The organism is Comamonas kerstersii (genome assembly GCF_008801935.1).
Taxonomy (GTDB): Bacteria; Pseudomonadota; Gammaproteobacteria; order Burkholderiales; family Burkholderiaceae_C; genus Comamonas; species Comamonas kerstersii.
The window spans coordinates 336759-393635 of the sequence record NZ_VZOT01000002.1 but is presented as its reverse complement, the minus strand read 5'-3'; the positions used below and the strand labels follow the sequence as shown (position 1 = coordinate 393635).

Annotated in this window: 50 protein-coding genes, 1 tRNA gene and 3 pseudogenes (2 of these 54 running past the window's edge); 26 read left to right on the top strand and 28 right to left on the bottom strand. The window is 59.4% G+C overall.

Features of this window, described 5'->3' with window-relative positions; genetic code table 11:
- From F7P80_RS04980 to F7P80_RS04970, 3 genes and pseudogenes are all read left to right on the top strand, one after another.
- Window positions 1-70 carry the end of a heavy metal response regulator transcription factor gene (locus F7P80_RS04980; RefSeq protein ID WP_054066696.1) on the top strand. It extends 614 nt beyond the left edge of the window, so only the last 70 of its 684 coding nucleotides appear in the window; its start codon lies beyond the left edge, outside the window; its stop codon occupies window positions 68-70.
- A complete protein-coding gene (locus tag F7P80_RS04975) occupies window positions 67-1458 on the top strand; it encodes a heavy metal sensor histidine kinase (RefSeq protein ID WP_151043159.1) in 1392 nt (463 codons plus the stop codon). The genes F7P80_RS04980 and F7P80_RS04975 overlap by 4 nt, the downstream gene beginning before the upstream one ends.
- A gap of 40 nt (window positions 1459-1498) precedes the next feature.
- A pseudogene (locus tag F7P80_RS04970) lies at window positions 1499-1706 on the top strand (transposase); the annotation flags it as partial.
- 27 nt (window positions 1707-1733) lie between these two features.
- Here F7P80_RS04970 and F7P80_RS17040 read toward each other — a convergent pair.
- A pseudogene (locus F7P80_RS17040) lies at window positions 1734-2081 on the bottom strand (IS5/IS1182 family transposase); the annotation flags it as partial.
- A 202-nt stretch (window positions 2082-2283) separates the two neighbouring features.
- Window positions 2284-3885: a nitric oxide reductase transcriptional regulator NorR gene (gene norR / locus F7P80_RS04965; RefSeq protein WP_151043155.1), complete on the bottom strand. Its 1602-nt coding sequence runs from the start codon at window positions 3883-3885 to the stop codon at window positions 2284-2286.
- A 170-nt stretch (window positions 3886-4055) separates the two neighbouring features.
- On the opposite strand from norR, the gene hmpA reads away from it, so the two are divergent.
- On the top strand, window positions 4056-5249 hold the full coding sequence (hmpA, locus tag F7P80_RS04960; RefSeq protein WP_054066447.1) for an NO-inducible flavohemoprotein: 1194 nt from the start codon (window positions 4056-4058) through the stop codon (window positions 5247-5249).
- Between the two features lie 241 nt (window positions 5250-5490).
- Here hmpA and F7P80_RS04955 read toward each other — a convergent pair.
- Window positions 5491-6134: pseudogene (locus F7P80_RS04955) on the bottom strand (transposase); the annotation flags it as partial.
- Between F7P80_RS04955 and F7P80_RS16720 the strand changes: the two are divergent.
- Complete coding sequence (locus F7P80_RS16720) at window positions 6048-6275, top strand: hypothetical protein (protein WP_170265326.1); 228 nt, start codon at window positions 6048-6050, stop codon at window positions 6273-6275. The pseudogene F7P80_RS04955 and the gene F7P80_RS16720 sit on opposite strands and share 87 nt — an antisense overlap.
- 16 nt (window positions 6276-6291) lie before the next feature.
- On the opposite strand, the gene cobA is transcribed toward F7P80_RS16720, so the two are convergent.
- Both cobA and ybiB read right to left on the bottom strand, forming a co-directional pair.
- Entirely contained in the window at window positions 6292-7107 is an 816-nt protein-coding gene (gene cobA / locus F7P80_RS04950; protein ID WP_151043153.1) for a uroporphyrinogen-III C-methyltransferase, read from the bottom strand.
- Window positions 7104-8036 carry a DNA-binding protein YbiB gene (ybiB, locus tag F7P80_RS04945; protein ID WP_151043151.1) on the bottom strand — a complete coding sequence of 311 codons (933 nt, stop codon included), beginning with the start codon at window positions 8034-8036 and terminating at the stop codon, window positions 7104-7106. The genes cobA and ybiB overlap by 4 nt, the downstream gene beginning before the upstream one ends.
- Before the next feature lie 241 nt (window positions 8037-8277).
- On the opposite strand from ybiB, the gene F7P80_RS04940 reads away from it, so the two are divergent.
- The 6 genes from F7P80_RS04940 to F7P80_RS04915 all read left to right on the top strand — a co-directional run bounded on the left by F7P80_RS04940 (window position 8278) and on the right by F7P80_RS04915 (window position 15122).
- Window positions 8278-8910, top strand: a complete 633-nt coding sequence (locus F7P80_RS04940; protein WP_151043149.1) for a DUF937 domain-containing protein — start codon at window positions 8278-8280, stop codon at window positions 8908-8910.
- A 116-nt stretch (window positions 8911-9026) separates the two neighbouring features.
- A complete protein-coding gene (tsaD, locus tag F7P80_RS04935) occupies window positions 9027-10076 on the top strand; it encodes a tRNA (adenosine(37)-N6)-threonylcarbamoyltransferase complex transferase subunit TsaD (protein ID WP_054066690.1) in 1050 nt (349 codons plus the stop codon).
- Between the two features lie 170 nt (window positions 10077-10246).
- Complete coding sequence (locus tag F7P80_RS04930; protein ID WP_151043147.1) at window positions 10247-11731, top strand: efflux transporter outer membrane subunit; 1485 nt, start codon at window positions 10247-10249, stop codon at window positions 11729-11731.
- Window positions 11732-11749: 18 nt separating this feature from the next.
- Window positions 11750-13138, top strand: coding sequence for an efflux RND transporter periplasmic adaptor subunit (locus F7P80_RS04925; protein WP_151043145.1), 1389 nt, complete (start codon window positions 11750-11752; stop codon window positions 13136-13138).
- Window positions 13135-13917 (top strand): ABC transporter ATP-binding protein, encoded by a 783-nt coding sequence (locus F7P80_RS04920; RefSeq protein ID WP_054066688.1) that lies wholly within the window; start codon window positions 13135-13137, stop codon window positions 13915-13917. The genes F7P80_RS04925 and F7P80_RS04920 overlap by 4 nt, the downstream gene beginning before the upstream one ends.
- Complete coding sequence (locus F7P80_RS04915) at window positions 13917-15122, top strand: ABC transporter permease (RefSeq protein WP_054066687.1); 1206 nt, start codon at window positions 13917-13919, stop codon at window positions 15120-15122. The genes F7P80_RS04920 and F7P80_RS04915 overlap by 1 nt, the downstream gene beginning before the upstream one ends.
- An 82-nt stretch (window positions 15123-15204) precedes the next feature.
- Here F7P80_RS04915 and nhaA read toward each other — a convergent pair whose 3' ends face one another.
- The 4 genes from nhaA to F7P80_RS04895 all read right to left on the bottom strand — a co-directional run bounded on the left by nhaA (window position 15205) and on the right by F7P80_RS04895 (window position 20177).
- Window positions 15205-16593 (bottom strand): Na+/H+ antiporter NhaA, encoded by a 1389-nt coding sequence (gene nhaA, locus F7P80_RS04910; protein ID WP_420888905.1) that lies wholly within the window; start codon window positions 16591-16593, stop codon window positions 15205-15207.
- Window positions 16594-17033: 440 nt separating this feature from the next.
- Window positions 17034-18779, bottom strand: a complete 1746-nt coding sequence (locus F7P80_RS04905; RefSeq protein ID WP_077393541.1) for a TRAP transporter large permease — start codon at window positions 18777-18779, stop codon at window positions 17034-17036.
- Window positions 18780-18800: 21 nt separating this feature from the next.
- Window positions 18801-19412, bottom strand: coding sequence for a TRAP transporter small permease subunit (locus tag F7P80_RS04900; RefSeq protein ID WP_054066685.1), 612 nt, complete (start codon window positions 19410-19412; stop codon window positions 18801-18803).
- Window positions 19413-19661: 249 nt separating this feature from the next.
- Entirely contained in the window at window positions 19662-20177 is a 516-nt protein-coding gene (locus tag F7P80_RS04895; RefSeq protein ID WP_054066684.1) for a low molecular weight protein-tyrosine-phosphatase, read from the bottom strand.
- Between the two features lie 114 nt (window positions 20178-20291).
- Between F7P80_RS04895 and F7P80_RS04890 the strand changes: the two genes are divergently transcribed.
- A tRNA-Gly gene (locus tag F7P80_RS04890) sits at window positions 20292-20365 on the top strand.
- 313 nt (window positions 20366-20678) lie between these two features.
- On the opposite strand, the gene F7P80_RS04885 is transcribed toward F7P80_RS04890, so the two are convergent.
- Window positions 20679-21224 (bottom strand): fimbrial protein, encoded by a 546-nt coding sequence (locus F7P80_RS04885; protein ID WP_151043143.1) that lies wholly within the window; start codon window positions 21222-21224, stop codon window positions 20679-20681.
- A 741-nt stretch (window positions 21225-21965) separates the two neighbouring features.
- Entirely contained in the window at window positions 21966-22334 is a 369-nt protein-coding gene (locus F7P80_RS04880) for a hypothetical protein (protein ID WP_058879762.1), read from the bottom strand.
- A 277-nt stretch (window positions 22335-22611) separates the two neighbouring features.
- Here F7P80_RS04880 and F7P80_RS04875 point away from each other — a divergent pair, with 277 nt between their 5' ends.
- The 3 genes from F7P80_RS04875 to F7P80_RS04865 all read left to right on the top strand — a co-directional run bounded on the left by F7P80_RS04875 (window position 22612) and on the right by F7P80_RS04865 (window position 29463).
- Window positions 22612-25371 carry a response regulator gene (locus tag F7P80_RS04875; RefSeq protein ID WP_170265338.1) on the top strand — a complete coding sequence of 920 codons (2760 nt, stop codon included), beginning with the start codon at window positions 22612-22614 and terminating at the stop codon, window positions 25369-25371.
- Window positions 25372-25519: 148 nt separating this feature from the next.
- The gene (locus F7P80_RS04870; protein WP_151043139.1) at window positions 25520-28762 is read left to right on the top strand and encodes a hybrid sensor histidine kinase/response regulator; all 3243 of its coding nucleotides are present in this window, start codon (window positions 25520-25522) and stop codon (window positions 28760-28762) included.
- A gap of 35 nt (window positions 28763-28797) precedes the next feature.
- The gene (locus tag F7P80_RS04865) at window positions 28798-29463 is read left to right on the top strand and encodes a response regulator (RefSeq protein ID WP_151043137.1); all 666 of its coding nucleotides are present in this window, start codon (window positions 28798-28800) and stop codon (window positions 29461-29463) included.
- A 115-nt stretch (window positions 29464-29578) separates the two neighbouring features.
- Here the strand turns inward: F7P80_RS04865 and F7P80_RS04860 are convergent, their stop codons facing one another.
- Both F7P80_RS04860 and mutS read right to left on the bottom strand, forming a co-directional pair.
- Complete coding sequence (locus tag F7P80_RS04860; RefSeq protein ID WP_151043135.1) at window positions 29579-30406, bottom strand: alpha/beta fold hydrolase; 828 nt, start codon at window positions 30404-30406, stop codon at window positions 29579-29581.
- Between the two features lie 96 nt (window positions 30407-30502).
- Window positions 30503-33097, bottom strand: coding sequence for a DNA mismatch repair protein MutS (mutS, locus tag F7P80_RS04855; protein ID WP_151043259.1), 2595 nt, complete (start codon window positions 33095-33097; stop codon window positions 30503-30505).
- 285 nt (window positions 33098-33382) lie between these two features.
- Here mutS and F7P80_RS04850 point away from each other — a divergent pair, with 285 nt between their 5' ends.
- On the top strand, window positions 33383-33781 hold the full coding sequence (locus tag F7P80_RS04850; RefSeq protein WP_170265337.1) for a BLUF domain-containing protein: 399 nt from the start codon (window positions 33383-33385) through the stop codon (window positions 33779-33781).
- Between the two features lie 7 nt (window positions 33782-33788).
- Here F7P80_RS04850 and F7P80_RS04845 read toward each other — a convergent pair whose 3' ends face one another.
- From F7P80_RS04845 to F7P80_RS04835, 3 genes are all read right to left on the bottom strand, one after another.
- Complete coding sequence (locus F7P80_RS04845) at window positions 33789-34106, bottom strand: chaperone modulator CbpM (protein ID WP_054066650.1); 318 nt, start codon at window positions 34104-34106, stop codon at window positions 33789-33791.
- Entirely contained in the window at window positions 34103-35050 is a 948-nt protein-coding gene (locus F7P80_RS04840; RefSeq protein ID WP_151043131.1) for a DnaJ C-terminal domain-containing protein, read from the bottom strand. Before F7P80_RS04840 ends, F7P80_RS04845 begins: the two co-directional genes overlap by 4 nt.
- Window positions 35051-35211: 161 nt before the next feature.
- Window positions 35212-36102: an inositol monophosphatase family protein gene (locus F7P80_RS04835; RefSeq protein ID WP_151043129.1), complete on the bottom strand. Its 891-nt coding sequence runs from the start codon at window positions 36100-36102 to the stop codon at window positions 35212-35214.
- 202 nt (window positions 36103-36304) lie between these two features.
- Here F7P80_RS04835 and F7P80_RS04830 point away from each other — a divergent pair, with 202 nt between their 5' ends.
- From F7P80_RS04830 to F7P80_RS04815, 4 genes are all read left to right on the top strand, one after another.
- Window positions 36305-37105: an RNA methyltransferase gene (locus F7P80_RS04830; RefSeq protein WP_151043127.1), complete on the top strand. Its 801-nt coding sequence runs from the start codon at window positions 36305-36307 to the stop codon at window positions 37103-37105.
- Between the two features lie 37 nt (window positions 37106-37142).
- A complete protein-coding gene (cysE, locus tag F7P80_RS04825; protein WP_054066654.1) occupies window positions 37143-38042 on the top strand; it encodes a serine O-acetyltransferase in 900 nt (299 codons plus the stop codon).
- A 155-nt stretch (window positions 38043-38197) separates the two neighbouring features.
- Window positions 38198-38857: a nitroreductase gene (locus tag F7P80_RS04820; protein WP_054066680.1), complete on the top strand. Its 660-nt coding sequence runs from the start codon at window positions 38198-38200 to the stop codon at window positions 38855-38857.
- An 80-nt stretch (window positions 38858-38937) separates the two neighbouring features.
- Complete coding sequence (locus F7P80_RS04815; RefSeq protein ID WP_249041379.1) at window positions 38938-39930, top strand: Bug family tripartite tricarboxylate transporter substrate binding protein; 993 nt, start codon at window positions 38938-38940, stop codon at window positions 39928-39930.
- A 39-nt stretch (window positions 39931-39969) separates the two neighbouring features.
- Here F7P80_RS04815 and F7P80_RS04810 read toward each other — a convergent pair whose 3' ends face one another.
- From F7P80_RS04810 to F7P80_RS04770, 9 genes are all read right to left on the bottom strand, one after another.
- Window positions 39970-40305, bottom strand: a complete 336-nt coding sequence (locus F7P80_RS04810) for an SMR family transporter (RefSeq protein ID WP_054066655.1) — start codon at window positions 40303-40305, stop codon at window positions 39970-39972.
- A 26-nt stretch (window positions 40306-40331) separates the two neighbouring features.
- Window positions 40332-41138 carry a type I methionyl aminopeptidase gene (gene map, locus F7P80_RS04805; RefSeq protein WP_151043126.1) on the bottom strand — a complete coding sequence of 269 codons (807 nt, stop codon included), beginning with the start codon at window positions 41136-41138 and terminating at the stop codon, window positions 40332-40334.
- 315 nt (window positions 41139-41453) lie between these two features.
- Complete coding sequence (locus F7P80_RS04800; protein WP_058879767.1) at window positions 41454-42764, bottom strand: citrate synthase; 1311 nt, start codon at window positions 42762-42764, stop codon at window positions 41454-41456.
- A gap of 156 nt (window positions 42765-42920) precedes the next feature.
- Window positions 42921-43196, bottom strand: a complete 276-nt coding sequence (locus F7P80_RS04795; RefSeq protein ID WP_058879768.1) for an FAD assembly factor SdhE — start codon at window positions 43194-43196, stop codon at window positions 42921-42923.
- Between the two features lie 3 nt (window positions 43197-43199).
- Window positions 43200-43904: a succinate dehydrogenase iron-sulfur subunit gene (locus tag F7P80_RS04790; RefSeq protein WP_054066658.1), complete on the bottom strand. Its 705-nt coding sequence runs from the start codon at window positions 43902-43904 to the stop codon at window positions 43200-43202.
- Window positions 43905-43934: 30 nt separating this feature from the next.
- The gene (gene sdhA, locus F7P80_RS04785) at window positions 43935-45740 is read right to left on the bottom strand and encodes a succinate dehydrogenase flavoprotein subunit (protein ID WP_054066659.1); all 1806 of its coding nucleotides are present in this window, start codon (window positions 45738-45740) and stop codon (window positions 43935-43937) included.
- 36 nt (window positions 45741-45776) lie between these two features.
- Window positions 45777-46142, bottom strand: a complete 366-nt coding sequence (sdhD, locus tag F7P80_RS04780; protein ID WP_054066660.1) for a succinate dehydrogenase, hydrophobic membrane anchor protein — start codon at window positions 46140-46142, stop codon at window positions 45777-45779.
- Between the two features lie 18 nt (window positions 46143-46160).
- On the bottom strand, window positions 46161-46595 hold the full coding sequence (gene sdhC / locus F7P80_RS04775; protein WP_058879769.1) for a succinate dehydrogenase, cytochrome b556 subunit: 435 nt from the start codon (window positions 46593-46595) through the stop codon (window positions 46161-46163).
- A 132-nt stretch (window positions 46596-46727) separates the two neighbouring features.
- Window positions 46728-47522, bottom strand: a complete 795-nt coding sequence (locus F7P80_RS04770) for a GntR family transcriptional regulator (RefSeq protein WP_151043124.1) — start codon at window positions 47520-47522, stop codon at window positions 46728-46730.
- 224 nt (window positions 47523-47746) lie between these two features.
- On the opposite strand from F7P80_RS04770, the gene F7P80_RS04765 reads away from it, so the two are divergent.
- From F7P80_RS04765 to F7P80_RS04740, 6 genes are all read left to right on the top strand, one after another.
- Window positions 47747-48733 carry a malate dehydrogenase gene (locus F7P80_RS04765; protein ID WP_054066663.1) on the top strand — a complete coding sequence of 329 codons (987 nt, stop codon included), beginning with the start codon at window positions 47747-47749 and terminating at the stop codon, window positions 48731-48733.
- Window positions 48734-48927: 194 nt separating this feature from the next.
- On the top strand, window positions 48928-49926 hold the full coding sequence (locus tag F7P80_RS04760; protein WP_151043122.1) for an HpcH/HpaI aldolase/citrate lyase family protein: 999 nt from the start codon (window positions 48928-48930) through the stop codon (window positions 49924-49926).
- Between the two features lie 51 nt (window positions 49927-49977).
- The gene (locus F7P80_RS04755; protein WP_151043120.1) at window positions 49978-50574 is read left to right on the top strand and encodes a hypothetical protein; all 597 of its coding nucleotides are present in this window, start codon (window positions 49978-49980) and stop codon (window positions 50572-50574) included.
- A gap of 65 nt (window positions 50575-50639) precedes the next feature.
- Complete coding sequence (gene acnB / locus F7P80_RS04750; RefSeq protein WP_054066666.1) at window positions 50640-53225, top strand: bifunctional aconitate hydratase 2/2-methylisocitrate dehydratase; 2586 nt, start codon at window positions 50640-50642, stop codon at window positions 53223-53225.
- Between the two features lie 165 nt (window positions 53226-53390).
- Window positions 53391-53573 (top strand): hypothetical protein, encoded by a 183-nt coding sequence (locus tag F7P80_RS04745; RefSeq protein ID WP_054066667.1) that lies wholly within the window; start codon window positions 53391-53393, stop codon window positions 53571-53573.
- Between the two features lie 167 nt (window positions 53574-53740).
- Window positions 53741-53923: a hypothetical protein gene (locus tag F7P80_RS04740; RefSeq protein WP_130932673.1), complete on the top strand. Its 183-nt coding sequence runs from the start codon at window positions 53741-53743 to the stop codon at window positions 53921-53923.
- A gap of 113 nt (window positions 53924-54036) precedes the next feature.
- On the opposite strand, the gene F7P80_RS04735 is transcribed toward F7P80_RS04740, so the two are convergent.
- The 3 genes from F7P80_RS04735 to tolA form a co-directional block, all read right to left on the bottom strand.
- Complete coding sequence (locus tag F7P80_RS04735) at window positions 54037-54924, bottom strand: plasmid replication/partition related protein (protein WP_151043118.1); 888 nt, start codon at window positions 54922-54924, stop codon at window positions 54037-54039.
- A gap of 168 nt (window positions 54925-55092) precedes the next feature.
- Window positions 55093-56469 (bottom strand): prephenate-dependent tRNA uridine(34) hydroxylase TrhP, encoded by a 1377-nt coding sequence (trhP, locus tag F7P80_RS04730; RefSeq protein WP_417034039.1) that lies wholly within the window; start codon window positions 56467-56469, stop codon window positions 55093-55095.
- A 185-nt stretch (window positions 56470-56654) separates the two neighbouring features.
- On the bottom strand, window positions 56655-56877 hold the 3' portion of the coding sequence (gene tolA / locus F7P80_RS04725; protein ID WP_058879773.1) for a cell envelope integrity protein TolA. The gene runs 941 nt beyond the window's last position; only the last 223 of its 1164 coding nucleotides appear in the window; its start codon lies beyond the right edge, outside the window; it ends in the stop codon at window positions 56655-56657.

Genomic DNA, 56877 nt, shown 5'->3' with positions numbered 1-56877 from the left:
CTTTGATGTGAAGCTGATCCAGACCGTGCGCGGCATGGGTTACGTACTGGAGAACCCTGAAACCCGATGAACTCTTTGCGTCTGCCTCTGGCCGCAAGGCTGACGGTCCTTTTCACGCTGGTGGCAGCTATGGTGCTGTTGGGACTGGGTGTGTTGGTAGCCTGGGCCACAGCCCGTCACTTTGTCGAACTAGATCGGATGTTTCTCGACGACAAAGTGCACCTTGTAGAAAAACTCGTCGCTGAAGCCGACACCCCTGCTGCCTTGAAAGGTGTACTTGATGACATGCTGGACAGCCATAAAGGCTTGTTTGTACAGGTCTGGCTGGGAAGCGAGCTCATTTATGGTCCACCAGCGCTGACACAGAACATCCTCGCTGATACTCCGGCGACAGAGCAGCTGATGGAGTGGACCCACGCTGGGCAGTCGCTGCGCGGCGTTGTGGAAAGCCTGCCACTCCCACCAGCATCGCAATTGGCATCCACCACCAATACGCAAACCCTGCGGGTATTGGTGGCCCTGGACACTGCGCACCACGCCCATTTCCTGGCTGAACTACGCAAGACGCTGGCCGCCTACTTTCTGGTCGCGACCTTGGTCAGCGGTGTGCTGGGCTGGTGGGCTGCCCGCCGCGGACTGACACCCTTGAAGGCAATGCGCGAAAGAGCAACTTCAGTCACCGCCTACAACTTGCAGGAGCGCATGCCTGTGGAGTCTGTTCCGGTGGAGTTTGCTGAACTTGCAGCCAGTCTCAATGGCATGTTCGGGCGGCTCCAGCAAGACTTCCAGCGCTTGATGGACTTTTCCAGCGATCTGGCACACGAGCTGCGCACCCCTTTAAGTAACCTGCTGACGCAAACGCAGGTGGCTCTTGCGCAGCGGCGCACTGCCGACGAGTACCGCGATATTCTGGCCTCAAACGCAGAGGAGTTCGAGCGCCTGGCCAAGATGGTCTCGGACATGCTCTTTCTGGCCAAATCGGAAAATGGCATCGACTTGCGCTATCGGGAACGTATCCAGCTGCACAAGGAAGTGCTAGCGCTGTTCGATTTCTATGAAGCAGTGGCCGACGAAAAGCACGTCATACTGGTACTGGAAGGGCAAGCAGAGATAGACGGCGACAAGCTGATGATGCGCCGTGCCATCAGCAACCTGCTGTCAAACGCACTACGCCATGCTGATGCAGGGTCGGCAGTGGCGGTGCAGGTGGTGTCGAACGAAGGTGCTGTGGCACTCACGGTCAGCAATCAAGGGACTTCGATAGCAGCGGAGGACATCCCTCGGCTCTTCGACCGTTTCTACCGCGCCGACAGATCCAGGGCCCACCCTGCTTCCGAAGGGGCGGGGCTTGGGCTGGCCATCACCAAGGCGATCGTCAGTTCGCACGGTGGATCAATATGCGTTCAATCTAACGCGGGACAAACACGTTTTACTGTGTTGTTTGACGCATCCCCCTAAGAGCGTGTTTGCGATCTTGTTTGCCCCGACAATCTGGTGTGTGAAAAGACAGAAATACGCCAGCGACATTGGCCGTGAGAAGTTTGCAGAAATTGAGCCAGAGTTGCGCAAGGTACGCCGCAGGACCAAGCCTGCCACGCTTGATTTGTATGAGGTGTTTTGCGCAGTGCTGTACCTGCTGAGAACCGGTTGCCAGTGGCGCTATTTACCCCCCTGACTTTCCCAAATGGCAAAGTGTTTATGCCTATTGACGCAAATGGAGCAAGCCCGACGAACATGGCATCACCTGTTTGCCCTTTGAGCCAGCAGCGATCCGTTCCATGATCTGCTTTGAGGTGACCAATCGCAGGTTCTACCGCTTGCCTTCTGCGCAACCAGCGTCGTTGCTCCTGCGCCAGTTGCTTGAATTTGCCTCGGTGAATGAGCTCAATCTCAGGGTTGTGGTACTCGACGCTCTTGCCTCTGAAGCCTAAATCCACAATTGCCGTCTTGGGCTTTACACCGACGTCTTCCAGCAAGATATTGGTCTGCTCCAACTGTGCAGCCAAGATATGTCCATCGTAGGGGGTGCCTGGAAACGTACGAGCCCCCACCATGAGGCCGTGTGTATGGGTGACCACAATCGCAGTTTTAAGGAACCTCTGCATAACTCGATTTCAAGCGTGATAGTGCTTGAACGAGTGTGATGTTCCCTTGCCCCTGGCACTCAAGATGCCCGCGTTTCGCGGGTATCTTGCTTTTTATGCACCCACACCAGGCTTGGATTGGCTGGGTGAATGGCGGCGGCCAGTGCAAAGCACTGCCCCTGCGTGCAGGGGCTTGTGATCAGCCCCGAGCCGCAGGCCTGTCAATGCCCAGCCGCTTGGCCAGTCGCTGCAAATTGGCGCGGTCCATTTGCAAGGCGCGTGCTGCGGCAGCCCAGCTGTAGTGGTGGGTGTGCAGGGCCTGCATGACCAGCTGGTGTTCGTACTGCTGTACCGCTGCGCGCAGGCCCATGGGGTGTGTGGTGACGGGTGCAGGGCCTGTGCTTGGCTCAGTGGAGGGGGGAAAGGCTTCGGCAGCCTGTGCGTTCAGGCGCAGATCGCTGGCGCGCACGCTGAGGGTGGAGGCTGGCTGGTGCTGGTGCTTGTGCTGCATGGCATGCAGCACGGCGCGGCGAATGCCATGTTCCAGCTCGCGCACATTACCGGGCCATGGGTAGGCCAGCAGGGCGGTCTGTGCATCCGGCGTCAGGCGCAGGCTGGGCAGCCCCAGCTGGGCGCGGGTCTGCTCCAGAAAGTAGCCTGCCAGCACCAGTACATCCCCATCGCGCTCGCGCAGGGCAGGTACGTGCAGGGGGAAGACGTTCAGGCGGTGAAAGAAGTCAGCACGCATGCTGCCGCCTTGCACCGAAGCCTGCGGGCTGCGGTTGGTCGCGGCAATGATGCGCACATCGACCAGCCGCTCCTTGTCCAGCCCCAGCCGCTGGATATGGCCGCTTTGCAGCACGCGCAGCAGCTTGGCCTGGGTGGCCAGCGGCAGTTCACCCACTTCATCCAGAAACAGCGTGCCCCGGTGGGCCTGTTCAAACTTGCCCTGGCGGTCGCTGATGGCTCCGGTGAACGCGCCGCGCACATGGCCAAAGAGTTCGCTTTCCACCAGATGCTCGGGCAGGGCGGCGCAGTTGATGCTGACAAATGCCTGGTCGGCACGCTGTGACTGGGCGTGTACCGCGTGGGCCACCAGCTCCTTGCCCACGCCGGTTTCGCCGGTGATGAGTACGGGCCAGTCGCTGGCAGCCACGGTGGCAATGTCACGCTGCAGCTGGCGCATGGCGCTGCTGTGGCCTACGAGCCGGGAGGCCGACTGTGGGGCCTGGCGGCGGTAGTGCTCAGCACGCTGGCGTTCATTGCTGGCCGTCTGTTCCAGCAATTGAATGCGGTTGACGGTGGCCACGGTGGCAGCGGCCAGATCGCTGAAGGCCTGCAGCGCTGCCAGTGAGGCTTCTCCAGCAAACAGCCCGGGCTGCAGGGCATCCAGTGTGAGCAGGCCCCAGGGCTGGCCATCGACCTGCAGCACACAGCCCATGCAGTCATGCACGGGCAGCGGGGCATGGCTGTGGTGTTCCACCAGACCGTCATAGGGGTCGGGCAGTGTGGTGTCAGTGGGAAAGCGCATGGCCTTGCCCGCCTGCAGCAAGGCGGCAAAGCGCGGATGGTCTGCCACATGAAAGCGGCGGCCCAGGGTGTCGGCACTCAGGCCATCTATGGCCAGAGGGCGCAGCCAAGCGCCATCGGCTTCGTAACGCAGCAAGGCGGCTGCGTCGGCAGGCAGTACAGTGCGCAGGGCAGACAGCAGGCGGCGGTAGCGTTCGTGCTCGGGCATGTCGCTGGACAGTTCTGCCACCAGTGGCAGCAGGGCGTTCAGCAGCGAGGTGTTGGTCGTCATTCAGACATCGTATGCAGTCCATATGACTGCAGTTGAATGCTGTCAAAAAGACACTTTTGGGGCTAAGTGTTTGTATAGCAAGCCAATCAGCGCTGGCACGCAGTTTGCGCCTGTTTGGCCAGGCCCGCCACAAGGCGGTGGCTCCCTCTATGACCTTGCAGGACATTCCTATGCTGACTGAACAACAACGCGCCATTGTCAAATCCACCGTGCCTCTGCTGGAAGCAGGTGGCGAGGCGCTGACCACCCACTTCTACAACATCATGCTGTCAGAAAACGAAGGCGTGCAGCCCTTGTTCAACAGCGTGCACCAGCAGACCGGTGCCCAGCCCCGCGCCCTGGCGCGCAGTGTGCTGATGTATGCCAAGCACATTGATGACCTGTCGGGTCTGGGCAACCTGCCTGCACAGATCATTCACAAGCATGTGTCGCTGCAGGTGCAGCCAGAGCATTACCCCATCGTGGGCAACTACCTGCTGCGCGCCATTCGTGAAGTGCTGGGCGCAGAGATTGCGACCGATGAAGTCATTGCCGCCTGGGCCGCAGCCTATGGCCAGCTGGCAGACATTCTGATCGGTGCGGAAAAGGGCATCTACGCGGCCAATGCCCAGGCCGAAGGCGGCTGGCAGGGCGCTCGCCGCTTTGTGGTGGCTGGCAAGCAGGCAGAGTCGGTGGAGGTGACTTCTTTCATTCTGCGCCCCGAAGATGGCGGCAAGGTGCTGGCGCACCAGAGCGGCCAGTTCATTGGTCTGCGTCTGGAGATCGATGGCAAGGAAGTGCGCCGCAACTATTCGCTGTCGCAGGCCGCCAATGGCAAGAGTCTGCGCATCAGCGTCAAGCGTGAGCAAGGTGGTGTGGTTTCCAGCCATCTGCACGACAAGGTGCAGGTAGGTGATGTGCTGGAAGTGTTTGCACCCGCAGGCTTTTTTGTGCTGGATAGCAGCGACAAGCCGCTGGTCTTCATGGCCGCTGGCGTGGGCATTACCCCCATCATGGCCATGCTGGAGCAGGCGCTCAAGACCCAGCGCCCCATCACACTGATCCATTGCTCGCGCAGCCCTGCAGTGCAGCCTTTCCGTGCCCAGCTGCTGGCACTGGCGCAGCAGCACCCCCAGCTGAAGCTGCGTCTGGCCTATGAGCATGAAGCCGTAGAGTTGCCCATACAGAACGTGCAAGTGGTAGCAGGCATGGCCGATGCACGCCTGCTGCAAAGCTGGCTGCCTGAAGACAAGGATGTGCAGGCCTACTTCCTGGGCCCTGTGGGCTTTATGCGTGTGGCGCAGCAGGCGCTGCAACAGGCAGGTGTGCCCGCTGCGCAGTGCCACTACGAGTTCTTTGGCCCTGCACAGGCGCTGGCAGCCTGAGCGGCTGGCTGCACCCCCGTGCGCTGAGCAGGGCTTGGGGGTGAACCACATAACGCCACGGGTGTCAGGTGTTTGCTGCCTGACGCGCGTGGCGTTTTTTGTGCCAGCGGTCTGCATGAATATGGCGCGGAACTCAGATATTTTTTAGTTGGCCCTGCAAAATTCAATTTCAGGCCATCAACAGCTTTTTGCTGCCCTGTCGGCGCTGCTGAGACCGCATGACTTGGCTGGCGCAAGCCAGCTAAGTTAAAAACATCGACATAAAAAAGCGTGCAAAAAAGCCGCTGAGGCCCAAACGCACCACTGCCCGCATCAGCCAACGCAGGTTGTAGCCTGCAGCGCACAGCACCGCATGGATGGCATCACCTGTTTGCCCTTTGAGCCAGCAGCGATCCATTCCATGATCTGCTTTGAGGTGACCAATCGCAGGTTCTACCGCTTGCCTCTGAAGCCTAAATCCACAATTGCCGTCTTGGGCTTTACACCGACGTCTTCCAGCAAGATATTGGTCTGCTCCAACTGTGCAGCCAAGATATGTCCATCGTAGGGGTTGCCTGCAAACGTACGAGCCCCCACCATGAGGCCGTGTGTATGGGTGACCACAATCGCAGTTTTAACCCCAAACTCATACGGCTTGCGGGCCTTACCTTTGCCAATGCACTCCACCTCTGGGGCATGCATGGCGTACAGCTTGTTTTTGTCTTTGGGTCGCTGTTTGTGCACACGTGTTGCTCGGGCTACAACCGTGCGCAAGCGCTCTTTCAAGTGCGCTGCTGCGCTGGCCGGTATGGCTTGTAAATGGCGCTGCACCCAGCGCAGTGCGATGCCAAGAATAGTGCGCTGGCGCTTGACCACTTTGCGCAAACGCTTGTATTGCCGTGCATGCCCGGCGCAGGGCTGGGTTTGACCATTGTGCAGCGCATCATTGACAGTGCGCAGGGGCAGCTCGTGCTGACGCCAGCACCAGAGGGTGGCTTGCTGGTGGAAATTCAGCTGCCCGTGCAGCAGCTGGATGCCATCGACTGAAAAATAAACGCAGTGATCAGGAGGCCGCGCGCAGAGGGGCTGCAGTGGCTGAGCTGTTCTGTGCCCATGCTGCGACGCCCTGCACCACATCACCAATCACCAGCACGCTGGGGCTGGCCAGGTTTTCTGCATGCAGGGTGTGGGCCAGCTGCTCCAGCGTGGTGATGGCATGGCGCTGCTGCGGTAGGCTGGCATGCTGGATGATGGCCGCTGGCGTGTGAGCGGGCAGGCCACCGGCTTGCAGCTCTGCGGTGATGTGTTCGGCAGAGCTCACGCCCATGTAGATCACCAGCGTGAGCCTGGCGGCCTGGGCCGTGGCCGCCAGCGCGCGCCAGTCCGTACCCTGGTCGCCGGGCTTGGCATGGCCGGTGATAAAGACTACGCCGTGGGCGTGTTCGCGGTGGGTCAACGGTGCGCCCAGGCTGCTCAGGCCAGCGAGGCCAGCGGTGATGCCATTGATGATCTGCGGCTCAATGCCTGCGCGGCGCAGGTGCTCCACTTCCTCGCCGCCACGGCCAAAGATGAAGGGATCGCCCCCTTTGAGGCGCACCACATGCTCTCCCTTGTGTACTTCAGCCTCCATGAGCTTTTCGATAAAGGCCTGGGGCGTGCTCTTGCAGCCACCGCGCTTACCCACGTAGATGATGCGCGCGGTGGGGGAGGCAAAGTCCACGATCTCCCTGGAGACCAGATCATCCACCAGCAGTACGGTGGCAGACTGAATGGCGCGCAGGGCCTTGAGTGTGAGCAGTTCAGGATCTCCGGGGCCTGCGCCAACCAATGTGCAGGTGCCGGAGGGAAGTCCCGTGGAAGTGGTGGCGCTGGCGGTCATGCTTGCGCTCCTTGTGCAGAGAGTTGGCGGTGCAGACTCACAATAGCCTGTACCTGGGTGGCAATCGATGCGGGAACGGGGCGCTGGCCGTTGAGCATCTCCTGAATGAGGGCGGCATTGGCGGCGGCATCCAGACCTTGCGGCAGATCGACGGCGGCTACGCTGCCAGTCTGGGGCTCCATGCTGCTGACCACTTTGCCGTGCAGGATGCCGCGCATGGCAGGCAGGCGCCGGGGATCGGCCACAGGCTCGCCTTCCATGCCGCGCAGCAGCAGGGCATGACTTTGTGCTTCTGCATGCGTGGCCTGCATGCTCAGGCTGTATTCGGGGTGGGTGTAGCAGCCCACGACCAGCGCCGGTGTGCCGCTGGCCGCCAGCGGGTTGAAGTGCTTGACCAGACTGTGCGCCGGATTGCGCAGGCCAATGGTGGCGCGGGCATCGAGCAGATCTGCCAGGCCTGTGTGCAGCTGGCGGGTGTGCAGGTGTACCAGCTCGCCAGCCTGGGGTATGCGCAGTGCAGTTGCGGCAGGGTGGCCGAGCTGCCCCAGCACTTCAGGTGCTGTGATGCGTGTCTCTTCGGTGGTGCAGCCGTGTAGCAAGACTGGCAGACCTTCACGCACCAGCAGCAGGGCCAGCAAGGGCGTGAGCACTGGCAGGCGGCGCGCGCCGTTGTAGCTGGGCAGTACGACCACGGGTGTGCCAGATGGTGGAAGCTGAGGCATGCGGGTCTGCAGCGCATCCATGAAACCTGCCATTTCCTGTGCGGTTTCGCCCTTGATGCGCATGGCCACGCAAAACGCACCGACTTGCAGCGGGTGCGCCTGCCCGTCGAGCAGCCAGCCCATGAGTTCCGCAGCCTGGGTGCGCGTCAATGCGCGTGCACCGTCTTTGCCACGACCGATTTCCTTGAGGTACTGCTGCATGCCCATGGTGTGCGATTTGCGATCTTCTTAAAATTAAGAGCTGTATTTTGAATGCTTTGTTATATCCATTGGATATATAGAAATATGTGCACAGCGAATGCTCACCGGTGCTCGCACAATGTCAAAACATGTGCTGCGGCGCTGGCGGATGGATCAGGAGGCCTCATACTTGGCCGATGGCTTGCGAGCAGCAGGTTTTTTCAATGTCAGTGTCTGCCATGCGGCAGGCGTGAGCCAAGGAGTTCATATGAGTCAGCAACCATCTCTGGCGCAGGAGTTGCTCAAGCAGCTGCAGGGCACACCCATGCAGGAAATGTCTCAGCAACTGGGTGTCAACACGCAGCAAATTCAGTCTGCCGTAGGGGCCGCTGTACCCTTGCTGCTGGGGGCGCTGGGCAAGAATGCCTCGCAGGCACAAGGTGCGGCCGATCTGTTCAGCGCCTTGCAACGTGACCACGCACAAACCATGCCACAGGGGCTGGGTGATCTGGGCAGTTTGCTGGGGGCCGTGCTGGGTGGTGGTGCATCGCAGTCGGCCGCAGGCAATGGCGCGGCCATCCTGGGCCATATTTTTGGCAACAGCCGCCAGCAGGCAGAAGCAGGGCTGGGCCAGGCCACAGGTCTGGGCGACAAGGCAGGGCAGCTGCTGAGCATGCTTGCACCCATTGTGATGGCCTTCCTCGCCAATCGCGTGCAGGCCGGGCAGATGGATGCCAGCACTCTGGGCCGTACGCTGGAGCAGGAGCGCGCACAGGTGCAGCAGCAGGGTGGCCTGGGCGGCGGTCTGCTGGGCAGCCTGCTGGACCAGAACGGCGATGGCAAGCTGGACATGGGCGATCTGTTCAAGCTGGGCAGCAGCTTTCTGAGTGGCCGTCGCTAAGGGCGTTTCCGCCAGCAACCATAGGCACCTTCGGGTGCTTTTTTCTTGCCTTGCGTGCAAGGCCATTGCCCCAGTCAGCCTGCTGCAGACAGGCGCTCGGCCTACACTTGCGGGTTATGAGTCAGCTGATCTTGGGTATTGAATCTTCGTGCGATGAAACCGGTGTGGCCCTGGTGCGCATTCCGGATGATGGCGGCGTGCCAAGCCTGCTTGCGCACGCCTTGCACAGCCAAATTGATATGCACCGCGCTTATGGCGGTGTGGTGCCCGAGCTTGCCAGCCGCGACCATATCCGCCGCGTGCTGCCGCTGACCAAGCAGGTGATGGAAGATGCAGGCAAAAGCCTGCAGGACGTGGATGTGGTGGCCTTCACGCGTGGCCCGGGTCTGGCAGGTGCCCTGCTGGTAGGCGCAGGCGTGGCATGCGCACTGGGCGCAGCGCTGGACAAGCCCGTACTGGGCGTGCACCACCTGGAAGGCCATTTGCTTTCTCCCTTCCTGAGTGAAGACCCGCCGGAGTTCCCCTTTGTGGCACTGCTGGTGTCTGGTGGCCATACGCAGCTCATGCGGGTGGATGGCGTGGGCCGCTACGAAATTCTGGGCGAAACCATTGACGATGCTGCAGGTGAAGCCTTTGACAAGTCCGCCAAGGTGATGGGGCTGCCATACCCCGGTGGCCCTGTGCTGTCCAAGCTGGCAGAAAGTGGTGATCCAGAAGCCTTCAAGCTGCCGCGTCCGCTGCTGCACAGTGGGGATCTGGACTTCTCGTTTGCCGGTCTGAAGACGGCGGTGCTGACGCAGGCCAAAAAGCTGGGTGATGAGCTTGAAGCTCGCAAGGCCGATCTGGCCGCCAGTGCACAGGCGGCGATTGTGGAAGTGCTGGTCAAGAAGACCCTCAATGCGCTCAAGCAGACGGGCATGAACCGTGTGGTGGTGGCAGGCGGTGTGGGAGCCAACAAGCAGCTGCGCGAGCAGCTCAACCGCGAATGCGCCAAGCGCAAGATTCGCGTGCATTACCCCGAACTGCATCTGTGTACCGACAACGGCGCCATGATCGCCATGGCCGCTGCCATGCGCATGCAGGCCGGGCAGCAGCAGGCGGACAAGACGTATTCGTTTGACGTGAAGCCGCGCTGGCCGCTCGATGCCATTGTGGAAGCAGCGTAAGCACACTACGATCCCTCTCAAGCCCTCGTCATGAGGGCTTTTTTGTGTCTGTGGTGGATGGTCCTGCGGCGTGGCTTTACCAAAGCTTCACATGTTTTTAGCTGTGTCGCTACACAGGCTCTGCACAATTGCAGGTAGAAACAAGTCATTACGCATACTGCTTGCATAGCATGTCAAACCAACCCAACAAGATTGCGCCGCGTGCCGCCACACCCCGAGTGTTGCTTGTGCCTACAGCGCTGGCCTGTGCCCTGCTGCTGGCAGGCTGCAGCCATACCTCACAGTTCGCCGCTCAGAGTGAAGCGGTGGATGTGCCCGTGCAGTGGAGCACCACACAGGCAGCTGCTGCACCTGAGGACCTGAGCCGCTGGTGGCTGCAGTTTGGGGATGCGCAGATGGCATCCCTGATTGATCAGGCCCTGGTGGCCAACCCCAGTGTCCAGAGCGCGCAGGCTGCATTGCGTCAGGCGCGAGCCCAGCTGGAGCAAAGTGAAGCCAGCAGGCTGCCCAGTGCGGGAGCCAGTCTGGGTGCCAGCCGTGGCAAGCGCGAGCCAAGTTCTGCCAGCAACAGCTTTAGCACCGGTATTGATGTGAGCTGGGAGCCAGACCTGTGGGGCCGTCAGGCCAATGCCGTCAAAGCAGGTGAAGCCGGGGTGGCTGCTGCGGTAGCTACGCTGGAGGGGGCACATGTCTCGCTGGCCGCCGAGGTGGCGCTCAATTACATCGAACTGCGCAGCCTGCAAAACCGCCTGCAGATTGCCGAGCGCAACCTGGCCATTCAGCAGGAGAACCAGCAGATTTCCGAATGGCGCATGCAGGCGGGTCTGGCTACATCGCTGGACGTAGAGCAGGCACGTGCCTCGACGGCGCAGACCGCGGCGCAAATCCCTTCGCTGCAGGCATCCATGGCCCAGAAGCGCCATGCACTGTCCATTCTGACGGGCCAGCCACCTGCTGCCTTGAACGAGGCCCTGAGCACACTGCAGCCCTTGCCAGCTCCACCGGCCCAGCTGGCGCTGGCATTGCCTGCTGACACCTTGCGCCAGCGCCCTGACGTGCGTGCGCAGGAGCAGCGTGTGATTGCGGCACTGGCCAATCTGTCCGCGCAGGAGCGTGCGAACTTCCCCAGCCTGTCGCTGCGCGGGTCGCTGGGGCTGAGTGCACTGACGCTGTCTGCACTGGGCTCCAGCGGCGCCACGCTCTCCACCAGTATTGCTGCCAGCCTGGCGCAGACCTTGTTTGACGGTGGTCTGAACAGTGCCCGCGTGGCAGAGCGCGAAGCTGCGCTGGAGCAGGCGCGTATCAATTACCGCTCCACCGTGCTGACGGCCTTGCAGGAGGTGGAAGACGCACTGGTGCAGCTGCAGGGCGACAAGCAGCGCCTGGTACAGCTGCAGGTGGCTGAAGAAGCAGCGCGCAATGCCCAGTTGCTGGCATCGCAGCGCTACACCAGTGGACTGGTGGACTTTCAGACCGTGCTGGACACACAGCGCACCCTGCTGTCTTCACAGGATGCGGTTGCCACGGTGCAGGCCGCTATTGGCTCGGACTATGTGCGCCTGTACAAGGCGCTGGGTGGTGGCTGGCAGCCGCTGAATGCAGAAGGTCAGCCCGTTGCAGCAGCTACGAGCGCTGCAGACGCCAGCCAAAAATAACAAGGAAAGCAATACCCCATGACAAAGAAAAACACCACAAGCAGCGCCAAGGAAGTACAAGAGCTGTTGGGCGATGGTCTGTCCCGCCGCTGGTGGCAAAGCCCCACAGTCTGGATCGGTGCCGTGGCCATTGCAGGTGCAGTGGGTGGCTATCTGTTCTGGCAGAGCCACAAGGAAGCCAATGCCAAGCCCCAGTATGTGACGCAGCAGGCCAAGCGTGGCGATCTGTCCTTGACTGTGGCGGCCAATGGCACGCTGCAGCCTACGCGCACGGTGAACATTGGCTCTGAACTGTCGGGTACGGTGCGCAATGTGCTGGTCGATGTGAACGACAAGGTCAAGAAGGGGCAGGTGCTGGTCGAGCTTGATACCGACAAGCTGCAGGCCCAGCTCAACCGTTCCAAGGCATCGGTGGCATCGGCGCAGGCCCGTCTGCAGCAGACACAGGCTTCGCTCAAGGAAGCACGCGCCAATCTGGCGCGCCAGGAAGAAGTGCACCGCCTCTCGGGTGGCAAAGTGCCATCTGCCTCTGAACTGGATAGCGCCCGTGCAGCGGTAGAGCGTGCCGTGGCGGAAGAAGCTGCGGCCCAGGCATCGGTGGCAGATGCCCGTGCTGCACTCAAGACCGATGAAACCAATCTTTCCAAGGCATCGATCAAGTCACCCATTGATGGCGTGATCCTGACGCGCAGCGTAGACCCCGGCAATGCCGTGGCTGCCTCGCTGCAGGCCGTGACCCTGTTCACCGTGGCCGAAGATCTGCAAAAGCTGCGTCTGGAAGTCTCGGTGGACGAAGCGGATATCGGTCAGGTGCAGGAAGGCCAGCGTGCCAGCTTTACCGTCAGCGCCCATCCTTCGCGCACCTATCCCGCCAAGGTGACGCGTGTGGACTATGGCTCGACCAAGACCGACAACGTGGTGACTTATCTGGCCCGTCTGGATGTGAGCAATGACGATTTGTCGCTGCGCCCCGGCATGACAGCATCGGCCACCATCCACACCAATGAGCGCAAGGATGTGGTGCTGGTGCCTAATGCGGCGCTGCGCTTTACGCCGGTGGGGATGCAGCCTCCCGCTGTACCTGGTGCCAAGCAGGATGGCCCCGGTGCCGAAGGCCCCAACGGCGAACGCGGCCCCCGTCCGCAGGGTGCAGGTGTCTCTGGCAATAGCGGCGGCATCATGGGCCAGCTCATGCCCCAGCGCATGCGTGGCAGCCGTGGCATGGGTGGCAGCGAAGCACTGGGTGCAGGCCAGACCCGCTATGTCTGGGTGCTGGAAAACAATGCGCCTGTGGCGGTGCAGGTCAAGACGGGCCTGAGCGATGGCCGCATGACCGAGGTGCAGAGCGACAAGCTCACCGAAGGTGCACAGGTGATTACCGACCAGCGTAGCGGAGTCGCCAAATGACGCAGGCGCTGCACACAGACAGCGGTGGTGTGCCGCTGATCCGGCTGCGCAACATCGTCAAGGTCTATGGCGAAGGTGGCCTGGCGTTCAAGGCGCTCAAGGGTTTTGACCTTGATATTGAGCAGGGCGATTTCGTCGCCATCATGGGCCCCAGCGGCTCGGGCAAGTCCACGGCCATGAATACGCTGGGCTGTCTGGATAGACCCACCTCCGGTGAATACCTGTTCAAGGGCGTGCACGTGGAAGGGCTGGACCGTGACGAGCGTGCTCGCCTGCGCCGCCGCTACTTTGGCTTTGTGTTCCAGGGCTTTCACCTGCTGCCCCGCACCACGGCGCAGGAAAACGTGGAGCTGCCTCTGCTGTACCGCGGCGAGTCTGCCCAGCAGCGCAAGGAAGCGGCAGCCCGGGCGCTGGAAGCCGTGGGCCTCAAGGGCTGGGAGCACCACACGCCTGCAGAACTCTCGGGTGGTCAGCAGCAGCGCGTGGCCATTGCCCGCGCCATTGTGAGCAGCCCCACCGTGCTGCTGGCAGACGAGCCTACCGGCAATCTGGATACCCAGCGCAGTGAAGAAATCATGGAGCTGCTGTGGAAGCTCAACCATGAGCAGGGCATTACCGTGCTCATGGTGACCCACGAGCCAGAGATGGCGGCTTACGCGCGGCGCATTGTGCGCTTCAAGGATGGTCTGCTGGATTCCGATGTGCGCAATGAGCCACTGGCGCTGCGCCGTGAGGCTGCGCAGGCGGGTGCAGCCGCGGGTCAAGGGGAGGGCGTCTGATGTTTTTCAACACTATCTTGCTGGCGCTGCGCTCCATTCGCCGCAACCTGCTGCGCTCGTTCCTTACCATTCTGGGCATTGTGATCGGCGTGAGTGCGGTGATCACCATGGTCACGCTGGGCAATGGCGCGACGCTGGCAGTGCAGCAGCAGATTCAGGGCCTTGGCACCAATTTGCTGCAAATTCGCGGGGGCCAGCGCCTGGGGCCCGGCGCTGCACCAGCACCAGCCTTCAAGGATACAGATGCTGAAGCCATTGCCCAGCAGATCGGCGGCATTGCGGCCGTAGCCCCTGAAGCACGCGCCAGCACCACGCTGGTCGCGGATGGCCGCAACTGGTCGTCCAGCGTGATTGGCAGCAGCAATGAATGGCTCAAAACCGGTAACTGGAAGCTGGCTCAGGGCCGGGAGTTCTCACCTGAGGAAGAGCGTGCGGGCGCTTCGGTGTGCATCATCGGTGCCACTTTGCACCGGGAGCTGTTTGGCAGCTCGCCCGATGTGCTGGGGCAGCAGCTGCGCGTAAAAGCCTTCTCGTGCAATGTGATCGGGGTGCTGGACTCCAAAGGTCAGGGCGCTTTCGGCAATGACCAGGACGACATGGTGCTGATTCCGCTCAAGACCCTGCAGCGCCGTGTGACGGGTAACAACCGCGTCAACACCCTGCTGGTGTCCATGGCGGAGGACAGTGACCCTGAGCGTGTGAAGTCCAGCCTGCGTGACCTGCTGCGCGAGCTGCGCAAGCTCTCACCCACGGATGAAGACAATTTCAACGTGCTGGATACCAAGCAGCTGGCCGACACCATGGCGGGAACGACCAAGGTCATGACCACCTTGCTCGGCGCTGTGGCTGCGGTGAGTTTGCTGGTGGGCGGCATTGGCATCATGAACATCATGCTGGTGAGCGTGACGGAGCGCACGCGCGAAATTGGCCTGCGCCTGGCCATTGGCGCGCTGGAGCGCGAAGTGCTGCTGCAGTTTTTGATTGAAGCCGTGGTGCTGGCCGCACTGGGGGGGCTGATCGGTATTGCGATTGCTGCGGTGGCTTCTGTGGGCTTGGCGCAGGTCATGCAGGTGCCGTTTGTGTTCAACCCTACGGTGAACCTGCTGTCCTTTGTGTTTTCGGCAGCGATTGGTGTGGTGTTTGGTTACTTTCCTGCACGCCGTGCTGCGCGCCTGGATCCGATCGAAGCCCTGCGCCACGAATAGTCATATAAAAGGGCCATGCCCAGACAGGCAAAAAGCCGGAGGCTCGCAAGAGCACTCCGGCTTTTTTACAGGCCCGTGGGGCTTAATCGTTCAGCTTGTGGCGAACGATAAAGCCATACACCAGGCCCACAATCGCCGCCGTGGCGGAGGCGGCCAGAATGCCCAGCTTGGCAGCGCTGAGCAAAGCTGCATCGCTGAACGCCAGACCACCGACAAAAATGGCCATGGTAAAGCCGATACCCGCCAGCACACCGACCAGCAGCACGCCGCGCCAGTTGATACCTTCGGGCAGGGGGCTGACGCCAGATTTGACGGCGAGGAAGGTGGCAAGAAACACGCCCAGCGGTTTGCCCAGCACCAGTGCCAGCAGCACACCCCAGAACACAGTGTGCGGGCCGGTGGCTGCCAGATCCATGCCACCAAACTGCACGCCAGCGTTGGCCAGGGCGAAGATGGGCATCACCCCAAACGCCACCCAGGGGTGCAGCATGGCTGGCAGGCGGAACACAGGAGGCAGCAGGTCACGCTGGGCCGTGGTGGCAATGCGCAGCTCATGGTGCAGCACATCCACCTCAAACTGTCCGCGCTGTGCATGGCTGCGAATGCGTGTCAGCGCTTGCTCAGCCACATCCAGGTGGTGGCGCTGAGCAGGGCGCATGGTTACGGGCGTCATCAGACCCAGCACCACCCCCGCCAGCGTGGGGTGTGCACCGGTGTGCAGCAGGCCCAGCCACAGGATGGCGCCGGGCACCACATAGGCCCATGCAGCAGCTACGCCCATGCGGTTGAACAGCAGCACCAGCACCAGACCGACCAGCGCAATGCCAAAGCCGCTGTAGTCCAGACCACCCGAGTAGAAGAAGGCGATGATGAGCACGGCCACGATGTCATCAATGATGGCCAGTGCCAGCAGGAAGATGCGCAGCGGCCCGGGAATGGATTTACCCAGCAGGGCCAGCACGCCGACGGCAAAGGCGATGTCCGTAGCGGTAGGAATGGCCCAGCCATTGAGCAGCTGTGCATCACCTCTGGCCAGTGCCACATAGATCAGCGCAGGCACAACCACGCCGCCCAGCGCGGCAATGATGGGCAGCAGCGCCTGGCGCACATCGGCCAGCGCGCCGTTGTACATCTCACGGCGAATTTCCATGCCAACGACCAGAAAGAAGATGGTCATCAGCACGTCGTTGACGAAAAAGTGCAGGTCTGTGCTCCAGGTCCAGGGTCCCAAAGTCAAGGCCAGCGGTGCATGCCAGGTGGCAAAGTAGCTGGCAGCCCAGGGAGAGTTGGCCCAGATCAGCGCAATGGCTGCGGCGATCAGCAGCACGATGCCGCTCATGGCCTCAATGTGCAGCATGCGCGCAAAGGCAGAAGATGCCTTCATGGTGACGCGATGCAGCGGTGGAATATCGGGGCTGGGTGCAGGGAACTGCGGATGGATGGGAGAAGAGGTGTTCTCGTGTGGCGGCATAGTGCTCCTTGTTGCTGAAGACAACACCACGAGCAGCCGGACCTGCCCGGCGCATGGCATGCAGGCAAGCAGCGCAGGCCGCATCAGGGCGGCGCGCAGTAGGGGCAGATCAGACGCACGTGTGCTGTGCGGTACAGGCGGCCCGACCTGTACCTGAATGACCTGCCATCACCACCTGATGTGGTGGGCACCCGCCGCGAAGTGTACAGAACTGCGGGGCAGGCATGGCAGCATTCACCCATGCTGCGCCGGGGTACAAAAAAGATAGCTGCCAGCGTTTGATAAATAAGGTTTTTAGATATAAATCGTTTTGAATTCTTTTATTTATAAGCGTTGATAGCTATATTTTTTATGGTTGATGCAGTCCATTAAACAATGAGAAAGCCCCTGTACACCGCAGCGTACAGGGGCTGTGAGCATGTGCAGCGTCTGCCTGCCTTTTACTGGCCCATGGACTCCTGCAAAGCCTTGAGCGGGTCATCGTCAGCCTGCTCAGAGCCTTCTTCCGGCTGGAAGTAGGGGTTGTCAAAGTCCATGGCAGGCATGCTGGATTCCATCTGTTCGCGGATGGCATCCAGGTCGTATTCCACCTTCTCATCCAGTCCGCTGGACACAATGCCCGGGAAGGCAATGATCAGCCCTACCATGAGAAGCTGGATGCACAGGAAGGGAATAGCACCCATGTAGATCTGTGTGGTTGTTACCGGCGCAATGCGCTTTTGCGTGACCTTGTCGGTGTATTCCTTGTCGGGAGCGACCGAGCGCAGGAAGAACAGCGCAAAGCCAAACGGTGGGTGCATGAAGGAAGTCTGCATGTTCACCGCCAGCAGCACACCGAACCAGATCAGGTCAATGCCCAGCTTGTCTGCCACGGGGGCCAGCAGGGGCACCACGATGAAGGACAGCTCAAAGAAGTCCAGGAAGAACGCCAGGATGAACACCATGATGTTCACCAGGATCAGGAAGCCCAGCTGGCCGCCTGGCAGGTCTGCCAGCAGGTGCTCCACCCACAGCGGGCCGTCCACACCCTGGAAGGTCAGGCCAAACATGGTCGCGCCGATCAGGATGAACATCACAAAGCACGACAGCTTGGTGGTGGACATCAGTGCCTGCTTGAGCAGCGTCAAACTCAGGCGGCGGCGTGCAATCGCCATCACCATGGCACCGATGGCGCCCATGGCACCACCTTCGGTGGGGGTGGCAATGCCCAGGAAGATCGTGCCCAGCACCAGGAAGATCAGCAGCAGCGGGGGAATCAGCACAAAAGTGACTTTTTCCGCCACTTGCGACAGCAGGCCCATGCCTGTCAGGCGGTTGATGGATGCCGCCACAAAGGCCAAGGCCACGCCAAAGCACATGGCAAACACAATGGTTTCATCGGTAGCCACTTTTTCCACCACTTCACCGGTGAACCAGGTGTGGATGGTGGGCATGTTCTGTGCCGCAAACACCGACACCGCCACGCACAGTACGGTGAGCACCAGCAGCGAAGTCAGGCCGCTGGAGCCATCTTTTTCCTTCAGGCTGCGTGCCTCTGGAGGCAGGGCAGGCACCATGTGTGGTTTGAAGAAGGCCAGCAGGAAAATGAACAGCATGTAAAAGCCCACCAGCATGAAGCCGGGGACAAAGGCGCCCTTGTACATGTCGCCCACGCTGCGGCCCAGCTGGTCAGCCAGAATGATCAGCACCAGCGAAGGTGGAATGATCTGCGCCAGCGTGCCAGATGCAGCAATTACGCCGGAGGCTATGCGGCGGTCATAGCCGTAGCGCATCATGATGGGCAGCGAGATCAGGCCCATCGAGATCACGGACGCGGCCACCACGCCGGTGGTCGCTGCCAGCATGGCACCCACCAGAATCACGGCAATGGCCACGCCGCCGCGAATGGGGCCAAACAGCTGGCCCACGGTGTCCAGCAGGTCCTCGGCCATGCCGCTGCGCTCAAGAATCAGACCCATGAGCGTGAAGAACGGAATGGCCAGCATGGTTTCGTTCTGCATGATGCCGTAGATGCGCAGCGGCAGTGCCTGCAGCAGCGCCTCAGGCAGTACGCCCAGCTCGATACCGATGACCGCAAAGAACAGGCCGCAGGCGCCCAGGCTGAATGCTACGGGAAAGCCCAGCAGCAGGAAGCAGATCAGCCCCGCGAACATGATCGGGGCCATGTTGTTGGCAATGAATTCCATGGTGTTGTCTCCCTGTGGCGCTTAGGCGCTCTTGGCTGCGTTGCGCGCCGCTTCTTCTTCGGCCTTGCGGATGGCTTCTGCCAGCTCTTCTTCCGGCGTTTTGCTCACGACCTTGACGGTGGGGTCGTCAATCAGCCCCATCAGAAAGGCAATGCGTTTGATCAGCTCCGACAGGCCTTGCAGCAGCAGCAGGCCAAAGCCCAGCGGCATCATCAGATAGACAGGCCAGCGGATCAGGCCCCCGGCATTGCTGGACATTTCGCCCGACTGATAGGCCTGCAAGAAGAAGGGAATGCCGTAGTACAGAATGACCAGGCACATGGGGGTGAGAAAGAACGCAAAGCCCAGCACATCAATCCACACACGGGTGCGCAGCGACAGCTTGGCATTGATGACATCCACCTTGACGTGTTCTTTTTCCAGCAGGGTGTAGCCTGCAGCCAGCAGGAACGAGGCGGCAAACAGGTACCACTGCACTTCCAGAAAAGCATTGGAACTGGCGTTGAACATCTTGCGCACAACGGCGTTGATGCCGCTGATGATGGTGGCCGCAAGAATCAGCCAGATGACGTATTTGCCGACCCAGGCATTGAGCTGGTCGATCCCCCGTGAAAGTCGTAGAAGTGCTTGCATGGTGTCTCCAAAAGCGCGGTATGTGCCCGGGACAGCACAGAAGGCGTGTGGCCTTTGTCTGTGGGCTTATAGGAATGCACAGGTGCGCGATTCTACGGAGCATGCTTCTGCGTTGCTGACGTGTTTGTGACGAGTTGCCCGTCACTGGCGAAATTTTTTTGCTTTTTATGGGTGTTTTAAGGGTTTTTGCTAGGTTTTCCTGCAATTAGAGGAAGCCAGCAAGGGCGGGTAAACCCGCCCTGAAGCGTCTCAATGGTTCAGCGGGAGCTGCACATGCTCACGCTCGATGTGGCGCAGCACGCCCTGGCAGGCATCTTCGATCAGATCCAGCACATGTTCAAAGCCCTGGTCTCCGCCGTAATAGGGGTCAGGCACGACAGCACTGCGCATTTCCTGACAGAACTCGGTCAGGCGGTGCAGCTTCTGGCGCTGTGTGGGTGGGCACAGTGCCTGCGCACGGGCCATGTTTTCGTGGTCCATGACCAGCACCAGATCAAAGCGTACAAAGTCCTCACGTGTGAGCTGGCGCGCACGCAGATTACTCAGGTCATAGCCACGCTGCAGCGCATGCTTTTGGCTGCGCAGGTCGGGTGCTTCACCGACGTGGTAGGCGTGGGTGCCACAGGAGTCGACCTGCAGCCGGTCCTCCCAGCCCTTGCGCCGGATCATGTCGCGCATGACGCCATGTGCGGTCGGGCTGCGGCAAATGTTGCCCATGCAGACCATCAAGATGGCATAGGGAGGAATGGCGGTTCTTGTGTTCATGTACGAAATTTCTTGCAGTATTCGTGCCGTGCCTTGGGTATGTGCGGCTTGGTCTGTGATAGATTAATGACCGTTGTTTGCCGCAGATGTCGGCGCACAGCGCATCTCACAGCGGCGGGTGTAGTTCAATGGTAGAACGCCAGCTTCCCAAGCTTGATACGAGGGTTCGATTCCCTTCACCCGCTCCAGCATTTGAAGCTGTCGATTTTATAGATGTGCCACAACCGCCAAGCGTCAGATTCTGGCGAAAGAGTTCAGGTGAAAAGCCCGTTTGCAATTCACAAACGGGCTTTTTTCATCGCTATGCAGGGCTCTTGGCATATGAAAAAAACCGCTTCCTCAAAATGAGGGAAGCGGTTTTTAGTTTTTATCGAGTGGCTTTGTAAAGCTTTATTCTCATATCACCTTTGATATGTCGTGCCCGGATTTTCAAAATGCCTGTGGCACGTCATGTATCAAATATGCATGCTTTACTTGCTTGCCACTCTCAGTGGCTCAAGATTACTCGTAACGCACTGCGTACATCACAGCGCCGGAAACAGGACCAACGGTAGGTGCAGTCGATTCAGAGTAGTAGCGCACGGTGTAAGTCGCCGAGGTGCTGCTGCTGTTGGCTTCCAGCGTAAATGGGCTGGCTTCGGCAGGGCCGTTAGACAGAGGCATTGCCTGGTTGGCTGCGTCATCAAACAGCTGCAGAGACACGCCGGTTGCGCCGTTAGCGCTGGTGTTATCCAGGTTACCGTTGGTGGTTACAGGGCCCACTGCCGAGAAAACGGTCTTAAAGCTTTCTGCGGTTTGCGAAGGTGTGCAGCCTGTCACTTCGATGGTGAACTTGGTTTCACCGGCAGTGTTGCCAACGCCACCTGCCAGATCGCTTTGTGCAACGCTGGGCAGCAAAACGATAGGGTCGGTATTACCGGCTACTGAGAAAGTGCAAGTTTGGTCGGTCACTTCACCATCAAAGGTAATAGTGCTTGCCATAGCGAAGGGGGAAACCAGACCCAACAAAGCGACGGCCATACCTGTGCGAATTACTTTACGGTTCATTTTTTGCTCCATATTCATGGTTAAAGGTTAGAAACGCCTTCTAAATTTCGTCTTAGCCTGATTCGCTTTTTTTTGACTCAATTTGTTGGGCACAGACGAATGTTATGAAATGGGCACCTTGTTCGGACTAAGACGATTCTGAATCGCAAAAATCGTGTGCTGCTTTTGTGAATGGGCTTGTGACCTGTAGATGGTTCACTGCCTGTTGATTCCGATATTGCGGATTGAGCACTGATCGGGATGTGTGTTTACCTGGGTCCGCAACATTCAGAAAGAGCTTGCCCATCACAAGGCGCAGCAGGCCCCTGAGTCAAAGGGCGTGGAGCATGGAATGCAGGGGGCTGCAGCAATTGCTGGCGGTGCAGCGATGCAAGGCGGTGCTGTCAAGGTGGGGCGATGGCTTTACATGCACCATCCATGCATGCCATCGGCAAAAAATGCAGACCTACTTCGAGGGACTGCGCAATGGCAGCTTGCTTTGATGGCCTGCTGACAGCCGCCCTGCATGCAGGTCTGCAGGTGTTGTGTGGCAGGTGTTGTGTATATGGTGTGCGCTTGCCCTTTGAGTGCGCTGGGCAAGCACCACTGCATCATCGGAATGTGTGTGTCTGCAGGGCTATGCATGTGCAGCGTCTGCAGCAGTGGGTCGCACAGACTTGGCGGGCAAGACTGTCGATCTTGGCGGTGGTGTCTGGCTATGACAGACCACAGGCGCGAGCTCTGGGGTACTACCAGTTCGACTCATTCCAGGTCAAAGGCCTGGCGCAGTGCATCACCAAAATCTGCGGTGCCTGAGAGGGTCAGGGTCACGGTGCCGTAGCCGCCAGGCTGTGGAGGCTCTGCATCCATCACGCCTTGTGCGGCCTGCCAGCGGATGCGCAGCGGGCGGCCACTGTCATCATCCTGGGCGCTGAGGTCGTAGTCCCAGTCACCACCTTCATCCAAGGGGCCGCGGCGGCCAAGATAGTCCTGGCTGGCCCAGTGCAGCACTTGCTGTACTTCGCCCAGCAGCGCTTGCCAGCGGCTGTCGGTCACGCTGGCCATGGCGTCCCAGGTGCCGTTGCCATCTTCGTCTTCGCTGTATTCAAAATCGAGGTAGTCGAGAGCCATTTGCTTGTTCCTTTGCAAAAAGAATAGCTATTGGCGCTGGCGTGAACTTGCTTTCAAAAGCAAAACACATGCAGGCCAAGGTTTTATAAGCGCAAGGCGCTTCTTTTTTTACAAGCACATGTGCATCTCAGCGTTCGCGGCCAAGCTGGATGAGCCGGTACCTACACACTTTAAGATTCTTCCGAACTTTTGCGGGAGGTGTGGTGCATAGCATCCACCAATGATTTTTCCGCTCAAGGAGGAAGCTCCGCGATCGCTGCGCTTGACGGTTCGCAAGATGACATGGCTGCCTGTTGTACTGCTCTACGGTATGACGGCGGCCGTGCTGTTGTGCCTAGGCGTGATGACAGTTTTTTATGGCTATTGGCTGATCGAGAAGAACAGTTCCCAGTACCGGCGGCAGATGAATGCCGCAGCCTATAGCACCCAGATATTTTTTGATCAGCGTGAGCAGCTCCTGCGTGCCACCGCGGCTTCGGTAGTGCCCAATCTGAAGAAGTTGTCTGCCAGTGAGATGCCCAGCCGCCTGGGGTCGTCACAGCAAATCCGGCTTTTCCCCTTGCGTGATGGTGCAGATCGCTTTCAGTGGTCGCTGGTCTTGATGCCTCGTGCTTTTGAGGCACTGGAGCAGGCGCAGGTAGAACTGGTCTACACCGCGATGGACACTGGTACTACCCAGATGGTGCTGAGGGATGAGCGGCCATCCTCTTTCACATTGAGTGAGCAGACGCAGCGCTGGATTCACGACAGGCTGTCTGCGCAGACAGGCCAGCTTCGCCCTGGCGAGGCTGCACCGGTGGTATGGCTTACCCCTCCCGGTACAACGGTGAAAAAGCTGTTCATGTATTTGCCGCTGGATGCTTCAGACCCACAAGCTGGCTGGCTGGGCATTGCCATTTCTGATATTGCTTCCCGGCTGGATTTTTCTCATCTGCATGGCAGCAGCTTTGCGCTGTATGCGCCTGATGGCCAGCCCATTGTGTTCGGTGCAGGCGCGCCACAGTCTGCTTATCTGGATCTCACTGAAGAAGATGGCTTTTCATCCGAGCCTGGGCACTCGTATTTGGAGTGCTTTGTGCTGAGCAAGTCGGTGGGGGATGCCGGCTGGCGTCTGCGCTACTTCATGCCACGTGACCAGCTGCTCAAGGATGTGCTGCCCAGGTGGAGTTGGGCATTCGGGCTGTTTGTGCTGGCACTGGTGGGTATCTGCAGCGGCAGCCGCCAGATTCACCGACGCATGCTGCAGCCTGCCAGCGCACATATGAAGCAGCTGGCAGAAAGTGTGGCATTGAACCACGCGCTGCTGCATGCCACGCCTGTTGGACTGGCGCTGGTGCGCCGCCGTGACCATGCCTTGCTGCTGTCCAATGCGCAGGGGCGTGACTGGCTGCCTGAGCAGTTGCTTCGCGCGCTGCCGCATGAATCGCTTTCCTCTTTTGAGCAGGAATGGCACCGTGAGGATGGCCAGGTGCTGCAGGTGACTTTGACCCCTTTGCGCTACGAGGGGGAGGCCGCAGTGCTGTGCACGCTCCACGATGTCACCAGACTCAAGCAGGCGGAGCAGAGCTTGATGGCGGCCAAGCAGGAGGCCGAGCTTGCATGCCAGGCCAAGACAGACTTTCTCACCACCATGAGCCACGAGATCCGCACGCCTTTGTACGGTGTGATGGGCTCGCTGGAGCTGCTTGCTCTGACATCGATCACCGCACAGCAGCGCCGCTATCTGGACGCATTGCAGCACTCATCGAATGCATTGCTGGCCACTGTGAACAACACGCTGGATCTGGCGCGCATTGAAGCCGGGCATCAGTCTCTGGAGCAGGCTCCGTTTTCCCCGCTGCAGCTGGTGGAGGAGGTGGTGTCCAGTTTCGCCATGCGTGCTGAGAGCAAGGGCTTGCAGCTGTATTGCATGGTGGATGCCTCGACCCCTGCGCGTGTGCTGGGGCATGTGCAGCTGGTGCGGCAGGTGCTTGATAACTTTGTCAACAATGCCATCAAGTTCACCGAGTCTGGCAGTGTTTTGCTGCGCCTGCACAGTGAGGCGACTGCACAAGAGCAGGTCGGCTTGCGGTTTCAGGTGATAGATACCGGAATTGGCATGACGGCGGAAAACGTGCAGCGTGTGTTTGAGCCTTACTTCAGGGTGGAAGGGGCGAATGCATTTCGCGGCACAGGTCTGGGATTGTCTATTTGCGCGCGCCTGGCTCAGGTGTTGCAGGCCAGGCTGAACGCCAAGAGCCAGCTGGGCGTAGGAACCTGCATGGAGCTGGAACTGCGTGTGCCAGTAGACCCAAGCAGCGAGACCGACGGTATGCCGCAACTGCTGGCAGCGCCTGTGTATGTGCGTGGGGGGGCTTCAGATGCTGTGGCTTTGACCTGTGCCTGGCTGAGGCGCTGGGGGGCCAAGGCCCTGCCGTATCGTGCGGATCTGCCCGAGCAGGAAGGGGCAGTCTTGCTGGAAACATGGCCACCTACGCAGTCCATCGCCGACTGGAGTGGCCCCAGAGTGCTGGCTCAACCTTTATCGCAGGCTGTGGAGCAGACATCTGCTGCAAACACCTGGCAGGTCAGTGCATACAGTTTGCTGGAGATGGGGCGTGCCATACAGATGGCGCAGGAGGCTGGGTTGCAGAGGGCGGACAGTGCAGCTGCAAAGCAGCCGGGGCATGTCCGAACACCTATGCATTTGCGTGTGCTGGTAGTGGAAGACCACCCTGTGACACGAATGATTCTGATCGAGCAGCTGCAGCAGCTTGGCTGCGAGGTGGAGTCTGTGCAGAACGGCAAAGAAGCCCTGCAACTGCAGAATATCATGAGCTTTGATTTGATCTTTACGGACTGGAATATGCCGATATTAAATGGGCTTGAAATGACCGCAGCCTTGAGAGGTCGTGGATACGGGCGCCCGATTATCTGTATGACCGCAGCCATGGCCGAAGCAACTGCGGTGCAGGGCAAGGCAGCAGGGGTGACAAAAATGGTGGGAAAACCTATGGCGATGCATGAGGTTATTAAGATTTTGCAGGATTTTGTCTAAGCGCTTTGACAGACAAGTCCTGTATTGCTGCGGTGCTTTTTCTGATATTTTTTGTTTTTTCTGAATAATTAAAACTATTGAATATGGGGCGCAGTTTCAAGCTGTATGTCAGATATATTCATGTCATTCGCTGGAAGCTACATAAAAGATGGACCAGGCACCGTTTGCACGATTGACACGAAATGCACGCTGGCAGACCTTGGCCCTGATGGGCTTGTTGCCCGTGGCCTTGCTGTTGCTGGGGGCTTTGCTATGGGGGGGCATGAGAGTCCTGGAGCAGGAAAGATCCCGTCTGGAGCTGGATTTCAATGCTTTGATCGCCTACCTGCAAGAGCAGGAGGACTTTCTGCACCAGCTGCAGCACCAGAGCGAAATGGTTCGCCGGGTACCTGTCGCGCAGGCTGCAGAGCTGAGAAAACTCCCTGCACCCAGTGGCTGGGATGTGCAGCTCTACGAAGGGCAGGAGTCGGCGGTTGATCTGCCGTTTACTTTTGCATGTGCACCATCCGCTGCCTGCCAGGGCTCCAACGCTACGGTGCTGTCGCTCGGCTCCTATCTGGCAAACTTTTACGCTACCTACTGGGCCTCTTCCTACTTTCCGGCAGCTGCCGTGTTCTTTGTGTCCCGCACAGAGGATCTCAGTCTGGGCGTGCCTGCCATTGGCGCATTTGCTGGCTATGAGCCCATCAGCGTGGACGTCTACCGCAGTACCACCCGTGTGGTTCGAGATGCCTTGCAAAGTGGTGATGTGCCCGTACGGGCCCACGATGCAGCCAGGGATGCATTGCATGCTCATGTCGATCCCAATGTGCAATGGTTTGCCATACCGGGTGCGCCGGAAAAAATGGTGGGGGTGCTGGCTGCAGGATTTCAGGAAGGACTGTGGTCGCGCCAAGGCACGTCGCCTGCAGATGTTTTTCTGGCCAGCCTGCTCAGCAGGGAACGCCTGAATGCCTTCAAACACCGTGGTCACAGCGGTGATGGCTATGCCTTCTGGCTGGCACACAGAGACCAGGGTGTGCTGATGGGAGAGGGGGGGCCGCCGGTGCAACACAGTCTGGGTCTATCGCTGCGTATGGATGGACTGGTCTGGAAAGGGCAGGACGCACGTGGCGACTGGACAGGCTCGGCGCTGGTGAGCTACCGCAGTTTCTTTTATAAAAACTGGTGGCTGCTGGCAGGCGGAGCGATGGTGATGCTGTGGCTGGTGATAGGCGGCATCTGGTACACACGCTGGTATAGACGTCATGTACTTGCGCCGGCGGAGGAAGCACAGCGCCAGATCATGGAAAGCGATGCCTTCAATCGCACCCTGGTGGAAACCGCTCCTGTCGGGCTTTGCGTGCTGCAAAGAGACACAGGTGCTGTGGTCTTCATCAACACGATTGCCCAGCGCTGGCTGGACCTCGCGCAAAGCAGCGCTGCAGGTGCAGGCATGGGCCAGCAGTTGAAGCACATCTGCAGCATGGGTGCCCCTGGCGTGTCACACGGTGCTTGGCAGGTAGCGGACAAGCACCTGTCCCTGGCCTATGCCCCTTCGGTCTACCGCGAGCAGCGGGTGATGGTGTGTGCCTTTATGGATATGACAGACCGCGTGCAGATTGAGCAGGAGCTGGCGCGGGCCAAACAGGCAGCGGATGAGGCCAGTGAAGCCAAGTCCATGTTTCTGTCGACCATGAGCCACGAAATTCGTACACCGCTGTACGGCTTGCAGGGTACGGTGGAGTTGCTGACATCGACCGAGATGGATGCACGCCAGCGCCTGTATGTGGGACGTATCCAGGAAGCATCGCAGTTGTTGCTGCAGCTGATCAGTGACATTCTGGACATGGGCAAGATTGAAGCGGGGCAGCTGAGCCTGGAGCTGACCACTTTCAGCCCGCGGGAGCTGGTGCAGAACTGTCTGCGCTCCTATGCAGGCATGGCGCAGCGCAAGGGCCTGCTGCTGTTCTCGTGTGTAGACCTAGACATTCCTGCACTGGTAGAGGGTGATGCAGTACGCATCCGCCAGATACTGAGCAATCTGGTGAGCAATGCCATCAAGTTCACGGATGTAGGGCGCGTGGCGGTTCAGGTGCACGCGCATCAGGTTGAGGCTGGCCGGGTGCAGATGCGCTTTGAGGTGTATGACACGGGCATCGGCATTGAAAAAGAGCAGCAGGGGCATTTGTTCCAGCCCTTCTTCATGGTCGAAGGCCGCGCACATACCGGGCAGGGGGCAGGCTTGGGACTGTCTATCTGTGAGCGTCTGGCCAAGCTGATGGATGCATCCATACATGTGCGCAGCGAATATCAGATTGGCAGCTGTTTTACGCTGGAGTTGCCGCTGAAGGTGCAGGCAGCACGTGCATCGCAGCAGCCAAATCTGAAGGGCTGCCAGGTGGTGGTTCGCACGCCACATGATGCCTTGAGCCGGAATCTGGCTGCATGGCTGCGCTTCTGGGGGGCAGAGGTTGAGGTTGCGGAAGATGGCAAAGATGCCTTGATGGCGCACCAGGAGGCCGCAGCGTGGATAGATCTGTTCATGCATCGCAGCAGCCAGCCTGCGCAGTGGACGGGGCTGTATCTGTGTCTGGACCCCATGCAGGAGCCCTCGTCACACCCGGAGATTGATGGCCAGAGTGTGCTGAGCATTGCGCAGGGCCTTGAACGTTTGCTGCTGAATGTGGCGCTCGTGCAGCAGGAGCTACTCACCCAGCGCCAGCTGGGCATGAAAGTGCTGGTAGCAGAGGACAACCCGATCAACCAGATGACGCTGCGTGATCAGCTGGAGCAGCTGGGGTGTCAGGTCACGCTGGCCGATGATGGGGAAGATGCGCTGGCGATGTGGGACATGGAGGCGCATGACGTGGTGCTGACCGATGTGAACATGCCGCGCATGAACGGCTATGAACTGGCGCGGACATTGCGGGCCGAAGGGGTGCGCAGCCCCATTGTGGGGATTACGGCCAATGCCATGCAGGATGAAAAGCAGCGCTGCCGCGACGCGGGCATGGATGTCTGCGTGGTCAAGCTCATCACACTGGATGCACTGGCCAAGCTTTTGCAGCAGTTCCAAGGGATTCATGCTGACGGTGTAACTGCTGATGTGGGGCAGGAGCCTGCTGGGGCGAAGGTCCAGGTTCCGGCGAAATACCGGCAGCTGTTTCTGGAAACCATGCTTCAGGATGTCGGCACCTTATCCGACGCCCTTAAGCAGGGTCAGGCTGACAAAGTCGTATATGCCGTGCACCGCATGAGTGGTGCCTTGGTGGATGTGGGGCATGTGGTGCTGGCGCAGCGACTGCAAAAACTTGAAGAATCACTCAAAGCGCATGGCCTGACTGACAGTGCGCAGTCTGATGTCGCCGATGTGCTGGAAGCACTGCATCAACTGCTCTCTGAGGTGTGACAGGGGAGAAAAATTTAAAGCATGGAATTTCAAAAATGGCTGTCAGTTCATTAAAAAAGCTACGCGTTTATTTGGCAGATGACCACCCCTTGACGTTGGCTGGGGTACAGGAGTTTTTAAGCCGGGATGTCAATATCGAAGTGGAGCAGGCAGTCTCCAACTCCAGTGAGCTGGTGCGTGCGCTCAGGGAATCTGTCCCGGATATTGTGATTACCGACTACACCATGCCAGGGGACAGCCAGTATGGGGATGGCATTCGCTTTGTGGAATATCTGGTGAGAAATTTTCCGGAAGCCAAAATTCTGGTGCTGACCATGGTCAGCAATCCCATGATTCTGGCTGAGCTGTACTCGGCTGGCGTGTGGGGTGTCCTGCTGAAGCACGAAAAACTCACGGAAATTACCGGCGCTATTTACAACGTGAGATTGGGCAATAAATATTACCCACAAAGCTATTCCAAGCAGGAGCAGGAAAGCGCCGGAAAAGACACGATGGAAGAAAAGGTCAACACCCTCTCGCCCAGAGAGTTTGAGGTGCTAAGACTTTTTGTTCGCGGAGAAGGTGTGGCACAAATTGCGCAGAATCTGAACCGAAGCGTGAAAACCGTGAGTACGCAAAAGCGCTCGGCCATGAAAAAACTGGGCGTGCAAACCGATCAGGATTTGATTGCATTTTGCGTAGAGCATGCCATGTTCAGTTAACCGGTTTTCCGCAGGAACGCTTGCACTATCTAAAAGTATAGCGGCTAGCGCTTGTCATTCAATAGTTTGAAAGTCATTTGTGCTTCAAACCCTTGATAGGTCAGCGCTAGCCGCTTCAGTTTTTGCGAAGGCTAGCCGCAATCTGCAAATTGCGCCACTGTGCTTCAATGGCGGCAGCGGTGGCCTCCGGGTGCTCCATGGGAAAGAGGTGGCTGCCTTCGAGCATCATGATGCGCCCGCGCGTGACCTTCTGTGTCATGTCCATGCCGACCTGCTTCATTTCTTTGGACTGCAGTCCGCCAATAAAACCCACAGGGCAGCGCAGCGGGTGCAGGTGCAGCAACTGGCCCAGGTTGTGGGGCAGGGTGTTGTAGATGGCGGTTTCTTCTTCGCGGCTAAAGAACAGGGTCAGGCGAGCGTCATCAGTAGGCGTCAAGCCATGCGTTACATAGTCCTGCAGCATCTGTGGGTGCCACCTGGCAAATGACTTCTTGCTTTGAAACAGCGCCAGCGCTTCCTCCCGCGTGTTCCAGATATTGCGGCGCTTGCGGCTGATCTTGCCGGGCGAGAGGCTATCTATCAGCTGGGTGCGCTTGGCCATTTCCAGTGACTTGGCGCGCCAGCCGTTGATCAGTGGTGAGTCCAGCATCAGCACGCCACTGGCCAGTGCCGGGTGCTGGGCGGCCAGCATCAGGCTGACAAATCCACCCAGTGAATGCCCCAGAAACAGCGCAGGCTGGCCCCAGCGCTGCACCAGTGGCTGGGTAAAGTCAGCGAGCTGCTGCACCAGATGCGGCCAGTTGCTGGTGACAGGGTAGCGTGCATCATGACCAAAGCGTTCCAGCGCTTGCACATCAAAGCCGCGCTCACGCAGCAGCGCAAACAGATAGCGGTAGGTGCCTGCGGGAAAGCTGTTGGCGTGGGCAAAGATCAGGGGCTGCATGGGGCAAAGAACGGGTGCTGCAAACGGACGCAAGAGCGTTGATTGTCAGCAGGCACCAGCTTTTGTCCATCACCCATGTGACGCAGGCTTGGTCTGTTAGCTGCGCTGTGCCAGCTTTTTGAGCTGATACAGCGCCTCCAGCGCCTCGCGCGGGCTGAGTGCATCGGGGTTGAGCTGCGCCAGTGCATCTTCCACGGGCGTGGCCTGCAAGGCAGATTCCGGCATGGGGGGCGCTGCAAACAGGTCCACCTGTGCCTTGTCGGCTTCGTCACGCGCTTCCAGCGCTTCCAGCGTGTGGCGTGCGTGGTTGAGCACTGCTGCAGGCATGCCGGCGAGCTTGGCGACCTGCACACCGTAGCTGCGCGAAGCAGGGCCGGGTTGAATCTCGTGCAGGAAGACAATGTCGCTGCCAGATTCGGCCGCGCCTACGTGCACATTCACCGCTGCCTTGGCCTTGGCGGGCAGCTCGGTCAGCTCAAAGTAGTGTGTGGCAAACAGGGTGAAAGCCTTGGTGCGGTCATGCAGCTGCATGGCAATGCCCGAAGCCAGTGCCAGCCCGTCAAAAGTGCTGGTGCCACGGCCGATTTCATCCATCAGCACCAGGGAGTGGGGCGTGGCAGCGTGCAGAATCTGCGCGGCCTCGGTCATTTCCATCATGAAGGTGGACTGGGCGTTGGCCAGATCGTCTGCCGCGCCAATACGCGTGTGGATGGCGTCAATCGGCCCCAGGCGACAGCCTGCAGCTGGCACATAGCTGCCCATGCTGGCCAGCAGCACGATGAGGGCCACCTGCCGCATATAGGTCGATTTACCGCCCATGTTCGGGCCGGTAATGATCTGCATGCGCGTATTCACATTCATGCGCGTGTGATTGGGGATGAAGCTGCCGCTGGATGTCTCCGCCATGCGCGCCTCCACCACAGGGTGGCGGCCTGCTTCAATCTCAATGCATGGCACGCTGGTGAACTCGGGCCTGCTCCAGTTCAGCGTGAGTGAACGCTCAGCCAGCGTGCACAGCACGTCCAGCGCTGCAATCGCTTGCGCCACGCGTGTGAGGCCCGGCACATGGGGCTGCAGCTGATCCAGCAGCTGCTCGTAGAGGAACTTCTCACGCTGCAGTGCACGCTCTTGTGCAGACAGGGCCTTGTCTTCGAACGCTTTGAGTTCGGGTGTGATGTAGCGCTCGCAGTTCTTGAGCGTCTGGCGGCGCTGGTAGTGCGCAGGCACCATGTCCTTATAGCTGTTCGTGACCTCGATGTAGAAGCCATGCACCTTGTTGAACTGCACGCGCAGATTGGGGATGTTGGTGAACAGCTTTTCCTTGGCTTCGAGTTCAAGCAGGAATTCATCGCAGTTTTCCTGAATGCCGCGCAGCTCGTCCAGCTCGGCATCAAAGCCGCGTGCAATCACGCCGCCATCGCGCACCAGAGCAGCAGGTTCTTCCATGATGGCGGCAGCCAGCAGATCGGCGCAACCTTCGGGTGGCAGCAGGTCCTGAAAAATTTGATTCAAATAGGCTGATGGAGCTTGTGGTGTCTGCGCAAGCAGCTGCGCTTTTTGCAGCGTTTTACCCAGTGCAACCAGCTCGCGCGGGCGCACCTGGCGCAGCGCCGTGCGTGCGGTGATGCGTTCCACGTCGCTCACACCCTTCAGTTCAGCACGCAGCGCCTGCCAGGGCATGGTGCCGCCCAGCGCATCGTTGCCGCGCAGTACATCGATGGCACCCAGGCGGGCCATGGGTTCAGCCCGGTCGCGCTTGGGCTCGAGCAGCCAGCTCTTGAGCAGGCGGCTGCCCATGCCGGTCATGCAGGTGTCCAGTAGCGAAAACAGCGTGGGGCTGTCTTCGCCACGCAAGGTTTTCACCAGCTCCAGATTGCGGCGCGTAGTGGGTGGCAGGTTGATCAGCTGGTCATCGCGCTGCACGCGGATGCTGTGGATGTGTGTGAGGTTGCGGCCTTGTGTGTGCTCCGCATAGCTGAGCAGCGCAGCGCTGGCAGCATGGGCCAGCGGCAGGTCTTCAGCCTCCCAGGCCTTGAGGCTGGATGCGCCCAGCAGCTCCAGCAGCTTGCGCTCACCCAGTCCCGTATCAAACTGCCAGTCAGGGCGTGGAGACAGGGGGCAGGCCACAGCGCCGCTGTGCTTGAGGGCGAACAGGTTTTGCTCAAAGCGCTCGGTCACGCCCGCGCTGTAGATCACTTCGCTGGGGCCAATGCGTGCCAGCCATTCGCCCAGTTCATCCTGCTCGCATTCCGCCATGTGGATGCGGCCTTGCGTGACGCTCATCCAGGCCAGACCGCAGCGCTGACGTCCTGCCGTGTGCAGGGCTAGCAGCATGGCTTCCTGCTTGTCGCTGAGCAGTTCGGTGTCCGTGAGCGTGCCAGGTGTGACCACGCGTACCACCTTGCGCTCCACAGGCCCCTTGCTGGCACCGACTTCACCGACCTGCTCGCAGATTGCAACCGATTCCCCCATCTTGATCAGGCGGCCCAGATAGCTTTCCAGTGCGTGAAAAGGCACGCCCGCCATTGCCACGGGAAAACCTGCCGACTGGCCGCGCGTGGTCAGCGTGATGTCCAGCAGACGTGCGGCTTTTTCGGCGTCCTCCCAGAAGACTTCATAAAAGTCACCCATGCGGTAGAGCACCAGGGTGTCGGGGTAGTCTTTTTTCAGGCGTATGTATTGCGCCATCATGGGAGTGTGGGACTCCAATGGGGCTTCAAAAGGCGAGGCAAAAGTCTGCACGCTGTTGTTGTTCGGGTTGTGCGTGGAAACGTCAGAGGTAGGCAAAACGAGGGTTCCTTGTGGTGGACGAGCGCTCAGGCATATGGCTCGTCGGGATCAAGTGTCAAATTATCCCGGATGCTCTGGGTGTATTGCATGCGCTAGGTAAACAGCCCGCTTGCAGGCAAGATGTTGCACCGATGCAGCTTTCAGAGCGCAGATAACCACGAAACAATGTCCTTGGAGGAGTTACCTGTGAGCCAGAACCTGTTGTGTTTTCTCTACCACAGCCAGATTGCACCGGATGCCCCGGTCAGCTGCGTGGCAGACATCGTCAAAACTGCTCGCAGTTTTAATCAGCAGCATGACATCACAGGCATGCTGATTTTTGATGGCATGTGCTTTGCGCAATATATTGAAGGTCCGGAACAGGCCATGGAGGGCTTGATCGCCCGCATTACAGAGGACCCAAGACACTGCCAGGTCGTGCCTATGCTGCATGCGCAGTTGCAGGGAGTGCGCCGGTTTGCGCGCTGGTCCATGGCCTATGCCTTCGTAGATGAGCAAGAGCCCATCGATGAACTGGCAGCGCTTCCTGCACAGGCTGCATTGCAGCATTTTGTGCAGATGCAGTCCATGCTGGATATCGCCTGAGAGCCTTTTAAGCCTTGATCTGCTTGCGCAGCTGGCGCACCTCTTCCATCAGGTCTGCCGTGAGAGCGGCCAGCTGCGGGTCTGCATCGAATATGCGTTCCAGATCTGCAATGCGCCGGGCACGGATGACGGTATGGGTGCTGAAGCGCCAGCTGGTGTGGGCGCTCAGATTCTGTGCATCGCAACCAGCGTCACACTGCAAAATGCCGGTGCTCACGCGTTCTATGACCCAGTGGCTGTCCATGCGGCAGGCCCGGGCCAGTTCTTCCAGGCTTAGCGCCTGAGCTTCCAGTACATCAGGTGGCGTGTAGAAGTGTGTGCTCATGCAGCTTCTCCTGTGCGTGGGTTGCGGCCCTCAAAAGCTTGTGACAGTGCTTCATAGGCTTGGCGTTGTGCATCGCTGAAGACAGGGGGGACGACGATCTGCAGCACCAGGTACAGATCACCGGGTTGCTTGCTGGGCAGTCCCTTGCCCTTGACCCTCAGCTTGCGCCCAGCCTGTGAGCCGGGTGGGATATGGATCTCCAGTGGCCCGGCCAGCGTGGCAAATTCCACGGGGCCGCCCAGCGCAGCTTCCCATGGGGCCAGGGGCAGCTGCTGGTAGACGTCCTTGCCCTGAGCATGCCAGCGCTTGTCATCCTTGAAGCGTACTTCCAGCAGCAGGTCGCCAGCTTCCCCTTTGCCATAGCCGGGAGCGCCTTGCCCTGCGAGCCGAATCATCTGGCCTTCATAGACGCCTTTCGGAATGGTGACCTGCAGCTCGCGTTCCACTTCCTGGGCGTGGCCGTGGGCATCGAGTTGTACGCTGCGCAGACGCAGCACGCGCATACCACCGTGGTAGCTGTCTGGTACTTCCAGCTCAATGCTGGAGTGCTGGTCCTGACCGCGCATGTCAGGTGGTGGCCCGCTGTGGCGACGCGCACGCTGGGCTCGGCCAAACAGTTCTTCAAAAAAGCTGCTGTAGTCTGTTTGCCCGTCGGCGTTGCTGTGCTGAAATTCCCAGCCCGGCGGAGGCTGAAAGCCGGAGCCATTGCCAGTGTGCTGCTGATAGCGGCTGGCATCGCCGAGTTCGTCATAGGCTTTGCGCTTTTCGGGGTCAGAGAGCACGGCGTTGGCTTCGTTGACCTCTGCCATCCTGGCCGCAGCGTCTGGCTCTTTGCTGATGTCCGGGTGGTATTTGCGTGCCAGCTTGCGAAATGCTTTTTTGATCTCTTCGGCGCTGGCATCCTTGGAGACTCCCAAAATCTTGTAGTAATCCTTGTATTCCACAACTGTCTCCTGCGTAGGTGGCGGTGAGCATGCATGGAACATGTTGGCGCGCTCGTGATGGCATGTCCATAGGACGGGGACTGCAAAAAAAGCATTGGACGCAAAAAAACCGCAAGGCTTTCGCGCTTGCGGTTTCTGTAGACAGAGGAGCAGGCAGTGACTTAGTCGTTCTGCTTGTCTTCGTCTTCTTCCTTCTTGTCTGCGGCAATGCCTGCGTCCACACCCAGCTTTTCTTCCACGCCAGCAAACTTGCTGTACTTGCTCAGGATGGACACCAGCTGGCCGTAGGCACGTGGGTTGCCTGCCAGGCATTCACGCTGCTCCAGGAAGTCGGCTTCACCTGTGAAGTTGCCCACCAGACCACCGGCTTCGGTCACGATCAGGCTACCTGCGGCCACGTCCCAGATGTTCAGGCCGGTTTCAAAGAAGCCATCGGTAAAGCCTGCTGCCACATAGGCCAGATCCAGTGCAGCAGCGCCGGGGCGACGCACGCCAGCTGTGCGCTGGGTGATTTCGCTGAACATGCGCATGTAGGCACGGAAGTTGTCGCCGGGGCGGAAGGGGAAGCCGGTGGATACCAGGCAGTCCTTGAGCTGGGTACGCTTGGACACGCGAATGCGGCGCTCGTTCAGGAAAGCACCACGGCCACGGGTGGCGGTGAACAGGTCGTTGCGGGTGGGGTCGTACACCACGGCGTGCTCGATCTTGCCCTTGACGGACAGAGCGATGCTCACGCAGTAGACAGGGAAGCCGTGGATGAAGTTGGTGGTGCCGTCCAGGGGATCGATGATCCAGACGTAGTCCGAGTTGGGGTTGCCGAACTCGTTGCCGCTTTCCTCGCCCATGATGCCGTGCTCAGGGTAGGCGCCCAGCAGGGTTTCGATGATGACGCGCTCGGCAGCTTGGTCGACTTCGGTCACGAAGTCATTGACCTGCTTCTGGGCCACACGAACGTTTTCTACGTCCAGAGCAGCGCGGTTGATGAGGGCGCCAGCGGCGCGAGCGGCCTTGATGGCCACGTTAAGCATGGGGTGCAGGGAGGAAGACGACATAAATTGTGCAGTAGGCGCCCAGCGCACCACCCCCAAATTTCAACTATCTCTTCTCTCTCAACCTGGGATGGCACACCGCTGAACGCGGATGATGAACGGGTGAACGCACGCCCGACGATGCAGGCAGCGACAATAGGGCGCAAATTCTAACCGGCTTGACCGATTTCTGCTGCCTGCTTGTGCAAGGCAGACCAATGCTCGAATGAAAACCCGTTTTATCCTGATTGAGACCAGCCATGCTGGCAACGTGGGTGCTGCTGCCCGCGCCATGAAAACCATGGGCTTTGATGACTTGGTGCTGGTGCGCCCACGCTGGGCCAATGTGCTGCGCAAGGAAGAAACCATCCAGCGTGCCAGTGGGGCACTGGATGTGCTGGACAACGCACGCATCGTGGACACCGTGGAAGAAGCCGTGGAGGGCCTGTCGCACCTGTGTGCCACGGCCATGACACCGCGCGACTTCGGGCCGCCCACACGCACGCCCCGTCAGCATTTTGAAATGCTCATGAAAGGAGCGCTGAAAGCGCAGGAGGTGCAAGCGCTAGAGGCTGATTTGGCAGATGTTGTGCAAACCGCAGACAGCATCCACGGCGAGCGCGGCATTGGCCTGATGTTTGGCTGTGAGCGTTTTGGCATGGCCAATGAAGACGTCTACCGCTGCGATGTGGCGCTGTCGATTCCGTCCAACCCACAGTTTGGTTCGCTGAACCTGGGTGCTGCGATCCAGGTGGTGGCCTATGAATGGCGCCAGGCGCTGGGCGGCTTTCCCGTGGTGGAGCACACACCTCGTCCTGAGCGTGCTGACGCGCAGCAGGTGGCCGGCATGCTGGGCCACTGGGAGCAGGCGCTGGCGCACATTGGCTTTCTGGACCCTGCTGCACCCAAGAAGCTCATGCCGCGCCTGAACCAGTTGTTTAACCGCGCGCAACTGACCCAGGAAGAAATCCACATACTGCGCGGTGTCGCCAAGGCCATGCTGCAAAGTACCCCACCAAAGCACTAAACTGTGCAGCCCTTTAGTTACAAATAACGGCCCTTTGATGCTTTCCCGACTGCGTTCTGACATCCAGTGCATTCTTGACCGCGACCCTGCGGCGCGTAGCACCTGGGAGGTCATTACCTGTTACCCAGGTCTTCACGCGATCTGGTGGCATCGCCCTGCGCACTGGTTCTGGACGCACAACCTCAAATGGCTGGGGCGCTTTACCTCGCACATTGGCCGCTGGCTGACGGGCATTGAAATCCACCCCGGCGCGGTGATCGGTGAGCGCGTGTTCATCGACCACGGCATGGGCGTTGTGATTGGTGAGACCGCCGTGGTGGGCGATGGCTGCACCATCTACCACGGTGTGACCCTGGGCGGCACATCGCTGTACAAGGGCACGAAACGTCACCCCACACTGGGCAAGAACGTCGTCGTTTCCGCCGGTGCCAAGGTGCTGGGTGGCTTTGAGGTAGGTGACAACGCCAAGATTGGCTCCAACGCCGTGGTCATCAAGCCTGTGCCCGCAGGGGCAACGGCCGTGGGCATTCCAGCACGCATCATTCCTTCCAAGACGGGAGAGAGTGCGGACGTGACCGACATGGCCGATCAGCAGAACAAGGTGGCCGACACTGCCAAGCCGCATGCCGCCCCTAGCCTGCAGGCTGCCAATGCTGCGGCTGCCGCGGCGGCAGCTTCTGCTTCTGCGGCCAAGGCTGAGCCCTGCGCCGATCAGGCCAAGGGCTTTACTGCTTATGGCGTGACGGAAGACGACCCCATCACCCAGGCCATGAAGGGCCTGGCAGAAGGTGCAGCAACCCACGAAAAGCAGCTGCAACTGCTGTGGGCCGCGCTGGAGCAGCTCTCTGCCAAGATCAATGCCGACTGCGTACCCTGCGAAGAGCAGCGTGGCGGGCATTTTGAGAAGGAAAAGATCGACCAGATTCTGGGCAAGTAAGGCCTGGTCCTGGGAACGCGCTATGGAAAGAGGCTTCGGAAGAAGCCTCTTTTGTTTTTGGCGCGTCACCAATGTTGCTTCGAACTGCTTGCAAGCTCCTGTACGCTTGAGCTTTTCAAGTGTTGATGACCCAGCATAGACAGGAACTGATTTCCATGGACGTTTCCCAAGCCTTGCGAGAGCGCCGTTCCGTGCGCGCTTTTACTTCCCAGGTGCCTTCGGCAGAGCTGGTGCAGCAACTGATGCAAGACGCAGCGCTGGCTGCATCGGGCGGCAATATGCAGCCCTGGCGTGTGGCTGCCATCACGGGCGAGCCGCTGCAAGCCTTGCTGGCAGATGTTGCCAAGACCTCGGCAGAAGAAAACCCTGCCCACCTGTCCTACCCACCGAACTTGTGGGAGCCCTACCGCACACGTCGTTTTGCCAATGGCGAGGATTTGTACAAGAGCATTGGCATTCCGCGTGAAGACAAGGCAGGGCGTCTGCGTCAGCTGGCCAAGAATGCACAGTTCTTTGGCGCGCCCGTGGGCTTGTTTGTCTTGATTGACCATCGCATGGGGCCTGTGCAGTGGATGGATCTGGGCATTTACCTGCAGTCCTTCATGCTGCGTGCCACGGAAGAAGGTCTAGCGACCTGCGCACAGGGCTTCTGGCGCCGCTATGACGCTGTCATCAAGCAGCACATTCAGGTGCCCGAGGAGTATCTGGTGGCCTATGGCATTGCCCTGGGCTATGAGGACAAGCATGCGCCCATCAACACCATGCGCGCCACGCGCGCTGAGTTTGCAGAGTGGGGGCAGCTGGTCGGGTTCTGAGTCGTCCAGCATGCGCTGAAAGCGGCCAGCAGGCATGCACTGCTGGCCGTTGTGTATTTTCAGGGAAGGTGTAAGACATCATGAAACAGCAACAACGCCTGATGGCAACGATGAGGCGTGCGACGGCGGTGCTGTGTGCCGCATTGCTGGCCCCCGCGCTGGCCCATGCACAGACGGATCACTGGCCCACCAAGCCGTTGCATCTGGTGGTGGGCTATGCGGCGGGCTCCTCGCCGGACGTGCAGGCTCGCCTGCTGGCCGAGCCGCTGAGTCAGCTGCTGGGGCAGCCCGTGGTGGTAGAGAACAAGGGTGGTGCCAGTGGCAACATCGGCGCAGATGCTGTCGCCAAGGCCAGAGACGGGCATACCATCGGCGTGATTGGCAATGGCCCGCTGACCAGTTCCAAATTTCTGTATCCACACCTGCCTTATGACCCGGTCAAAGATCTGGCGCCGCTGGCCATGATTGGCTCAGCACCGCTGGTGCTGGTCGCTCCCAGAAGTCTGGTCACACAGGACGCGGCGGCCTATCTGCAAAGCCTCAAGCAGCGCAAAGATGGCAACTACGCATCGGTGGGCACAGGCTCGGGTGGCCATCTGGGCATGGAGCTGGTGCAGCAGGCGCTGGGACTGGATTTGCAGCATGTGCCCTACAACGGCGGGCCTGCGGTGATCAATGGCTTGCTCGGCGGTCAGGTCCAGCTGGCTTTGCTGCCCACGTCTACCGTCATGCCGCTGGTGGAGTCAGGCAAGCTGGCGGCTCTGGCAGTCAGTGTCAGCCAGCGCAGCCCCCTCGCGCCCGGTGTGCCTGCTATGCCGGAAATTGGCGCTGGCCAGCTCGATATTGAAGTGTGGAATGCCGTGATGGCCCCGGCCTCCGTGCCTGAAGCGCACCGCAACCAGTTGGCGCAGGCCTTGCAGCAGGTGCTGCAGTCGGAAGGTGTGCGTGCCAAGTTGACGGCACAGGGCTGGCATATGGATGACACGAGCGCACAGGCTCTGGCGCGGCGCATGGCGCAGGATGCGCGCATCAATGGCGAGCTGATCGCCAGAAAAAATATCCGTCTGCAATAGTGCGCGCTGCGCAGAGGACGTGCCGCGTGATGTGGGGAATTAATGCCCCGCAGTCCTGGAAAACAGGTTGATGACCAGGACCCCGGCCAGAATCAGTGCCATACCAATCAGTGCCGGGGCATCCAGCTTCTGGCCCATGAAGATCCACGCAATGGCCGACACCAGCACCACACCAGCGCCCGACCATATGGCATAGGCCACACCGGTCGGGATAGTGCGCAGGGCCAGCGACAGGCAGACAAAGGCAATTGCATAGCCTGCTGCAACAATGAGGCTGGGCCACAGGCGCGTAAAGCCTTCCGCACTCTTGAGGAAAGACGTTGCCACCACTTCAGCGGCAATGGCAATGCCCAGGTAGAGATAGCTCTGGCTCATGGGTGGAATGCGTGGCTGTGGGGTGCTCAGGGCTTGGCGTACTTGCCTGTGCCTTCGGGCCAGGGTGTCAGTACTTCATAGCTGGTGGCGGTGACCAGCACCATGTGCTCCCACTGCGCGGACAGCGACTTGTCCTTGGTAATCACCGTCCAGCCATCGCTCAACTCCTTGGTGTCGTGCTTGCCTGCGTTGAGCATGGGCTCGATGGTGAAGATCATGCCTTCCTGCAGGGCCATGCCCTGACCGGGGTGGCCGTAGTGCAGCACCTGGGGCTCGTCGTGGTAGACCTGACCGATGCCGTGGCCGCAGTAGTCACGCACGATGGAAAAACCGTCGCGGTGCGCCACGGTCTGGATGGCGTAGCCGATATCGCCCAAGGTGGCACCGGGCTTGACGGCGCGGATGCCAGCCACCATGGCTTCATAGGTGGTGTCGATGAGCTTCTGGGCCTTGGCAGAGACATGGCCCACGGTGTACATGCGCGAGGTATCACCAAACCAGCCGTCCTTGATCAGGGCGACGTCCACATTGACGATGTCGCCGTCCTTGAGGATTTCCTTGGGGGTGGGGATGCCGTGGCAGACCACATGGTTCACCGAGGTGCATACGGTCTTGGGGTAGCCGTAGTAGCCGATGTTGGCGGGAATGCACTGCAGCTCGTTGACGATGAAGTCATGGCATAGCTGGTCCAGGTGCTCGGTGCTGACGCCGGGCTTCACATGGGGCGTGAGCATTTCCAGCACGCGCGCAGCCAGCATGCCCGCTTCGCGAGACTTGGCAATGCCTGCTGCATCATGGATGGGAGGAAGACGGCGGGGAGGGCGTTTGGGCATGGGCAAAGTAGCAGCACCGGGGCTGCATGGATACATGAAAAACTGCTCACACTGTAGCGTGTTGCTCAAGGCGCTGTATGCGAAGTTGCAGCAACTGATGCGCCCAATGCGGATTTGCCACAGGCAGTGGTAAAGCAAGTCTGCTCTTTTAAAAGTAGCTGTTAGCGCTGAATTTATAAGCAATTCAGATATAAAACACTTTGAATTCTTTGTGTATCAAGCGCTAGCAGCTATCAAAAACAAAGCCCGCAGGCTTTGCAGCATACGGGCTTTGTGTGGTGCAGGCCGCTGCCCGAGGAGGGCAGCGCCAGGCGATTAACGCTGGTCGATAGGCTTGACGTCGCGGGAAGCAGCGCCGGTGAACAGCTGGCGAGGACGGCCGATCTTGTACTCGGGGTCTGCCATTTGTTCGTTCAGCTGAGCGATCCAGCCCACGGTACGTGCCAGAGCGAAGATGCCGGTGAACAGGTTCACTGGAATGCCGATGGCGCGCTGCACGATGCCGGAGTAGAAGTCCACGTTGGGGTAGAGCTTGCGCTGCACGAAGTAGTCGTCTTCCAGTGCAATCTTTTCCAGCTTCTTGGCCAGTGCGAACAGCGGATCGTTTTCCAGACCCAGTTCGGACAGGATTTCGTTGCAGGTTTCCTGCATCAGCTTGGCGCGTGGGTCGTAGTTCTTGTAGACGCGGTGGCCAAAGCCCATCAGCTTCACGCCGGAGGACTTGTCCTTGACCTGTTCCATGAACTCGCCCACCTTCTCGATGCCGCCGTTGGCCTGGATTTGCTCCAGCATGTTCAGGCAGGCTTCGTTGGCGCCACCGTGGGCAGGGCCCCACAGGCAGGCTACGCCAGCAGAGATGGCAGCGAAGGGGTTGGTGCCCGACGAACCGCACAGACGCACGGTGGAAGTCGAAGCGTTTTGCTCGTGGTCAGCGTGCAGGATGAAGATGCGGTCCAGCGCGCGCTCGACCACAGGGTTCACCTGGTACTCTTCGCAAGGATTGCCGAACATCATGCGCATGAAGTTGCCTGCATACGACAGATCGTTCTTGGGGTACATGTAGGGCTGGCCCACACCGTACTTGTATGCCATGGCAACCAGCGTAGGCATCTTGGCGATCAGGCGGATCGCAGCGATTTCGCGGTGCTCTGGGTTATGGATGTCGGTGCTGTCATGGTAGAAAGCAGACATGCCGCCCACCAGACCGGTCAGCACAGCCATGGGGTGTGCATCGCGGCGGAAGCCACGCAGGAAGAACTGCATCTGCTCGTTGACCATGGTGTGCTTGGTCACGCGCTCTTCGAATTCCGCCTTCTGCGTTGCGTTAGGCAGTTCACCGTACAGCAGCAGGTAGCAGGTTTCCAGGAAGTTGCAGTTCTTGGCCAGTTGTTCGATGGGATAACCACGGTACAGCAGCTCACCCTTGTCGCCGTCGATGTAGGTGATGGCGGACTGGCAGGAGGCTGTGGAGAGGAAGCCGGGGTCATAAGTAAACATGCCCGATTGGCCGTACAGCTTGCGGATATCGATCACGTCTGGACCGACAGTGCCTTGGTACACAGGCAGCTCAACGCTAGGAGCTCCGTTGCTGAATGACAGGGTTGCTTTGTTGTCAGCGAGTTTCATTTCCAACTTCCTTCTCTGATTGGCACACCAGCCTGTCTGGTGAGCCTTGTATTTAAAGTTGCTGACACCTGCATGAGGTATGGGCTGTAAAGCCTTGCCTCGATGGCAAACCTGAGTTTTGCCGCGCAGGGTCAGCCACTCTGACGGTGTGCAGGGTCAAATGGGCTTGCGCACCATTTGTAGCACTTCTCTAACTTCGGGGGTGTCCAATGCTCCTTCCGGCTCCTTGCGGCGCAGGAAAAGGTCCATCAGATCGTTGTCTGCCAAGTCCATCAAGGCAGACAGACCAATTGCGTGTCTCCGCGTCAATTGGTTGCCATAGGTGGCAAAGAACTGTTCGATGAACAGGTCGTTTTCGACCAGGCCACGGCGGCTGCGCCACCGTAGCAAGTCGCGTTCCCGTTCTTCGATAGGCGTGTCCAGCTCGTTCATGGCTTAGACGGCGCGGCGCACCATCAATTCCTTGATCTTGCCGATGGCCTTGGTGGGGTTCAGGTGCTTGGGACACACGTCCACACAGTTCATGATGGTGTGGCAACGGAACAGGCGGTAAGGGTCCTGCAGGTTGTCCAGACGCTCGCCGGTCGCTGTGTCGCGGCTGTCCGCGATGAAGCGGTATGCCTGCAGCAGGCCAGCGGGGCCCACGAACTTGTCGGGGTTCCACCAGAACGAGGGGCAGCTGGTCGAGCAGCTGGCGCACAGAATGCACTCGTACAGGCCGTTGAGCTCTTCACGCTCTTCGGGCGACTGCAGACGCTCCTTGCTGGGCGTTGCGTAGATGTCGCTTTGCAGGTAAGGCTTGATCGAGTGGTACTGCTTGAAGAACTGGGTCATGTCCACGATCAGGTCGCGGATCACTGGCAGACCGGGCAGGGGCTTGAGAACGATGTCGCCCTTGAGGGTGTTCATGTTCGTCAGGCAGGCCAGACCGTTCTTGCCATTGATGTTCATGGCGTCAGAACCACACACACCTTCGCGGCAGGAGCGACGGAAGGAGATCGAGGGGTCCTGGGCCTTGAGCTTGACCAGGGCATCCAGCAGCATGCGCTCGTGGCCGTCGAGTTCGACCTCCACAGTCTGCATGTAAGGCTTGGCGTCCTTATCGGGGTCGTAGCGGTAAATCTTAAAAGTACGCTTCATTTTGATGTTCTCTCGTGGGCTACTGCTGGATTAGAACGTACGGACCTTGGGTGGCACGGATTCCACGGTCAGGGGCTTGAGGTTCACAGGCTTGTAGGTCAGGCTGTTGGATGCGCTGTCCCACAGGGTGTGCTTCAGCCATTCCTTGTCGTTGCGGCCCAGCGGGAATTCCGCGTGGTCAGCAGGATGCTCGTAGTCGTACACGGTGTGTGCACCGCGGCATTCGTGGCGAGCGGCAGCGGAGGTCATGGTGGCCTGAGCAACTTCGATCAGGTTGTCCACTTCCAGGGCTTCCATACGGGCGGTGTTCCAGACCTTGGACTTGTCCTTCAGGCCCACAGCGCCGACCTTTTCGCGGATGGCGTTGATCTTGACCACACCTTCGTCCATGCCCTTCTGGGTACGGAAGACGCCAGCGTGCTGCTGCATGGACTGACGGATTTCGTTGGCCACGTCCTGGGCGTAGATGCCTTCCTTGGAATTGTCCAGTGCGTTGAGGCGCTCCAGCGTGCGATCGGATGCATCGGCTGGCACCTGGTGGTGGTCGCCAAAGCCTTTGACGAATTCCACAATGTGCTTGCCAGCAGACTTGCCGAACACCAGCAGGTCCAGCAGGGAGTTGGTGCCCAGGCGGTTGGCGCCGTGCACGGACACGCAGGAGCACTCGCCCACGGCGTACAGACCGTTGACGGTGGTGTTCTGTGTGCCGTTCCAAGTCACCACTTGACCATGGATGTTGGTGGGGATACCACCCATCATGTAGTGGATGGTAGGCACCACAGGGATGGGCTCCTTGGTGATGTCCACGTTGGCGAAGTTGTGGCCGATTTCTTCCACGGAAGGCAGACGCTTGCGGATGGTTTCGGCACCCAGGTGGTCCAGCTTCATCAGGATGTAGTCCTTGTTAGGACCGCAGCCACGACCTTCCTTGATTTCCTGGTCCATGGAGCGCGACACGAAGTCACGGGGTGCCAGGTCCTTCAGGGTAGGAGCGTAGCGCTCCATGAAGCGCTCGCCTTCGCTGTTGAGCAAAATTGCGCCTTCGCCGCGGCAGCCTTCGGTCAGCAGCACGCCAGCACCAGCCACGCCGGTGGGGTGGAACTGCCAGAACTCCATGTCCTGCAGAGGAATGCCAGCACGCGCTGCCATGCCCAGGCCGTCACCGGTGTTGATGAAGGCATTGGTCGATGCCTGGAAGATACGGCCTGCACCGCCGGTAGCCAGCAGCACAGCCTTGGCGTGCAGTTCGTACAGGTCACCGGTTTCCAGCTCCAGTGCAGTCACGCCCACTACGTCACCCTGGGTGTTGCGGATCAGGTCCAGCGCCATCCACTCCACGAAGAAGTTGGTCTTGGACTTGACGTTCTGCTGGTACAGGGTGTGCAGCATGGCGTGGCCAGTACGGTCAGCAGCAGCGCAGGCGCGCTGCACAGGCTTTTCACCGTAGTTGGCAGTGTGGCCGCCGAAGGGACGCTGGTAGATGGTGCCGTCGGGGTTGCGGTCGAACGGCATGCCGAAGTGTTCCAGCTCGATCACCACGTTGGGTGCTTCGCGGCACATGAACTCGATGGCATCCTGGTCGCCCAGCCAGTCCGAACCCTTGATGGTGTCGTAGAAGTGGTAGTGCCAGTTGTCTTCGTTCATGTTGCCCAGCGATGCGGACACGCCACCCTGTGCAGCCACAGTGTGCGAACGTGTGGGGAACACCTTGGACAGCGAAGCCACGCTCAGACCAGCGCGGGAAAGTTCCAGTGCGGCACGCAGACCGGAGCCGCCAGCGCCGACGATGACAACGTCAAACTTGCGCTTGGTGATGTTTGCTTTTGTGTAGCTCATTCTTAACTTTCAATCGTGGAAGCGGTCTTGCGCCAATTACAGACGCCACAGAACTTGGAAAGCCCAGCCTGCGCAGCCAACCAGCCAAATCAGGGTCGCAACGTGCAAAGTCAGGCGAAGGCCCACGGACTTCACATAGTCCATCCAGACGTTACGAACACCCACCCAGACGTGCCAAGCCAGGGCAACGATCACGCCAAAGGTGACAAACTTCATCCACTGAGCGGCAAAGATGCCAGCCCACAGTTCGTAGCCGATTTCGCCCTTGGCGAAGATCAGCTGCGCCAGAACCACGATGGTGAAGATCACCATCAGCACAGCGGTAATGCGCTGTACCAGCCAGTCGCGCAGGCCGTAGTGACCGCCGACGACGATGCGTTTGGAGCCGTAATTCACAGACATGATGGATCCCTCTTTTTCTTAGTACAGGCCAAACAGCTTGGCGCCCAGAACCACCGTCAGGCCAATGCTGATGATGAATACGGTGATGGCGGAAGAACGTGCATAGGACTTGCTGACCAGGTCGTGGTTGGTGTCCATGAGCAGGTGGCGGATACCAGCGCACAGGTGGTGCAGGTAGGACCAGATGATGGCCAGCGTGACGAGCTTGATGAACCAGCCGGGCACGAAGCCGCAGCCTTCGTTGAATACGGCCTTGAACTGCGTGAACGAGACCTCGGAGGACAGCGATGTGTCCAGCATCCAGATCACAAACGGCAGCAGGGCAAACATCAGCATGCCGCTGATACGGTGAAGAATCGACACATAGCCGCCTACGGGCAGGCGGTGTGGAAGACCTTCTAATACATTGATGTTGCGGAACTCAGGCCGCTTCTTTTTTTCAAGCTCTGTCATAGCGGGGGTGCTTTCTTGGATGTAACTGCGTTGTAATCGCACGGAGCAAAAGAACCAAAATTCTATTGCATGCAGCCCTGCTGGGGCTACTTGGCGTACGAAACTTTCCCTGTGGCTTGAGCTGGTGCAGGCCTAGCTCAAGGCGTTTCTGTAGTGATGTGTGTCTGTTCTATAGATACCGCGTCGTAACTCCATGGGAATATCGTTGTACGTATAGGCAATGCGCTCCACGCTCAGCAACGGAGTCTGAGTGGTCACATCAAGTAATTGGGCCTGCGATTCGTCAGGCAGGACGGCCCGCAGTTTTTCATCGGCACGCACCATGCGCACGCCGAAATCCGTTTCAAACATGGCATAGGTCGGCCCCTGACAGGTGGCCATCTGCTCAGCCGTCAGTCCTTTGAAAGCATGGCCGGGCAGCCAGATGTCTTCCAGGATGGTGGGGGTGTCACTGAAGGCCAGTACGCGACGAATCTGTACCACGGTATCGCCGCTGCGCAAGGCCAGCAGGCGTGCAATTTCGGCAGGGGCGCGCACGCGCTTGCATTCGAGTATGGAGCGCTGGGCACGGCCTTCGCCCTGCAGGTCGCCGACATCGGGGTGCAATTTCAGAAAGCGGTACTGCACCTGCTGCGCAGAGTGGGTGGCAACAAATGTGCCTTTGCCCTGGCGGCGCATGACCAGATTTTCAGCAGCCAGCTCATCAATGGCTTTGCGCACGGTTCCCTGGCTGACCTTGAAGCGTGCAGCCAGTTCCATCTCGCTGGGGATCAACTCTCCGGGGCGCCACTCGCCAGCTTGCAGGCTTTGCAGGATCAAGCCTTTGATTTGCTGGTACAGAGGGCTGAAGGCAGGGGTGAGTGCACTGGCGGAATTAGCGTGAGCGCCAAAAGCACTGTCGGAAGAAGTTGGTTGCGATAAGGACATAGGGGGTGTGGAAAAAGCAAAGCCTCCGGATGCGATTCTGAGCCTGTGGATGTTGTGTGGCTCAGGGTGAGATCATATCTTATATAAGACATAAGACAAATTGACCGAGAGGCAAAATCAAGAGTACACTTTACGCCTGTTTACGGAGCACAGGCCGCTGGTTGCACAGGCTGGGGCAGCAGTGCACCGACAACTATTTATTTCCGAAATCTGGAGTTTTCACCATGAGCAAGAAGCCCGTTCGTGTTGCCGTTACTGGCGCCGCAGGTCAAATCGGTTACGCCCTGTTGTTCCGTATCGCATCCGGCGAAATGTTGGGCAAGGATCAGCCCGTTATTTTGCAGCTGCTCGAAATTCCTGACGAGAAGGCTCAGAACGCGCTCAAGGGCGTGATCATGGAGCTGGAAGACTGCGCATTCCCTCTGCTGGCTGGCATCGAAGCTCACTCCGACCCCATGCAAGCCTTCAAGGACACCGACTACGCGCTGCTGGTTGGTGCTCGTCCTCGTGGCCCCGGCATGGAACGTGCCGACCTGCTGGCTGCTAACGCACAGATCTTTACCGCTCAAGGCAAGGCGCTGAACGCAGTGGCCTCGCGCAACGTGAAGGTGTTGGTGGTGGGTAACCCTGCCAACACCAATGCCTACATCGCCATGAAGTCGGCACCTGATCTGCCTGCCAAGAACTTCACCGCCATGCTGCGTCTGGACCACAACCGCGCTGCTTCCCAGCTGGCTACCAAGGGTGGTTTCAAGGTGGGCGACATCAAGAAGCTGACCGTGTGGGGCAACCACTCGCCGTCCATGTACGCCGACTACCGTTTCGCCACCGTTGATGGCAAGTCTGTGAAAGACATCATCAATGATCAGGAATGGAACGCCAACGTATTCCTGCCTACCGTGGGCAAGCGTGGCGCAGCCATCATCAACGCACGTGGTCTGTCGTCGGCTGCTTCGGCTGCCAACGCTGCCATCGACCACATGCGCGATTGGGCCCTGGGCTCCAATGGTGAGTGGGTGACGATGGGTGTGCCCTCCACTGGCGCATACGGCATTCCCGAAGGCATCGTGTTCGGCTTCCCTGTGATCACCGAAAACGGCGAATACAAGATCGTCGAAGGTCTGGAAATCGATGCCTTCTCGCAAGAGTGCATCAACAAGACCCTGGCCGAACTCGAAGGCGAGCGCGACGGCGTGAAGCACCTGCTGTAAGGCGGTGACTTCCCACGAATCTTGATGGATTCATCCCCTGCAATGCGGTATACGCGTTGCAGGGGCTCTCTTTCCTGGAGAGGTCTTTTGCGCAACATGCAGGCGTGCTGGTTGAGCAAAAGATGTTTTACAGGTGGCTGTATGGAGTGATCCGGATCAGCCTTTTCTGAGTGCTCTGTTCACTCCTGCCATTCATGCGTACAGCCAGCCATCCCCGCGAGATCCTGTTGGGCGCCCAAGCAGCAGCCCATATGCTGCCTGTCTGCGACCATTACAGCGGCGTGGAAGTGCGCATGCGCAAGAGCCTGGAACTGCAGGCGCAGATGCTGCAGGAGTTTGGCACCTGCGTGTTTGATGTGACGCTGGACTGTGAAGACGGCGCAGCCGTTGGCCAGGAAAAAGCCCATGCTCTGCTGGTTGCGCAGCTGGCCAAGGACGTCCAAGACGGCTGTCGCGTCGCAGCACGCGTGCATGCCGTAGATCACTCCGCATTTGCCGAAGACATTGCCACCATTGTGGGCGAAGCAGGCCACAGGCTCTGCCACATCATGCTGCCCAAGGTGGAGTCGGTCGATGACATCGTGCGTGCGCAGCACGCTCTGGAGCGTGCCGGTGGTGCACATATTCCGCTGCATGCGCTGATTGAGTCGCCCGCAGCCGTGCACCGTGCGTTTGAGATTGCCGCGCATCCCAGTGTGCAAAGCCTGTCTTTCGGGCTGATGGATTTTGTCTCTGCCCACGGTGGTGCCATTCCGGGATCAGCCATGGGGGTACAGGGGCAGTTTCAGCACCCGCTGGTGGTGCGGGCCAAGCTGGAAATTGCAGCAGCCTGTCATGCCCATGGCAAAGTGCCTTCGCACTGTGTGGTCACTGAATTCAAGGATGCAACGGCCTTGCAGGCGGCCGCGACCCGGGCCAGCCGTGAGCTGGGCTACACCAGGATGTGGAGCATTCACCCTGCACAGATTCGTCCTATCCTCGCAGCGTTTGCGCCTGCGGTGCAGGAAGTGCAGGAAGCGGCGGAGATTTTGCTGGCGGCTGAGCAGCAGGCCTGGGCGCCCATCAGCTGGCAAGGCGTGCTGCATGACCGGGCAAGTTACCGTTATTACTGGCATTTGCTGGAACGTGCGCAGCGCACTGGCATTGCACTGCCTGCAGAAGCGCGACAATGGCTGGATGGGAGCACGGCCTGAAGTGCCGTGTTTGTTATTGACAAGTTAATTGGAATATCCGCTGGAGTTCGCATGAAACAACTGATTGCCTCCGTACTGCTCATCGCTCCTGCTCTGGCTTGGGTGGGTGCAGCTCAGGCTTCTGCCGCCAAGCCTGCTGCAAGTGCTAGCAAGGCTGCGACAGCCCAGAAGAAGACTGCTGCAGTCAAGAAGACAACGGTCAGAAAGACCTCGGCACCGCGCAAGGCAGCAGCAGCTGCAGCTGTGGGTGGAGCAGGCGCTGGGGTCGCAGTTGCGGCGCTGACACCGCGAGCGCTCAATGCAGAGGAGATGAAGCTGGCTGACCGTGTCTATACAGGCCGTATCAACTGCGAACTCGGCAAGCATGTGAACGTGACGCGGGATGAGAAGAGCCCCGGTCACTTCTTTGTCAGCGGACAAGGCTTCAGCTACCACATGTCGCCAGTTGGGACCAGCACCGGCGTTGTGCGTCTGGAAGACCAGCGTGCTGGTGCCACGTGGCTACAGATTGCGAACAAGTCCATGCTGATGAACCAGAAACAGGGCAAGCGCATGGCCGATGAATGCATGAGTCCTGAGCAGCTGCAAGTTGCTGAAGCCATCAAGAAAAACCCGCCGCAAAGTCTGCTGGAGGCTCCCAAGAAGTAATTCCGAGGAGCTCAGACATTAGAAAAAGCAGCCCCCACTCTTAGAAAACCAATGGAGAGAGAACCATGTTGAAAGCCTACCGTGACCATGTAGCCGAGCGTGCTGCACTGGGCATTCCCCCGCTGCCCCTCGATGCCAAGCAAACCGCTGAGCTGATCGAGCTGATCAAGAACCCTCCTGCAGGTGAAGAAGCATTCCTGCTGGACTTGCTGACCCATCGCGTTCCTCCAGGGGTAGACGATGCAGCCAAGGTCAAGGCTTCGTTCCTGGCGGCCGTGGCCCACGGTGACATTCAGGTGGGTCTGATCTCCAAGACCAAGGCTACCGAGCTGCTCGGCACCATGGTTGGTGGCTACAACGTGCACCCCCTGATCGAGCTGCTGGACAACGCTGAAGTGGCTGACGTGGCTGCTGAAGGTCTGAAGAAGACCCTGCTGATGTTTGACTTCTTCAACGACGTGGCAGCCAAGGCCAAGGCCGGCAATGCCAAGGCCAAGGAAGTGGTGCAAAGCTGGGCCGATGCCGAGTGGTTCACTTCCCGCCCCAAGGTGGCAGAGAAGATCACTGTGACCGTGTTCAAGGTGCCTGGTGAGACCAACACCGACGACCTGTCGCCCGCACCTGATGCCTGGAGCCGCCCAGACATCCCGCTGCACTATCTGGCCATGCTCAAGAACACCCGTCCTGACGCGGCGTTCAAGCCCGAGGAAGACGGCAAGCGCGGTCCCATCCAGTTCATCGAAGACCTGAAGAAAAAGGGCCACACCGTTGCCTACGTGGGCGATGTGGTCGGCACCGGTTCGTCGCGCAAGTCGGCTACCAACTCCGTGATCTGGGCCACGGGCCAGGACATTCCCTATGTGCCCAACAAGCGCTTCGGTGGTGTGACGCTGGGCGGCAAGATCGCTCCCATCTTCTTCAACACGCAGGAAGACTCCGGCTCGCTGCCGATCGAGGTCGATGTGTCGAAGATGGAAATGGGTGATGTCATCGACATCTACCCCTACGACGGCAAGATCGAGAAGAACGGCGAAGTCATCGCCAACTTCCAGCTCAAGAGCGAAGTACTGCTGGACGAAGTGCAGGCCGGTGGCCGTATCAACCTGATCATCGGCCGTTCGCTGACTGCCAAGGCACGTGAGTTTCTGGGTCTGCCTGCTTCGACCGTGTTCCGTCTGCCCAAGGCGCCTGCTGAATCCAAGGCTGGCTTCACCCTGGCACAGAAGATGGTTGGTCGCGCAGTCGGTCTGCCAGAAGGTCAGGGCGTGCGCCCCGGCACTTACTGCGAGCCTCGCATGACTACCGTGGGCTCTCAGGACACCACAGGCCCCATGACCCGTGACGAGCTGAAGGACCTGGCCTGCCTGGGCTTCTCGGCCGATCTGGTGATGCAGTCCTTCTGCCACACAGCCGCTTACCCCAAGCCTGTAGACGTGAAGACCCACCGCGAACTGCCTGCCTTCATCTCCAGCCGTGGTGGCGTGTCCCTGCGTCCTGGTGACGGTGTGATCCACAGTTGGCTCAACCGTCTGCTGCTGCCTGACACCGTGGGTACAGGTGGCGACTCGCACACCCGCTTCCCCATCGGTATCTCCTTCCCCGCAGGCTCCGGTCTGGTGGCGTTTGCTGCGGCAACCGGTGTGATGCCTCTGGACATGCCTGAGTCCGTGCTGGTGCGCTTCAAGGGCAAGCTGCAGCCTGGCGTGACCCTGCGTGACCTGGTGCATGCCATTCCTCTGTACGCCATCAAGGCAGGTCTGCTGACCGTGGCCAAGGCTGGCAAGAAGAACATCTTCTCGGGCCGTATTCTGGAAATTGAAGGTCTGCCCGACCTGAAGGTGGAGCAGGCGTTCGAGCTGTCTGACGCATCGGCTGAGCGCTCGGCTGCTGGCTGCACGATCAAGCTGGACAAGGAACCCGTCATCGAGTACCTGAAGTCCAACGTGGTGCTGATGAAGAACATGATTGCCGAAGGCTACCAAGATGCCAAGACCCTGCAGCGCCGCATCGAGAAGGTGGAAGCATGGCTGGCCAAGCCCGAACTGCTGGAAGCCGACAAGGACGCCGAATACGCTGCCGTGATCGAGATCGACATGAACGAGATCACCGAGCCTATCGTCTGCTGCCCTAACGACCCTGACGACGCCAAGTTCCTGTCCGAAGTGGCTGGCACCAAGATCGATGAATCTTTCATCGGCTCCTGCATGACCAACATCGGTCACTTCCGCGCTGCAGCCAAGCTGCTGGGCGGCCAGCGTGACATTCCTGTGAAGCTGTGGGTGGCTCCTCCCACCAAGATGGACCAGAACGAGCTGATCAAGGAAGGCCACTACGCGGCATTCGGCACAGCCGGTGCGCGTACCGAAATGCCCGGCTGCTCGCTGTGCATGGGTAACCAGGCACAGGTGCGTGAAGGCGCGACCGTGATCTCCACCTCGACCCGCAACTTCCCCAACCGTCTGGGCAAGAACACCAACGTGTTCCTGGGCTCTGCCGAGCTGGCGGCGATTGCTTCGCGTCTGGGCTACCTGCCTTCCAAGGAAGAGTATCTGAAGGAAATGGGCGTGATCGATGCCGACAAGGCATCCGTGTACCGCTACATGAACTTCGACCAGATCGACGAGTACGCCGAAGTGGCGGCCAAGGTCTAAGCTCCGCAAGGCATAGACCGCAATGACAGAACCCGCCAGCTGGCGGGTTTTGTTTTGATGGCGGTCTGAAACATCATGCTGCTTTCAAAAAAAAAGAGCTGTTTGCGCTGGTGCAACGTAAGCGTCCAGGCATCCCACCTTGATCCAGCCAAGTCTGGGAAGCCTATGCGCACCAGCCGCAACGGGGTACATCTGCGCCCTGAGGTGTACGCCAAGATCATTCACTTGGAGGAAGAGGGCATTGTGCTGGTGCCTGTCGGGCTGGAACTGCCGGTGTACACAGGCAACCGCTACCAGCGCAAGCCGGGTGAACAGTTGACGCAAATCAGTCTCTGGCCCGAGCATTAATGCCTGAACACCAGACACACCAGGGCTGCATGCTGCACCCGCTACCCAACCATCTACATTTCAACAAGGAGCTACATCATGAAAAAAGCATCGCAGTCGCATTGCTGCCCCTGTTTCTGGCCGCATGCGGCAAATCGCTGGATGGTACGTACCAGGATTCCACAGGCATGGCCTCTCTGACCTTCAAGGGCGATACGGTCGACTACATGGGCATGTTTGATCTGGACTACACGGTCGAAGATGGCAAGGTCAAGATCGAAGGCATGAATGGCGAAACAGCGCTGGTGCTCAAGATCAAGGACGACAACACCTTGGTCATGCCCATGGTGGGGGAGCTGAAAAAGCGCTGATGGCGTGAACCAGCAAGCCGCACAGGCATGCGCCCCATGCCTGTAGCATGCCAGTAGAAAAAAAGCCGCGACCTGCACAGACTGCAGTCGCGGCTTTCTTGCTTTCTGGTTTTTTAAGCCTGCTCTGCCAGCAGCTCCTGCAGGGTCTTGACCTGCAGACGCAGGCGCTCGTTTTCGGCTTCCAGCTCGGCCACACGGGCCTGCAGGGCTTCTACGGATGGAGCAGGTGCTGCATCGGCTTCGGCGCTGGATTCGGCAGCTTCAGGCTGTTTTTCGGTGCGGGCTTTTTTCTTGGCTTCGCGCACGCGCTTGGCGGCCTGTTTGAGGCCATCCACACCTTCGGCGGCGACAGCTTGCTGCTCTTCCACGGGCAGTGATGCCACCACGGCCGCGGCGTTGAGCGACAGCTCTCCGGCCTTGACGGCCTCCACCACCTCCGGCGCAGCTTTTTGCTGGATGGTTTCAATCATCTTCACCTGTCCCGCAGACAGGCGTGCGGCACGGGCCAGGGCCTCGCGGGTGTCCAGCGCCTCGTCAGGGACCTTGGGCACATTGGCCAGGGCCTTGGCGACGACGGGGTCGGTTTCTCCTTCCCAGGGCGCTTCGGCAGCGGCTGCTTCACCGGCCTCGGCCTTGGCGGCCTGCACGGCGGCAGCAGCCTGTGCGCGGCGCTCGGCAATGATTTCGCGCTTGCGCAGGGCCAGCACGCCGCGCTGGAAGTCAGACAGTGAGCGGCGGCCCAGGTGCTGGTCGATCATCCACAGGTGGATGTCTTCCATGCTCTGAAAGCGCGTGTTCTGCATGGTCTTGAATGGCAGACCGTGCTTTTGGCAGATGCTGTAGCGGTTGTGGCCATCAACCAAAATATTGTCCCACAGCACCAGTGCGTCGCGGCAGCCTTCGTCCAGGATGCTGCGCTCCAGCGCTTCGTACTCGTCAGGGGTCAGTGGGTCGATATAGGCCTTGAGCTCAGGCAGAACAACGATTTCTTCAGTACTCATGGAACTCCAATCAATGCAGGCAGCGCACTGTAACCGTGTGCCTGCAAAAGTCAAAAGGCACCATGAGGTGCCTTTCAAAAAGTGAAGCGTCTAGCGCTTGTATAGCTTGAGTTTCAAATGGATTTAAATCTCAAGTTCTGATAAATCAAGCGCTGGCAGCTATGGTTTTTAAGGGTTCTGAGGTTGCAGCAGGCGTGCAATCAGGCCGCCTTCCACAGGGCCTTCCACGGGAATGCGCACGCGCACGGGGTTGCCGGGGGCAACTTGCACAGGTTCGCCTTCCAGATTGAACATCTGCTCCAGCTTGACGGTGCGGTTGCCTGTGGGGTGGATGATTTCAATCATGTCACCCACGGCAAAGCGGTTCATGGTTTCGATTTCGGCCAGACCGTTTTCGTAACCGCGCACCTGGCCCACAAAGTGGCTGCGCTGCAGCACGGAGGTGCCGGTTTCGTAGTTCTGGTAGTCGTTGGCAGGGCGACGTTCCAGCAGACCGCCGGTGTAGCCACGGTTGGCCAGACCTTCCAGCTCGGTGATGAGGTGGGGGTTGAAGGGGCGGCCAGCCACGGCGTCATCAATGGCGCGGCGGTAGACCTGGGCGGTACGGGCCACGTAGTACAGGCTCTTGGTGCGGCCTTCGATCTTGAGCGAATCCACACCAATCTTGGCCAGGCGCTCTACGTGTTCCACGGCGCGCAGGTCCTTGGAGTTCATGATGTAGGTGCCGTGCTCATCTTCCATGATGGGCATCATCTCGCCAGGGCGGCCCTTTTCTTCCAGCAGGTAGATGGCGTCGGCCTTGGGGTGGCGCTTCTGGTCACCGCAGGTGCTGGTGAACTGGTTGTCCAGGTCGTTCTTGGCCTCTTCAAAGTTGAAGCCCTTGTCCATGGCCACGCCCAGCGCTTCGCCGGTGTTGGGGTCTACTTGCGCATCGTGCGTCTTGTACTCCCAGCGGCAGGCGTTGGTGCAGGTGCCCTGGTTGGGGTCACGGCGGTTGAAGTAGCCCGACAGCAGGCAGCGGCCCGAGTAGGCAATGCACAGCGCGCCGTGTACGAACACTTCCAGCTCCATGTCTGGGCATTCCTGGCGGATCTTTTCGATCTCGTCCAGCGACAGCTCGCGCGAGAGGATGATGCGCTCCACGCCCATCTTCTGCCAGAACTTGACGGTGGCGTAGTTGGTGGTGTTGGCCTGCACCGAGAGGTGAATCACGGTCTCGGGCCACTTTTCCTTGACCATCATGATCAGGCCGGGGTCGGCCATGATCAGCGCGTCGGGCTTCATCTCGATGATGGGCTCGATGTCGCGCAGGTAGGTGCGGATCTTGTCGTTGTGGGCAATGACGTTGGACGTCAGGAAAAACTTCTTGCCACGCTGGTGGGCTTCTTGGATGCCCTGTGCAATCTGCTCCATGCGGAACTCGTTGTTGCGGGCACGCAGGGAGTAGCGGGGCTGGCCGGCATAGACAGCGTCGGCGCCAAAGTCATAGGCGGCGCGCATCTTGTCGAGCGAGCCGGCGGGAAGCAGCAGTTCGGGGGCTTTCATAGGGGAGGTATTTTCCTTGATTGGCGTCAGTTCGTCACGGCGTGGGGAACAAGCACCCGATGGCATCGTGGGACAGTGCTGAAGCTATATATAAAAGAGCTGCTTGCGCTTAAAACATAAGGACTTCAGATAGATATCTATCTGAAGTCCTTATAGATCAAGCGCTGGCAGCTATCAAAGTGTGATCAATCCTGCGGCCTGAAACCAAAGGTGAACTCCGCGGGCACTTTGCCGTTGGTGTCCTTGGGCAGGGTTTCGGTCTTGTGCAGGGCACGGACCACGGCGTCATCCCAGGCCTTGTTGCCGCTGGACTTGACCAGCTGCACGCTGGTGATGGTGCCATCGGGCGCGGCACGTACGCGCACTTCTGCGCGTGGGTTGCCGCTGGTGATGTCGGGGTAGACGATG

Bases quoted from the DNA above. Each gene is read 5' to 3' on its own strand.
- F7P80_RS04975 (WP_151043159.1), top strand. From the start codon at position 67: ATGAACTCTTTGCGTCTGCCTCTGGCCGCAAGGCTGACGGTCCTTTTC.
- norR (WP_151043155.1), bottom strand. From the start codon at position 3,885: ATGACGACCAACACCTCGCTGCTGAACGCCCTGCTGCCACTGGTGGCA.
- hmpA (WP_054066447.1), top strand. From the start codon at position 4,056: ATGCTGACTGAACAACAACGCGCCATTGTCAAATCCACCGTGCCTCTG.
- F7P80_RS16720 (WP_170265326.1), top strand. From the start codon at position 6,048: ATGGCGCTGCACCCAGCGCAGTGCGATGCCAAGAATAGTGCGCTGGCG.
- cobA (WP_151043153.1), bottom strand. From the start codon at position 7,107: ATGACCGCCAGCGCCACCACTTCCACGGGACTTCCCTCCGGCACCTGC.
- ybiB (WP_151043151.1), bottom strand. From the start codon at position 8,036: ATGGGCATGCAGCAGTACCTCAAGGAAATCGGTCGTGGCAAAGACGGT.
- F7P80_RS04940 (WP_151043149.1), top strand. From the start codon at position 8,278: ATGAGTCAGCAACCATCTCTGGCGCAGGAGTTGCTCAAGCAGCTGCAG.
- tsaD (WP_054066690.1), top strand. From the start codon at position 9,027: ATGAGTCAGCTGATCTTGGGTATTGAATCTTCGTGCGATGAAACCGGT.
- F7P80_RS04930 (WP_151043147.1), top strand. From the start codon at position 10,247: ATGTCAAACCAACCCAACAAGATTGCGCCGCGTGCCGCCACACCCCGA.
- F7P80_RS04925 (WP_151043145.1), top strand. From the start codon at position 11,750: ATGACAAAGAAAAACACCACAAGCAGCGCCAAGGAAGTACAAGAGCTG.
- F7P80_RS04920 (WP_054066688.1), top strand. From the start codon at position 13,135: ATGACGCAGGCGCTGCACACAGACAGCGGTGGTGTGCCGCTGATCCGG.
- F7P80_RS04915 (WP_054066687.1), top strand. From the start codon at position 13,917: ATGTTTTTCAACACTATCTTGCTGGCGCTGCGCTCCATTCGCCGCAAC.
- nhaA (WP_420888905.1), bottom strand. From the start codon at position 16,593: ATGCCGCCACACGAGAACACCTCTTCTCCCATCCATCCGCAGTTCCCT.
- F7P80_RS04905 (WP_077393541.1), bottom strand. From the start codon at position 18,779: ATGGAATTCATTGCCAACAACATGGCCCCGATCATGTTCGCGGGGCTG.
- F7P80_RS04900 (WP_054066685.1), bottom strand. From the start codon at position 19,412: ATGCAAGCACTTCTACGACTTTCACGGGGGATCGACCAGCTCAATGCC.
- F7P80_RS04895 (WP_054066684.1), bottom strand. From the start codon at position 20,177: ATGAACACAAGAACCGCCATTCCTCCCTATGCCATCTTGATGGTCTGC.
- F7P80_RS04885 (WP_151043143.1), bottom strand. From the start codon at position 21,224: ATGAACCGTAAAGTAATTCGCACAGGTATGGCCGTCGCTTTGTTGGGT.
- F7P80_RS04880 (WP_058879762.1), bottom strand. From the start codon at position 22,334: ATGGCTCTCGACTACCTCGATTTTGAATACAGCGAAGACGAAGATGGC.
- F7P80_RS04875 (WP_170265338.1), top strand. From the start codon at position 22,612: ATGACATGGCTGCCTGTTGTACTGCTCTACGGTATGACGGCGGCCGTG.
- F7P80_RS04870 (WP_151043139.1), top strand. From the start codon at position 25,520: ATGGACCAGGCACCGTTTGCACGATTGACACGAAATGCACGCTGGCAG.
- F7P80_RS04865 (WP_151043137.1), top strand. From the start codon at position 28,798: ATGGCTGTCAGTTCATTAAAAAAGCTACGCGTTTATTTGGCAGATGAC.
- F7P80_RS04860 (WP_151043135.1), bottom strand. From the start codon at position 30,406: ATGCAGCCCCTGATCTTTGCCCACGCCAACAGCTTTCCCGCAGGCACC.
- mutS (WP_151043259.1), bottom strand. From the start codon at position 33,097: ATGATGGCGCAATACATACGCCTGAAAAAAGACTACCCCGACACCCTG.
- F7P80_RS04845 (WP_054066650.1), bottom strand. From the start codon at position 34,106: ATGAGCACACACTTCTACACGCCACCTGATGTACTGGAAGCTCAGGCG.
- F7P80_RS04835 (WP_151043129.1), bottom strand. From the start codon at position 36,102: ATGTCGTCTTCCTCCCTGCACCCCATGCTTAACGTGGCCATCAAGGCC.
- F7P80_RS04830 (WP_151043127.1), top strand. From the start codon at position 36,305: ATGAAAACCCGTTTTATCCTGATTGAGACCAGCCATGCTGGCAACGTG.
- cysE (WP_054066654.1), top strand. From the start codon at position 37,143: ATGCTTTCCCGACTGCGTTCTGACATCCAGTGCATTCTTGACCGCGAC.
- F7P80_RS04820 (WP_054066680.1), top strand. From the start codon at position 38,198: ATGGACGTTTCCCAAGCCTTGCGAGAGCGCCGTTCCGTGCGCGCTTTT.
- F7P80_RS04815 (WP_249041379.1), top strand. From the start codon at position 38,938: ATGAAACAGCAACAACGCCTGATGGCAACGATGAGGCGTGCGACGGCG.
- F7P80_RS04810 (WP_054066655.1), bottom strand. From the start codon at position 40,305: ATGAGCCAGAGCTATCTCTACCTGGGCATTGCCATTGCCGCTGAAGTG.
- map (WP_151043126.1), bottom strand. From the start codon at position 41,138: ATGCCCAAACGCCCTCCCCGCCGTCTTCCTCCCATCCATGATGCAGCA.
- F7P80_RS04800 (WP_058879767.1), bottom strand. From the start codon at position 42,764: ATGAAACTCGCTGACAACAAAGCAACCCTGTCATTCAGCAACGGAGCT.
- F7P80_RS04795 (WP_058879768.1), bottom strand. From the start codon at position 43,196: ATGAACGAGCTGGACACGCCTATCGAAGAACGGGAACGCGACTTGCTA.
- F7P80_RS04790 (WP_054066658.1), bottom strand. From the start codon at position 43,904: ATGAAGCGTACTTTTAAGATTTACCGCTACGACCCCGATAAGGACGCC.
- sdhA (WP_054066659.1), bottom strand. From the start codon at position 45,740: ATGAGCTACACAAAAGCAAACATCACCAAGCGCAAGTTTGACGTTGTC.
- sdhD (WP_054066660.1), bottom strand. From the start codon at position 46,142: ATGTCTGTGAATTACGGCTCCAAACGCATCGTCGTCGGCGGTCACTAC.
- sdhC (WP_058879769.1), bottom strand. From the start codon at position 46,595: ATGACAGAGCTTGAAAAAAAGAAGCGGCCTGAGTTCCGCAACATCAAT.
- F7P80_RS04770 (WP_151043124.1), bottom strand. From the start codon at position 47,522: ATGTCCTTATCGCAACCAACTTCTTCCGACAGTGCTTTTGGCGCTCAC.
- F7P80_RS04765 (WP_054066663.1), top strand. From the start codon at position 47,747: ATGAGCAAGAAGCCCGTTCGTGTTGCCGTTACTGGCGCCGCAGGTCAA.
- F7P80_RS04760 (WP_151043122.1), top strand. From the start codon at position 48,928: ATGCGTACAGCCAGCCATCCCCGCGAGATCCTGTTGGGCGCCCAAGCA.
- F7P80_RS04755 (WP_151043120.1), top strand. From the start codon at position 49,978: ATGAAACAACTGATTGCCTCCGTACTGCTCATCGCTCCTGCTCTGGCT.
- acnB (WP_054066666.1), top strand. From the start codon at position 50,640: ATGTTGAAAGCCTACCGTGACCATGTAGCCGAGCGTGCTGCACTGGGC.
- F7P80_RS04745 (WP_054066667.1), top strand. From the start codon at position 53,391: ATGCGCACCAGCCGCAACGGGGTACATCTGCGCCCTGAGGTGTACGCC.
- F7P80_RS04740 (WP_130932673.1), top strand. From the start codon at position 53,741: ATGGCCTCTCTGACCTTCAAGGGCGATACGGTCGACTACATGGGCATG.
- F7P80_RS04735 (WP_151043118.1), bottom strand. From the start codon at position 54,924: ATGAGTACTGAAGAAATCGTTGTTCTGCCTGAGCTCAAGGCCTATATC.
- trhP (WP_417034039.1), bottom strand. From the start codon at position 56,469: ATGAAAGCCCCCGAACTGCTGCTTCCCGCCGGCTCGCTCGACAAGATG.